General features: G+C 70.4%; 54 protein-coding genes and 5 tRNA genes (1 of these 59 only partly in view). 46 read left to right on the forward strand and 13 right to left on the reverse strand.

Features of this window, described 5'->3' with window-relative positions; genetic code table 11:
- Nucleotides 1-167 precede the first annotated feature (167 nt).
- From ACIBKX_RS29120 to ACIBKX_RS29145, 6 genes are all read left to right on the forward strand, one after another.
- On the forward strand, nt 168-896 hold the full coding sequence (locus ACIBKX_RS29120) for an HAD family hydrolase (protein ID WP_363273608.1): 729 nt from the start codon (nt 168-170) through the stop codon (nt 894-896).
- An 87-nt stretch (nt 897-983) separates the two neighbouring features.
- Nucleotides 984-1,055 (forward strand) — tRNA-Gln (locus tag ACIBKX_RS29125).
- A gap of 57 nt (nt 1,056-1,112) precedes the next feature.
- A tRNA-Glu gene (locus ACIBKX_RS29130) sits at nt 1,113-1,185 on the forward strand.
- Nucleotides 1,186-1,247: 62 nt separating this feature from the next.
- A tRNA-Glu gene (locus ACIBKX_RS29135) sits at nt 1,248-1,320 on the forward strand.
- Nucleotides 1,321-1,346: 26 nt separating this feature from the next.
- A tRNA-Gln gene (locus tag ACIBKX_RS29140) sits at nt 1,347-1,418 on the forward strand.
- A 22-nt stretch (nt 1,419-1,440) separates the two neighbouring features.
- Nucleotides 1,441-1,513, forward strand: a tRNA-Glu gene (locus tag ACIBKX_RS29145).
- 46 nt (nt 1,514-1,559) lie between these two features.
- Here ACIBKX_RS29145 and ACIBKX_RS29150 read toward each other — a convergent pair.
- Nucleotides 1,560-2,207 (reverse strand): MerR family transcriptional regulator, encoded by a 648-nt coding sequence (locus ACIBKX_RS29150; RefSeq protein ID WP_363273606.1) that lies wholly within the window; start codon nt 2,205-2,207, stop codon nt 1,560-1,562.
- Nucleotides 2,208-2,313: 106 nt separating this feature from the next.
- On the opposite strand from ACIBKX_RS29150, the gene ACIBKX_RS29155 reads away from it, so the two are divergent.
- Nucleotides 2,314-2,799 carry a DUF4188 domain-containing protein gene (locus tag ACIBKX_RS29155; protein WP_363273605.1) on the forward strand — a complete coding sequence of 162 codons (486 nt, stop codon included), beginning with the start codon at nt 2,314-2,316 and terminating at the stop codon, nt 2,797-2,799.
- Nucleotides 2,800-2,896: 97 nt separating this feature from the next.
- Here the strand turns inward: ACIBKX_RS29155 and ndgR are convergent, their stop codons facing one another.
- The gene (ndgR, locus tag ACIBKX_RS29160) at nt 2,897-3,613 is read right to left on the reverse strand and encodes an IclR family transcriptional regulator NdgR (RefSeq protein WP_010984119.1); all 717 of its coding nucleotides are present in this window, start codon (nt 3,611-3,613) and stop codon (nt 2,897-2,899) included.
- A 181-nt stretch (nt 3,614-3,794) separates the two neighbouring features.
- Between ndgR and leuC the strand changes: the two genes are divergently transcribed.
- From leuC to ACIBKX_RS29180, 4 genes are all read left to right on the forward strand, one after another.
- Nucleotides 3,795-5,219 (forward strand): 3-isopropylmalate dehydratase large subunit, encoded by a 1,425-nt coding sequence (leuC, locus tag ACIBKX_RS29165; protein WP_363273604.1) that lies wholly within the window; start codon nt 3,795-3,797, stop codon nt 5,217-5,219.
- Nucleotides 5,220-5,225: 6 nt separating this feature from the next.
- A complete protein-coding gene (leuD, locus tag ACIBKX_RS29170; protein WP_363273602.1) occupies nt 5,226-5,819 on the forward strand; it encodes a 3-isopropylmalate dehydratase small subunit in 594 nt (197 codons plus the stop codon).
- 239 nt (nt 5,820-6,058) lie between these two features.
- Nucleotides 6,059-6,295 carry a hypothetical protein gene (locus tag ACIBKX_RS29175; RefSeq protein ID WP_363273600.1) on the forward strand — a complete coding sequence of 79 codons (237 nt, stop codon included), beginning with the start codon at nt 6,059-6,061 and terminating at the stop codon, nt 6,293-6,295.
- Nucleotides 6,296-6,467: 172 nt separating this feature from the next.
- Entirely contained in the window at nt 6,468-7,133 is a 666-nt protein-coding gene (locus ACIBKX_RS29180) for an HU family DNA-binding protein (protein WP_363273599.1), read from the forward strand.
- A 96-nt stretch (nt 7,134-7,229) separates the two neighbouring features.
- Here ACIBKX_RS29180 and ACIBKX_RS29185 read toward each other — a convergent pair whose 3' ends face one another.
- Both ACIBKX_RS29185 and cofC read right to left on the reverse strand, forming a co-directional pair.
- Nucleotides 7,230-7,451 carry a hypothetical protein gene (locus tag ACIBKX_RS29185; protein ID WP_363273598.1) on the reverse strand — a complete coding sequence of 74 codons (222 nt, stop codon included), beginning with the start codon at nt 7,449-7,451 and terminating at the stop codon, nt 7,230-7,232.
- Between the two features lie 13 nt (nt 7,452-7,464).
- A complete protein-coding gene (gene cofC / locus ACIBKX_RS29190) occupies nt 7,465-8,100 on the reverse strand; it encodes a 2-phospho-L-lactate guanylyltransferase (RefSeq protein ID WP_363273653.1) in 636 nt (211 codons plus the stop codon).
- A gap of 199 nt (nt 8,101-8,299) precedes the next feature.
- On the opposite strand from cofC, the gene ACIBKX_RS29195 reads away from it, so the two are divergent.
- The 3 genes from ACIBKX_RS29195 to ACIBKX_RS29205 are packed head-to-tail and all read left to right on the forward strand — an operon-like array spanning nt 8,300 to nt 11,299.
- The gene (locus tag ACIBKX_RS29195; protein WP_363273596.1) at nt 8,300-9,079 is read left to right on the forward strand and encodes a lysophospholipid acyltransferase family protein; all 780 of its coding nucleotides are present in this window, start codon (nt 8,300-8,302) and stop codon (nt 9,077-9,079) included.
- Nucleotides 9,076-10,086 (forward strand): NAD(P)H-dependent glycerol-3-phosphate dehydrogenase, encoded by a 1,011-nt coding sequence (locus tag ACIBKX_RS29200; RefSeq protein ID WP_363273594.1) that lies wholly within the window; start codon nt 9,076-9,078, stop codon nt 10,084-10,086. Before ACIBKX_RS29195 ends, ACIBKX_RS29200 begins: the two co-directional genes overlap by 4 nt.
- A gap of 34 nt (nt 10,087-10,120) precedes the next feature.
- The gene (locus ACIBKX_RS29205) at nt 10,121-11,299 is read left to right on the forward strand and encodes a D-alanine--D-alanine ligase family protein (RefSeq protein WP_363273592.1); all 1,179 of its coding nucleotides are present in this window, start codon (nt 10,121-10,123) and stop codon (nt 11,297-11,299) included.
- A 33-nt stretch (nt 11,300-11,332) separates the two neighbouring features.
- Here the strand turns inward: ACIBKX_RS29205 and ACIBKX_RS29210 are convergent, their stop codons facing one another.
- Both ACIBKX_RS29210 and ACIBKX_RS29215 read right to left on the reverse strand, forming a co-directional pair.
- Nucleotides 11,333-11,815, reverse strand: a complete 483-nt coding sequence (locus ACIBKX_RS29210; RefSeq protein ID WP_363273652.1) for a DUF3515 domain-containing protein — start codon at nt 11,813-11,815, stop codon at nt 11,333-11,335.
- A 26-nt stretch (nt 11,816-11,841) separates the two neighbouring features.
- Entirely contained in the window at nt 11,842-12,075 is a 234-nt protein-coding gene (locus tag ACIBKX_RS29215) for an Lrp/AsnC family transcriptional regulator (RefSeq protein WP_016642988.1), read from the reverse strand.
- A 209-nt stretch (nt 12,076-12,284) separates the two neighbouring features.
- Between ACIBKX_RS29215 and ACIBKX_RS29220 the strand changes: the two genes are divergently transcribed.
- Nucleotides 12,285-13,253 carry a thiamine-phosphate kinase gene (locus ACIBKX_RS29220; protein WP_363273590.1) on the forward strand — a complete coding sequence of 323 codons (969 nt, stop codon included), beginning with the start codon at nt 12,285-12,287 and terminating at the stop codon, nt 13,251-13,253.
- Between the two features lie 22 nt (nt 13,254-13,275).
- Nucleotides 13,276-14,076, forward strand: a complete 801-nt coding sequence (gene thiD / locus ACIBKX_RS29225) for a bifunctional hydroxymethylpyrimidine kinase/phosphomethylpyrimidine kinase (protein WP_363273650.1) — start codon at nt 13,276-13,278, stop codon at nt 14,074-14,076.
- 108 nt (nt 14,077-14,184) lie between these two features.
- Here thiD and rpmB read toward each other — a convergent pair whose 3' ends face one another.
- Nucleotides 14,185-14,370 carry a 50S ribosomal protein L28 gene (rpmB, locus tag ACIBKX_RS29230; protein ID WP_064070327.1) on the reverse strand — a complete coding sequence of 62 codons (186 nt, stop codon included), beginning with the start codon at nt 14,368-14,370 and terminating at the stop codon, nt 14,185-14,187.
- A gap of 231 nt (nt 14,371-14,601) precedes the next feature.
- On the opposite strand from rpmB, the gene ACIBKX_RS29235 reads away from it, so the two are divergent.
- The 9 genes from ACIBKX_RS29235 (at nt 14,602) to mutM (ending at nt 23,629) form a co-directional block, all read left to right on the forward strand.
- Nucleotides 14,602-16,275 (forward strand): DAK2 domain-containing protein, encoded by a 1,674-nt coding sequence (locus tag ACIBKX_RS29235; protein ID WP_363273588.1) that lies wholly within the window; start codon nt 14,602-14,604, stop codon nt 16,273-16,275.
- A 57-nt stretch (nt 16,276-16,332) separates the two neighbouring features.
- Nucleotides 16,333-18,543 (forward strand): ATP-dependent DNA helicase RecG, encoded by a 2,211-nt coding sequence (gene recG / locus ACIBKX_RS29240; RefSeq protein ID WP_363273586.1) that lies wholly within the window; start codon nt 16,333-16,335, stop codon nt 18,541-18,543.
- 71 nt (nt 18,544-18,614) lie between these two features.
- On the forward strand, nt 18,615-19,208 hold the full coding sequence (gene rsmD / locus ACIBKX_RS29245; RefSeq protein WP_363273585.1) for a 16S rRNA (guanine(966)-N(2))-methyltransferase RsmD: 594 nt from the start codon (nt 18,615-18,617) through the stop codon (nt 19,206-19,208).
- A gap of 26 nt (nt 19,209-19,234) precedes the next feature.
- Nucleotides 19,235-19,714, forward strand: coding sequence for a pantetheine-phosphate adenylyltransferase (gene coaD, locus ACIBKX_RS29250; RefSeq protein ID WP_363273649.1), 480 nt, complete (start codon nt 19,235-19,237; stop codon nt 19,712-19,714).
- 60 nt (nt 19,715-19,774) lie between these two features.
- Nucleotides 19,775-20,824 (forward strand): cell division initiation protein, encoded by a 1,050-nt coding sequence (locus ACIBKX_RS29255; RefSeq protein ID WP_363273584.1) that lies wholly within the window; start codon nt 19,775-19,777, stop codon nt 20,822-20,824.
- Nucleotides 20,825-20,973: 149 nt separating this feature from the next.
- A complete protein-coding gene (locus tag ACIBKX_RS29260) occupies nt 20,974-21,651 on the forward strand; it encodes a DUF177 domain-containing protein (RefSeq protein WP_363273582.1) in 678 nt (225 codons plus the stop codon).
- Between the two features lie 2 nt (nt 21,652-21,653).
- Nucleotides 21,654-21,827, forward strand: coding sequence for a 50S ribosomal protein L32 (rpmF, locus tag ACIBKX_RS29265; RefSeq protein ID WP_003965982.1), 174 nt, complete (start codon nt 21,654-21,656; stop codon nt 21,825-21,827).
- A gap of 7 nt (nt 21,828-21,834) precedes the next feature.
- Nucleotides 21,835-22,650 carry a ribonuclease III gene (rnc, locus tag ACIBKX_RS29270; protein ID WP_363273581.1) on the forward strand — a complete coding sequence of 272 codons (816 nt, stop codon included), beginning with the start codon at nt 21,835-21,837 and terminating at the stop codon, nt 22,648-22,650.
- A gap of 109 nt (nt 22,651-22,759) precedes the next feature.
- Nucleotides 22,760-23,629 carry a bifunctional DNA-formamidopyrimidine glycosylase/DNA-(apurinic or apyrimidinic site) lyase gene (gene mutM / locus ACIBKX_RS29275; RefSeq protein WP_363273579.1) on the forward strand — a complete coding sequence of 290 codons (870 nt, stop codon included), beginning with the start codon at nt 22,760-22,762 and terminating at the stop codon, nt 23,627-23,629.
- A gap of 33 nt (nt 23,630-23,662) precedes the next feature.
- Here the strand turns inward: mutM and ACIBKX_RS29280 are convergent, their stop codons facing one another.
- Entirely contained in the window at nt 23,663-24,604 is a 942-nt protein-coding gene (locus tag ACIBKX_RS29280; RefSeq protein ID WP_363273578.1) for a CAP domain-containing protein, read from the reverse strand.
- A 130-nt stretch (nt 24,605-24,734) separates the two neighbouring features.
- On the opposite strand from ACIBKX_RS29280, the gene ACIBKX_RS29285 reads away from it, so the two are divergent.
- The 4 genes from ACIBKX_RS29285 to ACIBKX_RS29300 all read left to right on the forward strand — a co-directional run bounded on the left by ACIBKX_RS29285 (nt 24,735) and on the right by ACIBKX_RS29300 (nt 31,060).
- Entirely contained in the window at nt 24,735-25,016 is a 282-nt protein-coding gene (locus tag ACIBKX_RS29285; protein WP_363273577.1) for an acylphosphatase, read from the forward strand.
- A 382-nt stretch (nt 25,017-25,398) separates the two neighbouring features.
- The gene (locus ACIBKX_RS29290) at nt 25,399-25,602 is read left to right on the forward strand and encodes a hypothetical protein (protein ID WP_135333243.1); all 204 of its coding nucleotides are present in this window, start codon (nt 25,399-25,401) and stop codon (nt 25,600-25,602) included.
- A gap of 255 nt (nt 25,603-25,857) precedes the next feature.
- Entirely contained in the window at nt 25,858-29,430 is a 3,573-nt protein-coding gene (gene smc, locus ACIBKX_RS29295) for a chromosome segregation protein SMC (protein ID WP_363273576.1), read from the forward strand.
- Nucleotides 29,431-29,608: 178 nt separating this feature from the next.
- Nucleotides 29,609-31,060: a sugar porter family MFS transporter gene (locus tag ACIBKX_RS29300; protein ID WP_399376454.1), complete on the forward strand. Its 1,452-nt coding sequence runs from the start codon at nt 29,609-29,611 to the stop codon at nt 31,058-31,060.
- 44 nt (nt 31,061-31,104) lie between these two features.
- Here the strand turns inward: ACIBKX_RS29300 and ACIBKX_RS29305 are convergent, their stop codons facing one another.
- Both ACIBKX_RS29305 and ACIBKX_RS29310 read right to left on the reverse strand, forming a co-directional pair.
- A complete protein-coding gene (locus ACIBKX_RS29305; protein WP_363273574.1) occupies nt 31,105-32,085 on the reverse strand; it encodes an LLM class flavin-dependent oxidoreductase in 981 nt (326 codons plus the stop codon).
- Nucleotides 32,086-32,196: 111 nt separating this feature from the next.
- Nucleotides 32,197-33,630: a cytosine permease gene (locus tag ACIBKX_RS29310; RefSeq protein ID WP_363273573.1), complete on the reverse strand. Its 1,434-nt coding sequence runs from the start codon at nt 33,628-33,630 to the stop codon at nt 32,197-32,199.
- A 198-nt stretch (nt 33,631-33,828) separates the two neighbouring features.
- Between ACIBKX_RS29310 and ftsY the strand changes: the two genes are divergently transcribed.
- Nucleotides 33,829-35,064, forward strand: a complete 1,236-nt coding sequence (ftsY, locus tag ACIBKX_RS29315) for a signal recognition particle-docking protein FtsY (protein WP_363273572.1) — start codon at nt 33,829-33,831, stop codon at nt 35,062-35,064.
- A gap of 177 nt (nt 35,065-35,241) precedes the next feature.
- Here the strand turns inward: ftsY and ACIBKX_RS29320 are convergent, their stop codons facing one another.
- Nucleotides 35,242-35,904, reverse strand: a complete 663-nt coding sequence (locus tag ACIBKX_RS29320; protein ID WP_363273571.1) for a bifunctional DNA primase/polymerase — start codon at nt 35,902-35,904, stop codon at nt 35,242-35,244.
- Nucleotides 35,905-36,322: 418 nt separating this feature from the next.
- Here ACIBKX_RS29320 and ACIBKX_RS29325 point away from each other — a divergent pair, with 418 nt between their 5' ends.
- The 6 genes from ACIBKX_RS29325 to ftsH all read left to right on the forward strand — a co-directional run bounded on the left by ACIBKX_RS29325 (nt 36,323) and on the right by ftsH (nt 46,425).
- Entirely contained in the window at nt 36,323-37,798 is a 1,476-nt protein-coding gene (locus ACIBKX_RS29325; protein ID WP_363273570.1) for a hypothetical protein, read from the forward strand.
- Nucleotides 37,799-38,110: 312 nt separating this feature from the next.
- Nucleotides 38,111-39,472, forward strand: a complete 1,362-nt coding sequence (locus tag ACIBKX_RS29330; RefSeq protein WP_363273569.1) for an ammonium transporter — start codon at nt 38,111-38,113, stop codon at nt 39,470-39,472.
- Entirely contained in the window at nt 39,469-39,807 is a 339-nt protein-coding gene (locus ACIBKX_RS29335; RefSeq protein WP_150493276.1) for a P-II family nitrogen regulator, read from the forward strand. Before ACIBKX_RS29330 ends, ACIBKX_RS29335 begins: the two co-directional genes overlap by 4 nt.
- Nucleotides 39,808-39,870: 63 nt before the next feature.
- A complete protein-coding gene (locus tag ACIBKX_RS29340) occupies nt 39,871-42,336 on the forward strand; it encodes a [protein-PII] uridylyltransferase (RefSeq protein WP_363273568.1) in 2,466 nt (821 codons plus the stop codon).
- Nucleotides 42,337-42,791: 455 nt separating this feature from the next.
- Nucleotides 42,792-44,345: a signal recognition particle protein gene (gene ffh / locus ACIBKX_RS29345; RefSeq protein WP_363273567.1), complete on the forward strand. Its 1,554-nt coding sequence runs from the start codon at nt 42,792-42,794 to the stop codon at nt 44,343-44,345.
- 139 nt (nt 44,346-44,484) lie between these two features.
- Nucleotides 44,485-46,425, forward strand: a complete 1,941-nt coding sequence (ftsH, locus tag ACIBKX_RS29350) for an ATP-dependent zinc metalloprotease FtsH (protein WP_363273566.1) — start codon at nt 44,485-44,487, stop codon at nt 46,423-46,425.
- Between the two features lie 76 nt (nt 46,426-46,501).
- Here the strand turns inward: ftsH and ACIBKX_RS29355 are convergent, their stop codons facing one another.
- Entirely contained in the window at nt 46,502-47,119 is a 618-nt protein-coding gene (locus tag ACIBKX_RS29355; protein ID WP_363273565.1) for a maleylpyruvate isomerase family mycothiol-dependent enzyme, read from the reverse strand.
- A gap of 85 nt (nt 47,120-47,204) precedes the next feature.
- Here ACIBKX_RS29355 and ACIBKX_RS29360 point away from each other — a divergent pair, with 85 nt between their 5' ends.
- The gene (locus ACIBKX_RS29360; RefSeq protein WP_363273564.1) at nt 47,205-48,119 is read left to right on the forward strand and encodes a LysR substrate-binding domain-containing protein; all 915 of its coding nucleotides are present in this window, start codon (nt 47,205-47,207) and stop codon (nt 48,117-48,119) included.
- 34 nt (nt 48,120-48,153) lie between these two features.
- On the opposite strand, the gene ACIBKX_RS29365 is transcribed toward ACIBKX_RS29360, so the two are convergent.
- Nucleotides 48,154-49,014, reverse strand: a complete 861-nt coding sequence (locus tag ACIBKX_RS29365) for an SAM-dependent methyltransferase (protein WP_363273563.1) — start codon at nt 49,012-49,014, stop codon at nt 48,154-48,156.
- A gap of 218 nt (nt 49,015-49,232) precedes the next feature.
- Between ACIBKX_RS29365 and proS the strand changes: the two genes are divergently transcribed.
- The 9 genes from proS to lepB (ACIBKX_RS29410) form a co-directional block, all read left to right on the forward strand.
- The gene (gene proS, locus ACIBKX_RS29370; RefSeq protein ID WP_363273562.1) at nt 49,233-50,648 is read left to right on the forward strand and encodes a proline--tRNA ligase; all 1,416 of its coding nucleotides are present in this window, start codon (nt 49,233-49,235) and stop codon (nt 50,646-50,648) included.
- A gap of 239 nt (nt 50,649-50,887) precedes the next feature.
- The gene (locus ACIBKX_RS29375; RefSeq protein ID WP_363273561.1) at nt 50,888-51,484 is read left to right on the forward strand and encodes a hypothetical protein; all 597 of its coding nucleotides are present in this window, start codon (nt 50,888-50,890) and stop codon (nt 51,482-51,484) included.
- Nucleotides 51,485-51,683: 199 nt separating this feature from the next.
- Nucleotides 51,684-52,121 (forward strand): 30S ribosomal protein S16, encoded by a 438-nt coding sequence (gene rpsP, locus ACIBKX_RS29380; RefSeq protein ID WP_363273560.1) that lies wholly within the window; start codon nt 51,684-51,686, stop codon nt 52,119-52,121.
- A gap of 2 nt (nt 52,122-52,123) precedes the next feature.
- A complete protein-coding gene (locus ACIBKX_RS29385; protein ID WP_030361979.1) occupies nt 52,124-52,363 on the forward strand; it encodes an RNA-binding protein in 240 nt (79 codons plus the stop codon).
- A 113-nt stretch (nt 52,364-52,476) separates the two neighbouring features.
- The gene (gene rimM, locus ACIBKX_RS29390) at nt 52,477-53,064 is read left to right on the forward strand and encodes a ribosome maturation factor RimM (protein ID WP_363273559.1); all 588 of its coding nucleotides are present in this window, start codon (nt 52,477-52,479) and stop codon (nt 53,062-53,064) included.
- Nucleotides 53,064-53,885 (forward strand): tRNA (guanosine(37)-N1)-methyltransferase TrmD, encoded by an 822-nt coding sequence (trmD, locus tag ACIBKX_RS29395; RefSeq protein ID WP_363273558.1) that lies wholly within the window; start codon nt 53,064-53,066, stop codon nt 53,883-53,885. Before rimM ends, trmD begins: the two co-directional genes overlap by 1 nt.
- A 170-nt stretch (nt 53,886-54,055) precedes the next feature.
- On the forward strand, nt 54,056-54,406 hold the full coding sequence (gene rplS, locus ACIBKX_RS29400; protein ID WP_363273557.1) for a 50S ribosomal protein L19: 351 nt from the start codon (nt 54,056-54,058) through the stop codon (nt 54,404-54,406).
- 45 nt (nt 54,407-54,451) lie between these two features.
- Nucleotides 54,452-55,171 carry a signal peptidase I gene (gene lepB, locus ACIBKX_RS29405; RefSeq protein ID WP_363273556.1) on the forward strand — a complete coding sequence of 240 codons (720 nt, stop codon included), beginning with the start codon at nt 54,452-54,454 and terminating at the stop codon, nt 55,169-55,171.
- Nucleotides 55,164-55,982, forward strand: the 5' portion of a protein-coding gene (gene lepB / locus ACIBKX_RS29410; protein ID WP_363273555.1) for a signal peptidase I. The gene runs 300 nt beyond the window's last position; only the first 819 of its 1,119 coding nucleotides appear in the window; it begins with the start codon at nt 55,164-55,166; the stop codon falls past the right edge of the window. Before lepB (ACIBKX_RS29405) ends, lepB (ACIBKX_RS29410) begins: the two co-directional genes overlap by 8 nt.

Genomic DNA, 55,982 nt, shown 5'->3' on the forward strand with positions numbered 1-55,982 from the left:
CATTCTTCGGGGGATAACCCCCGAACCCCCAGCCGGGAGCGGTGCCTGCGATTACCGTCGGCATCATGCCGATCAAAGCCGTGGTCTGGGACATCGACACTGCATTCTTCGGGGGATAACCCCCGAACCCCCAGCCGGGAGCGGTGCCTGCGATTACCGTCGGCATCATGCCGATCAAAGCCGTGGTCTGGGACATCGACGACACCATCTTCGACTACGCGCGCGCCGACACCACCGGCATGCACGCGCACCTCGTGGCCGAGGGCATCCTCGATCGCTACGGCTCCGCCGAGCGGGCGCTGGAGCTCTGGCGCGAGGTCACGCAGCGGCACTGGGCGCGGTTCAGCGAGGGGCTGCGGGACTTTCAGGACCAGCGGCGGGACCGGGTGCGTGAGTTCCTCGACGTGCCCGCCCTGGACGACGTGGACGCGGACGCCTGGTTCGACCGTTACGTCGGTCACTACGAATCCGCCTGGGAGCTCTTCCCCGACACCCTCCCCGCCCTGGACGCCCTCGCCGACGACTACCGCCACGCGGTGCTCTCCAACTCCGCGCTGGTCGTCCAGGACCGCAAGCTGCGCGCCCTCGGCGTCCGAGACCGCTTCGAGGCCGTCCTGTGCGCCGCCGACATCGGCCACTCCAAGCCCGCGCCCGAGGCCTTCCAGGCGGTCTGTACGGCCATGAGGCTCGCCCCCGAGGAGATCGCCTACGTAGGGGACCAGCCGGAGATCGATGCGCGGGGCGCCCGCGACGCCGGTCTCCTCGGGATCTGGCTCGACCGCAACAGCGCAGCCCAGGAAGGCCCGTCGGGCATCCACCGCATCACGAGGCTCGGCGAGCTGCCGCCGCTGCTCCGCGCCGATACCCGTTTTGGAGCGCCGTCCACCTTCGGGTAATGTTCTTCCTGCGCCGCCCGAGAAGGCCGAAAGGTCCGGCAGGGAAGCGCAAGTCGAACAAAACCCCCGCAAGGGGTTGAGTCTCGATGGCCTATGGTGTAATTGGCAGCACGACGGTTTCTGGTTCCGTTAGTCTAGGTTCGAGTCCTGGTAGGCCAGCTCGCAGAGCTCATCTGCACTCGCGGTTGTCGTTTCAGTAGACACAGCATCCGCAAAGCCCCCGTTGTGTAGCGGCCTAGCACGCTGCCCTCTCAAGGCAGTAGCGCCGGTTCGAATCCGGTCGGGGGTACAGATCCTTCCCATGGAAGCAGTCCGGGTCGCACCCACTGCTCCCGATGCAGGATCGCTAGGGCCCCCGTTGTGTAGCGGCCTAGCACGCCGCCCTCTCAAGGCGGTAGCGCCGGTTCGAATCCGGTCGGGGGTACGCAAGGTCTAGCTGGTCTAGACCAGTGGGCTATGGTGTAATTGGCAACACGACGGTTTCTGGTTCCGTTGTTCTAGGTTCGAGTCCTGGTAGCCCAGCGCAGTACAGATGGACAAGCTAGCCCCCGTTGTGTAGCGGCCTAGCACGCCGCCCTCTCAAGGCGGTAGCGCCGGTTCGAATCCGGTCGGGGGTACAGGAGAAGGGGTCTTCCCGCAAGGGAGGGCCCCTTCGTCGTTCCCTCAACCCCGCTGCCCGTAGCGGCGGTTGGACTCCTCCGCCTGCGCCATCCTGCGCAGCGCGAGCAGCACCGGCTCGTACAGCACGGTCAGCGCGACCGCCGCCTCCAGTTGCTCGTCGGGGGACTCCGACTGCTCCACCAAGTCCAGGTCCGCCACGGCCAGTTGACCGGCCGAGCGCGCGTAGGGCGCCAAGTCGTCGACTCCGCACGGGTATCCGAGCCGGGTCAGCGTGCCCACCGCCGTCACCAGCATTCCGTACGCCGGAGAATCGGCCCCGTAGGCCTGGGCGCTCTGCCAGCCGATCTGCCGCAGCAGCGCGTCGACGGTGTGCCGCGCCGCCTGTGTCGACGGGTCGTCCTCGGGGGTCGCCGGACCGTGCGGCAGCGCCCATACGGCCGTACCCAGACGGGAGTTGTGGTCCAGGGACTCGTCCTCAAGGGCGGTGAGCACCTCGCGGGCCGAGGCGATCGGCACCCGGCCCACCTGGATGAGCGCCCGCACCAGACGCAGCCGCTGCAGATGCCGCTCGTCGTACTCGGACTGCGTCGCCGTGACGTGCCGGCCCGCGGGCAGCAGTCCCTCGCGCAAGTAGTACTTGATCGTGGCCGTCGAGACCCCGCTGCGCTTGCTCAGCTCCGCCAGTCGCATCGGCTCACGTCTCCTCTTGCGCTCTTGCTTGGTGAGTGGCACTATCCAATCATGGATAGCGGGACTATCCAATGTGGTGCGAAGGCTCTCTGAAGGGGGACCCGTCATGAGTGGCAAGCCGATCGAAGGGCGCATGACCGCCGATGCGCAGGGCGGCGTGACCGTCTTCACCATCGGGATGCGCATCAACAACTTCCGCGCCCTGCGCAGCTGGTGGCCCGTCTTCCTGGCCATGCCGCGGATGCTCAAGGAGCTGGCCGGGGACCGGGGGAGCGGCATGCTCGGCCATCAGCTGCTGCTCGGCGGCCCGCGGCTCTTCTACGTCGTGCAGTACTGGGAGTCGCCGGAGCAGCTCCTCGCCTACGCGTCCGACCAGGACAAGCAGCACCGGCCCGCCTGGGCGGCCTTCAACCGCAGGCTGCGGGAGGGCAAGGGCAAGGTCGGCTTCTGGCACGAGACGTACGTCGTGCCGGCCGGCGGCCATGAGGCGGTATACGTGAACATGCCGGAGTTCGGCCTCGGCAAGGCCGTCGGCGTGGTGCCCGTCGGCCGGCGCGGCGAGCGGGCCGCGGACCGCCTCAAGGCGGCCTGAGGGTCGCTCCGGAGTCATGCAGGAACGCCCGAGGGGCCGCCGCGGCGTTGAGGCGGCCCCTCGGGCGTTCCGTGTGCTGTCCGCGGTGGTGCGGGGATCAGCCCGTGCGGCGCAGCGCCTCGGAGAGGCGTCCTGCCGCGTCGATGACCGCCTGGGCGTGCATCCGGCCCGGATGGCGGGTCAGCCGCTCGATCGGTCCGGAGACCGAGACGGCCGCGACCACGCGGTTCGAGGGGCCGCGCACCGGCGCCGAGACGGACGCGACGCCCGGCTCCCGCTCGCCGATCGACTGGGCCCAGCCCCTGCGGCGTACGCCCGAAAGGGCCGTCGCCGTGAAGCGGGCGCCCTGAAGGCCGCGGTGCAGCCGCTCCGGCTCCTCCCAGGCCATCAGGATCTGGGCGGAGGAGCCCGCCTTCATGGTGAGCGTCGAGCCGACCGGGACCGTGTCCCGCAGGCCCGAGAGGCGCTCGGCGGCCGCCACGCAGATCCGCATGTCGCCCTGGCGGCGATAGAGCTGCGCGCTCTCGCCCGTGACGTCACGCAGATGCGTGAGGACCGGGCCCGCCGTGGCGAGCAGACGGTCCTCGCCGGCCGCCGCCGCGAGTTCCGCGAGCCGCGGGCCGAGAATGAAACGGCCCTGCATGTCCCGCGCCACCATCCGGTGGTGTTCCAGTGCCACGGCGAGGCGATGTGCCGTGGGTCGTGCGAGTCCGGTGGCCGCGACCAACCCCGCGAGGGTGGCCGGACCGGACTCCAGGGCGCTCAAGACGAGAGCCGCCTTGTCGAGAACGCCGACGCCGCTAGAGTTGTCCATGCGTCGATACTCGCGTCTCACTCTGTGAAACGCAAGTTCAATTTTCCATGGAACACGTCACTCTGTACGTGCGGTCCGCGGACCAACGGATACGCGGCCTACGCACGGCACGAGGGGTACGTGCGTGGGCGAACAATTCTCTAGTTGGGCCGGCCCAAGAAGGCCGGTCGGAGGGAAAGCGATGGGTAGGACACTCGCGGAGAAGGTCTGGGACGACCACGTCGTCCGGCGCGCCGAAGGCGAGCCCGACCTCCTCTTCATCGATCTGCACCTGCTGCACGAGGTGACGAGCCCGCAGGCCTTCGACGGCCTCCGTCAGGCCGGCCGTCCCGTGCGGCGGCTCGACCTCACCATCGCGACCGAGGATCACAACACCCCGACCCTCGACATCGACAAGCCCATCGCGGACCCCGTCTCGCGGGCCCAGTTGGAGACGCTGCGCAAGAACTGCGCCGAGTTCGGCGTACGACTGCACTCGCTGGGCGACGTCGAGCAGGGCGTCGTCCACGTGGTGGGACCGCAGCTGGGCCTGACCCAGCCCGGCACCACCGTGGTCTGCGGCGACTCGCACACCTCCACGCACGGCGCCTTCGGCGCCCTGGCGTTCGGCATCGGCACCTCCCAGGTCGAGCACGTCCTGGCCACCCAGACGCTGCCGATGGCCCGCCCGAAGACCATGGCCATCACGGTCGACGGAGAGCTGCCCGAGGGCGTCACCGCCAAGGACCTGATCCTCGCCATCATCGCCAAGATCGGCACCGGCGGCGGCCAGGGCTACGTCCTGGAGTACCGGGGCTCCGCCATCGAGAAACTCTCGATGGAGGCCCGCATGACCATCTGCAACATGTCGATCGAGGCCGGTGCCCGCGCGGGCATGATCGCCCCGGACCAGACCACCTTCGACTACATCGAGGGCCGCGCGCACGCCCCGCAGGGCGCGGACTGGGACGCGGCGGTCGCGTACTGGAAGACCCTGAAGACGGACGAGGACGCGGTCTTCGACGCCGAGGTCTACATCAACGCCGCCGAGCTCTCGCCGTTCGTCACCTGGGGCACCAACCCCGGCCAGGGCGCCCCGCTCTCGGCGCAGGTCCCCGATCCGGCTTCGTACGAAGACGAGTCGGAGCGGTACGCCGCCGAAAAGGCCCTGGAATACATGGGGTTGACCGCCGGCCAGCCGCTGCGTGACATCAAGGTCGACACCGTCTTCGTAGGTTCCTGCACCAACGGCCGCATCGAGGACCTGCGCGCCGCCGCCTCCATCGTCGAGGGGCGCAAAGTCGCCGACGGCGTACGGATGCTGATCGTGCCCGGCTCGGTGCGGGTCGCGCTGCAGGCCATCGACGAGGGCCTGGACAAGGTCTTCACCGCCGCGGGCGCCGAATGGCGGCACGCGGGCTGCTCGATGTGCCTGGGCATGAACCCCGACCAACTGGCCCCCGGCGAGCGCTCCGCGTCGACGTCCAACCGCAACTTCGAGGGCAGGCAGGGCAAGGGCGGCCGCACCCACCTGGTCTCGCCGCAGGTGGCCGCCGCCACCGCGGTGACGGGCCACCTGGCCTCGCCCGCCGACCTGTCCGACGCCCCCGCGACCGCCGGAGTCTGAGAAGCCATGGAAGCATTCACCACGCACACCGGCCGGGCCGTACCGCTGCGCCGCAGCAACGTCGACACCGACCAGATCATCCCCGCCCACTGGCTGAAGAAGGTCACCCGCGACGGCTTCGAGGACGGGCTCTTCGAGGCCTGGCGCAAGGACGGCGAGTTCGTCCTGAACAAGCCCGAACGACAGGGCGCCACCGTCCTGGTCGCCGGCCCCGACTTCGGTACGGGCTCCTCCCGTGAGCACGCGGTGTGGGCGCTGCAGAACTACGGCTTCAAGGCCGTCATCTCCTCGCGCTTCGCCGACATCTTCCGCGGCAACTCGCTGAAGAACGGCCTGCTCACCGTCGTACTCGACCAGAAGGTCGTGGACGCGCTCTGGGCGCTGACCGAGGCCGACCCGCAGGCCGAGATCACCGTTGACCTGCAGGATCGCCAGGTTCGCGCGGAAGGCGTCACCGCCGACTTCGAACTCGACGAGAACGCCCGCTGGCGGCTCCTGAACGGCCTGGACGACATCAGCATCACGCTGCAGAACGAGCCGGACATCGCCGCGTACGAGGCCGGCCGCCCCGCCTACAAGCCGCGGACCGTGCAGGTCTGACACTCCCGCAACACCCTGATGTACCCCCAATCGTGGACGGTTGGGGGTACATCTGTGTCCGGGGTCCGGAAGGTCCCCGATGACCTGAACGGGTGGTCTCAACTCCCTTGACACGCACGGCAGAAGAGGCTTGAAATCCACTTGCACTCGGTCCGACCGGGTACCCTCAGGAGGGCGCTGGATGTGGGTAGTTGCCCCCTGCGGAGGCGACAACTCGCCCCAGATGGCACAATCGGTGCATGGGACGTGACAGCCAACTCGAGCTCTACGGGCTTGTTGCGGACCAGCTGAAGGAAGCGCACTCAAGGGTGCGCGCACTGCAAGTCCCGGAGGGCGTACGGATGGCGCTGACCCGGAAGCTGCTGGTCATTACGGCCGCGGCCAAACACGATCTCGCCGATGCGGCAAGGCGTCTGGAGCGATTGATGGCGTCCCTCGACGAAGCCGAAGAGGGTCGATTCCCCGAAGACACCTGAGTCACAAGGCTCAACGGGCCTTCGAGGGGCCTTCGAGGAACTCATGGACAGTCCAGTTCGTTGCGGCACAAGGGTGATTAGCCCGTTTCGTGTTTGATTTGCGGTATATATCTGCCTAACGTGCGAAAAAGCCTGGCGAATACGCTCGGGCGATGTCTCCGAAGGGGAAGACGTGAACAAGGCGCAGCTCGTAGAAGCGATTGCCGACAAGGTGGGTGGCCGCCAGCAGGCCGCCGACGCCGTGGACGCGGTTCTGGACGCAATCGTCCGTGCCGTGGTCACCGGAGACCGCGTTTCGGTCACCGGCTTCGGCTCGTTCGAGAAGGTCGACCGCCCGGCTCGATACGCCCGCAACCCGCAGACCGGGGCGCGCGTCCGGGTCAAGAAGACCTCGGTTCCGCGCTTCCGTGCGGGTCAGGGCTTCAAGGACCTGGTCAGCGGCTCGAAGAAGCTCCCGAAGGGCGGCGAGGTCGCGGTCAAGAAGGCGCCCAAGGGCAGCCTGACCGGCGGCGCTTCGGCGACCGTCAAGAAGGCCGCGGCCAAGAAGGCCACCGCCAAGAAGGCGACGGCGAAGAAGGCCACCGCCAAGAAGACCACCGCCAAGAAGGCGACGGCGACGGCGAAGAAGGCCACCGCCAAGAAGACCACCGCCAAGAAGGCGACGACGGCCAAGAAGGCCACGGCCAAGAAGACGACGGCGAAGAAGGCCGCGCCGGCGAAGAAGGCCACCGCCAAGAAGACCGCGCCCGCCAAGAAGGCCACGGCCAAGAAGGCGCCCGCGAAGAAGTCGACGGCGCGCAAGACCACCGCCAAGAAGGCGACCGCCCGCAAGAAGTAAGGGCACGAGGGCACTCACGCGCCGGGCCGGGCTCCCCCTGGGGAGACCGGCCCGCGTCGTGTGCGGTGCCTGTTCAGAAGGTCTTGCGGTGCCTGTTCAGAAGGTCTGCAGCGTCACGAGCGTGATCCGCCGCTGCTCGGCGGGGTCCCCGGCCCCCGCTGCCCCCTCGATCTCGATCCGGACCCGCTGGCCGGGCCTGAGCAGCCGCAGGCCGCCCGCGTCGAACGCCGGAGCGTCGAAGGGCACCGGAGTGCCGTCGTCGAGCAGCACGCTGCCGCTGCGGGTATCGGGGTCGTACGTGTACGCGGTCGCCTGCATGAGGGCAGCGTACTCAGTCGGCGATCAGCAGCCGGGCGGCGGCCGACGCGGTGCGCGGTCCGACGCCGAGCGCCAGCGCCGCCCGCAGGTCGTCTCCGGTGTCCACGTCCTGGCGTACGGAGTCGACGCCGGCGAGCGGGAGTTCCGCGGCCCCGGACGCCGCGTGCCGGGCCCGGGAGTCGGTGCCGAAGGCGGGGCGCAATTCCGTTCCGGGCCCCGCGGACAGCAGAGTCGTCCCGATTCCGGCCGCGTCCGGCAGAAAAGCGCGGGGAAATCGGGCCGCGTCGTCGAGGACGCGGGCCAATTCCGGCGGGCGCAGCGCGGGCAGATCGGCATTGAGCGCCGCGACGGCCGATTCGGGGCGGGTGGACCGCACCGCCGCCGCCCCGTGCGCCAGGGCGGCGTTGAGGCCCCCCGCGGGCTCGTCCCGCACGATCCGGGCGCCGAGCGCCGCGAGCTCCCGTCCGGCGCGGCCGTCGTCCGTGACGACCACCACATCCCGTACGGCCGCACAGGCGGTCGCGGCGGCCACGGTGTCCTGGGCGAAGGCGAGGGCGAGCCCCGGCCGCAACAGGTCGCCCGCCGCGTCGGCCAGCCTGCTCTTGGCGCGCACCAGCGGCTTCAGGGGTATGACCAGGGTCCACTGCAAGGGGGCGGCTCCGTCCTTCGCTTCGGGGGTCATTGTGACCTGGTGGGGCGCTCGGCAGGTGGGACAGGGAGGTGCGGCGCGTAGCGCCTCTTTGTAAGGGCGGTGGTGGGAGACGGGTGGGCGTACGGTGTTCTCGACAGACAGGGAGCCTGGGGCGACACTTGTGCGGCCGACCAGGTTCATGGAGGAAGGTGTCCGAGTGTCCCGCCGCAGAATCGGCTTCTGGTACCGCCTGGCGGCGGTCATCGCTAAACCGCCGCTGGTGGTTCTGTTCAAGCGGGACTGGCGTGGAATGGAACACATTCCGGCCGACGGCGGATTCATCACCGCCGTGAATCACAACTCGTATATCGACCCGCTCTCGTACGCGCACTTTCAGTACAACACCGGACGACTGCCGCGATTCCTGGCAAAGGACGGCCTTTTCAAGGACGGCTTCGTCGGGAAGGTCATGAAGGGCACGGGGCAGATCCCGGTCTACCGCGAGACCACGAACGCGCTCGACGCCTTCCGTGCCGCGGTCGACGCGATCGAGCGCGGCGAGTGCGTCGCGTTCTACCCCGAGGGCACCCTCACCAGGGACCCCGAGATGTGGCCCATGACCGCCAAGTCCGGTGCCGCGCGGGTCGCCCTGAAGACCAAGTGCCCGGTCATCCCCGTCGCGCAGTGGGGCGCCAACCTCGCGCTCCCGCCGTACAGCAAGAAGCTCAACCTCTTCCCGCGCAAGAAGCTTCAGGTCCTGGCGGGCGAGCCGGTCGACCTCTCGCGCTTCTACGACAAGGAACCCACCCCCGAGGTCCTGCGGGAGGTGACCGAGACCATCATGGCCGCGGTCACCGAACTCCTGGAGGAGATCCGGGGCGAGAAGGCCCCCGAGACCCCGTACGACCCGCGCACCGCGCGGCTCGCACAACGACGCAAGGCAGCGGGCCGTGACGTCCGCGACGCACCCGAGAGCACCCCGGAGGACAGCAAGTGACGAACCCCGTGAAGGCGGCCGTCTTCGGAACGGGCTCTTGGGGTACGGCCTTCGGCATGGTGCTCGCCGACGCGGGGTGTGACGTCACCCTGTGGGCCCGTCGCGCCGAACTGGCCGACGCCGTCAACTCCTCGCGCAGCAACCCGGACTACCTCCCCGGAGTCGAACTCCCCGAGAACCTCAGGGCGACCACCGACCCCGCCCAGGCCGCGGCCGGCGCCGACTTCACCGTGCTCGCCGTGCCTTCGCAGACCCTGCGCGGCAACCTCGCCGAGTGGGCGCCGCTGCTCGCCCCCGACACCGTGCTCGTCTCCCTCATGAAGGGCGTCGAACTCGGCTCCGCGATGCGGATGAGCGAGGTCATCGAGGACGTCACGAAGGTCCCCTCCGACCGGATCGCCGTCGTCACCGGACCCAACCTGGCCCGTGAGATCGCCGCCAGGCAGCCCGCGGCCGCCGTGGTCGCGTGCACCGACGAATCGATCGCGCAGCGCCTCCAGACCGCCTGCCACACCCCGTACTTCCGCCCGTACACGAACACGGACGTCGTGGGCTGCGAGCTCGGCGGCGCCGTCAAGAACGTCATCGGGCTCGCCGTCGGCATCGCGGACGGCATGGGCCTCGGCGACAACGCCAAGGGCTCGCTCATCACCCGCGGCCTCGCCGAGACCACCCGCCTGGGCCTGGCGATGGGCGCGGACCCGTTGACGTTCTCCGGGCTCGCCGGCCTCGGCGACCTGGTGGCCACCTGCTCGTCGCCGCTCTCGCGCAACCACACCTTCGGCACCAACCTCGGCAAGGGCATGACCCTGGAGGAGACCATCGCGGTCACCAAGCAGACCGCCGAGGGCGTCAAGTCCTGTGAGTCGGTGCTGGATCTGGCCCGTCGGCACGGAGTCGACATGCCGATCACGGAGACCGTCGTGGGCATCGTGCACGAGGGGACGCCGCCGGTCGTCGCCCTCAAGGAGCTGATGTCGCGCAGCGCCAAGCCCGAGCGCCGCTGACTGTTTTTTGCTCAGCGGGTACTCTCAACCCGATATGAGCAGCGAGAACCTCCCCCAGAGCAGCGAGCCCCGCCCCGAGCAGAGCTCTGAGCAGCCGCTCCGCAAGCCGCGTGTGGCCGTCGTCTTCGGCGGCCGCAGTTCGGAGCACGGCATCTCGGTCGTCACGGCGGGCGCCGTACTGCGGGCGATCGACCGCACCAAGTACGACGTCCTGCCGATCGGCATCACGACGGACGGCCGCTGGGCGCTGACCGCCGACGCCCCCGAGCGGATGGCGATCACCGACCGCAAGGTGCCGAACGTCGCCGAGCTCGCCGAGTCGGCCGACGGCGGCGTCGTCCTGCCCCTGGACCCGAGCAACCGCGAGGTCGTCTACAGCGAGCCCGGCTCCGTGCCCAAGGCGCTCGGCGAGGTCGACGTCGTCTTCCCGATGCTGCACGGTCCCTACGGGGAGGACGGCACCCTCCAGGGGCTCCTGGAGCTCTCCGGAGTGCCTTATGTGGGCGCCGGTGTACTCGCCTCGGCCGTGGGCCAGGACAAGGAGTACATGAAGCGGGTCTTCATCTCCTTCGGCCTTCCCGTCGGCCCGTACCTGGTGATCCGGCCGCGCGAGTGGGACCGCGACCAGCAGGCCGCCCGCAAGAGGATCGCGGAGTTCGCCGGTGAGCACGGCTGGCCGCTGTTCATCAAGCCCGCGCGCGGCGGCTCCTCGATGGGCATCACGAAGGTCGACTCCTTCGAGGGCCTCGACGAGGCGATCGAGGAGGCCCGCCGCCACGATCCCAAGATCCTGGTGGAGTCGCTGCTCCGGGGCCGCGAGATCGAGTGCGGCGTCCTGGAGTTCCCGGAAGGACCGCGCGCGAGCGTGCCCGCCGAGATCCCGCCCGTGCAGTCGCACGACTACTACGACTTCGAGGCGAAGTACATCGACTCGACGCCCGGCATCGTGCCCGCCCCGCTGACGCCCGAGCAGACCGCGGAGATCCAGCGGCTCGCGGTCGACGCCTTCGAGGCCACGTCCTGCGAGGGCCTGGTCCGCGCGGACTTCTTCCTCACCGAGGACGGCTTCGTGATCAACGAGATCAATACGATGCCGGGCTTCACGCCCATCTCGATGTACCCGCAGATGTGGGAGGCGAGCGGCGTCAGCTACCCGGAGCTGGTCGACCGCCTCATCCAGGCGGCGCTGCACCGCCCGACGGGGCTGCGCTAGCCCTCAGGGACGCGTCGGCCCCCCTGGAAGGGGTTACGCGATTCCCTTCGGGACCGTCTTCTTGATGGGGGCGGCGAAGTCCGTCAGCGGGCTCACGCCGCCCCCCGCGCGTTCCTCGGGCAGGGTGACCTCCACGTACGCCTTGCGCAGCGTGGAGGTGAAGCGGAACGAGCCGTCGTCGCGCTTCTCGAGCAGCCAGTTGACGCCGTTCACGGTCACGCCGTCCGCCTCGGGGTCGTTCATCTCGGGCGGCCGGGGGACACCGCAGCGCAGTATGATCGCCGGGTCTCCCCACCCGGCGGTCAGCGCCGACTCCGGTTCGGGATCGGCGCGCTGCAGGCCGTCCACCGTCTCCGGAAGCTGTTTGTCCAGGTTCCGGCAGAGTTCGGCGACCTGGGTGTCCGGGGAGGGAACCGCTGCCTTCGCCGCATCGTCTGCTGAGGAGCAGCCTGCTGTCGCGATCAGGAGTGCGAGTGCGGGGCTCGAGACGAGGCAACGGCGCCGGCGACGGGAAATCTTCACCGGCCAAGGGTAGACGGGGGCTACAAGTGCACGACCGGGCAGGTCAGGGTCCGCGTGATGCCGTCCACTTGCTGGACTTTGGCAACCACCATGCGGCCGAGTTCGTCCACCGTGTCCGCCTGCGCGCGCACGATGACATCGTAGGGACCGGTCACGTCCTCGGCCTGGATCACTCCTGGGATCTTGCCGATCAGCTCGGCGACGGTCGACGCCTTGCCGACCTCTGTTTGGATCAGGATGTACGCCTGTACCACGGAACCTCCAGGGCGGCCACGAGGATCATGTGGGGAGAAGGGACGCCACGGTACCGCGTCGCCGCTTCTCGCGGGGAGACCCGGGGGAGCTGTGGCGCGCACATCGCGGTGGACGGACAACCGAAGTTGACGGTCATCTCGACCGTACCTATGACAGTGACGGCTCGCGACCGCAAGCCGAGCAGCGTGAAAGGGCATGGTGAGTCCCGGTGAAGGGAACCGTCGGCGAGTTGGGGGAGTTCGGGCTCATCAGGGAACTCACCTCGCGGCTCACCTCCACCCCGGCCGTCCGGCTCGGCCCGGGCGATGACGCGGCCGTCGTGTCCGCCCCCGACCGCAGGGTCGTGGCGAGCACGGACATCCTCCTGGAAGGGCGGCACTTCCGCCGCGACTGGTCCACCGCGTACGACGTGGGCCGCAAGGCCGCCGCGCAGAACCTCGCCGACATCGCCGCCATGGGCGCCGTGCCGACCGCGCTCCTTCTCGGCCTCGTGGTGCCCGCCGAACTCCCGGCGAGCTGGCCCACCGAGCTGATGGACGGCCTGCGGGACGAGTGCCAGGTCGCCGGTGCGGCCGTGGTGGGCGGCGACGTCGTGCGCGGCGACACCATCACCGTCTCGATCACCGCCCTCGGCGATCTGCGCAACCACGAGCCGGTCACCCGCGCGGGCGCCCAGGCCGGCGATGTCGTCGCCGTCACGGGCTGGTTGGGCTGGTCCGCCGCCGGGCACGCGGTGCTCTCGCGCGGCTTCCGCTCGCCCCGCGCCTTCGTGGAGGCCCACCGCAGGCCCGAGCCGCCGTACCACGCGGGCCCCGCGGCCGCCGGGCTCGGCGCGACCTCCATGACGGACGTGAGCGACGGACTCATCGCGGACCTCGGCCACATCGCCGAGGCCAGCAAGGTACGCATCGACATCCGCTCCCAAGACGTCGACGTGCCCTCGCAGATGAACGACATCGGCCAGGCCGTGGGCGTCGACCCGCTCCAGTGGGTGCTCAACGGCGGCGAGGACCACGCGATCGTGGCGACGTTCCCGCCGGACGTGAAGCTGCCCGCCCGCTGGAAGGTCATCGGCGAGGTGCTCAACCCCTCGGCGCTGCCCCAGGTGACCGTCGACGGCGCGCCCTGGACCAGCAAGGGCTGGGACCACTTCGGAGACAACGGAGACATGGAGTGACCGCGTGACCCGCGTGACCCGCGTGACCGCCGCACCGCCCCGCGTCCTGACCGTCGCCGGGTCCGACTCCGGAGGCGGCGCGGGCATCCAGGCCGACCTGAAGACGATGCTCGCGCTCGGCACCCACGGCATGAGCGTCGTCACGGCCGTCACCGCGCAGAACTCCCTGGGCGTGCAAGGCGCTTGGGAGCTGCCGGTGGCGGCGGTGCGGGCCCAGTACCGCAGCGTCGTCGACGACATCGGCGTACAGGCCGTGAAGACCGGCATGCTCGCGTCGGCCGAACTGGTCGAGACGGTGGCCGAGTTGATCGCGGGCACGGACGCGCCCGCCGTCGTCGACCCGGTCGGCATCTCCAAGCACGGCGACTCGCTGCTCGCCGCGTCCGCGCTCGACTCGGTCCGCACGAAGCTGCTCCCGGCCGCCACGGTCGCGACCCCGAACCTCGACGAAGTCGCCCAGCTCACCGGGATCCACGTCGACACGGAGGACGGGATGCGGCGGGCCGCGGCGGCGGTCCTCGGCCACGGCCCGCGGTGGGCGCTCATCAAGGGCGGCCATCTGCGGGGCGACGCGGTGGACCTGCTCACCGACGGTTCCGAGGAGCACTGGCTGCGCGCGCCGCGCCACGACAACCGGCACACGCACGGCACCGGCTGCACGCTCGCCAGCGCGATCGCCGCGCACCTGGCGAAGGGGCTCGCCGTGCCGGAGGCGGTGGCCGCGGCGAAGGAGTACGTCACCGGGGCGATCGCGGCCGGGTTCGCGCTCGGGGGCGGGATCGGTCCTGTGGATCACGGGTGGCGGTTCCGGGACGACCGCTGAGCCTGTCTGGACGACCGCTGAGTCTGTCTCCGGGCACACGAAAAGAGCCGGTCTCCCGAGGGGGACCGGCTCTTTCAGCAACCAGCTAGGTGGCCGCGCTTACTAGCGTCAGCGCGAGACCTTGCCGGCCTTGATGCACGAGGTGCAGGCGTTGAGCCGCTTCGGCGTCCCGCTGACCACGGCACGAACGCGCTGGATGTTCGGGTTCCAGCGACGGGACGTACGGCGGTGAGAGTGCGAGATGTTGTTGCCGAAGCCCGGCCCCTTGCCGCAGACGTCGCAGTTGGCAGCCACGGGTCACTCCAAAGACTTCAGATGCACTTACGGTTAAACCCGGCATGCCGGGATCAGTGCAATGATCGTGGGTGGCGTTGCCAGGAGGAATGGCCCGATGGGTATCGGGCAACCGGAGCAGCATACAACGACTGCTTCGGTAGAACGAAACTACCATGTCTCGCCCCGGCCCCGCCTCGGGCCCACCCCCGGCCCGCGCTCCGTACGGGTCTACGCTGCGTCCATTCCGGGATGCCCTTAGGAGGCGAGCAGGTGCCGCAGAACGTCGACGCCGTCGCGGTGCGCGCCTGGTGCGGCCTCGCTCTGGACGCCCTGGGACGGGCGCGCGAGGAGATCGACGCGATCAACGTCTACCCGGTCGCGGACGGGGACACCGGAACCAACCTCTACCTGACCGTGGAATCGGCCGCCCGCGCGGTCGACGCGGTCTTCACCGGCCTGGAGCCGGCCCGCCCCTCGCTGGCCGAGGCGATGCGGGCGATGGCGCACGGCGCGCTGATCGGGGCCCGCGGCAACTCGGGGACGATCCTTTCGCAGCTGCTGCGGGGCATGGCCCAGGTGCTCGGCGCGGACGTGGGGGAGACCCGTGACGCCGATCACGCCGACGGACCGGCGCTGGCGCTCGCCCTGGAGCGGGCCGCCGAGTCCGCGTATCAGGCGGTCGCGCACCCCGTCGAGGGCACGGTCCTGACGGTGGCCACGGCCGCCGCGCGGGCGGCCTCCGGTGCCGACGGCGACTGCGGGGCGGTGGCGCGGGCCGCGTACGACGGGGCCTGCCGGGCGCTGGACGCGACGACCGGGCAGCTCGCGGTTCTGGGACGGGCCGGAGTCGTGGACGCCGGCGGGCGAGGGCTCGTGGCGGTGCTCGGGGCGCTGGTGGGGGCGCTGTCCGGCGAGACCGTGCGCCTGAAGACGGCCGGCGGCGTCCACGCGCGCGTGGACGCCGATGCGTGCGGGGACGTCCCGGCCGACGAGGCGGGGCCCGCCTTCGAGGTCATCTACCTCCTGGAGGCGGACGACGCCGCCGTCGCACGGCTGCGGACCCGGCTCGACGGACTCGGCGACTCCCTCGTCGTGGTCGGCGGCGACGGGTTGTGGAACGTGCACGTCCATGTAGACGACGCCGGAGCGGCGGTCGAGGCGGGCGTCGAGGCGGGGCGCCCGCACCGCATCCGGATCACCCACTTCGGGGCGGGCGACGCGCACGTCGGGGCCGCGCTGCCGCCCAGGGAGCGGGAACGGGTCGAGCGGGCGGTCGTCGCCGTCGTACCGGGCGAGGGGCTCGCGGTGCTCTACACCGAGGCCGGGGCGACCACGGTGCTCACGCGTCCGGGGGAGCCGCCCGCCAGCGGGGAGCTCGTCGAGGCGATCCGGCGCGCCCACGCGCGCGAGGTGGTGCTCCTGCCGAACGACGCCGAGCTGCGCCACACCGCGGCCGCCGCGGCGGAGCAGGCCCGCACCGAGGGCGTACGCGTCGCGCTGATCCCCACCCGCTCAGCGGTCCAGGGCATCGCGGCGCTCGCCGTGCACGAGCCGGACCGCCGCTTCGACGAGGACGTCGTGGCGATGACCTCGGCCGCCGGCGCCACCCGGTACGGCGAACTGGCCGTCGCGGAGCGGCAATCGTGGACCATGGCGGGCATCTGCCAGGCCGGGGACGTCCTCGGCCTGATCGACGGCGATGTCGCGGTGATCGGCGACGAGCCGACCCGGACCGCGCGCACCGTCCTCGACCGGATGCTGGCGGCGGGCGGCGAGATGGTCACGCTGGTGCTCGGCGAGAGCGTCCCCGACAGCCTGGCCGAGGAGCTGGAGAAGCATGTGCGGGAGGCCCATCTCGCGGTGGACACGGTGGTGTACCGCGGCGGCCGCCAGTCGGCACTGCTGCTGATCGGCGTGGAGTAGCACTCCCACCGGCGGATTCGGGGGACGTACTCCGGATTGTCAGTGGCGTGGTGTGCAATGGATCTCGTGCCCGCGCTCGAAGAACCCCTGAAGAAAGTGGTCGGCCCGCCCACCGCGAAGGTGATGGCCGAGCACCTCGACCTGCACACCGTCGGCGACCTGCTGCACCACTACCCGCGCAGATACGCCGAGCGGGGCGAGCTCACGCGCCTGGCCGAGCTGCCCCTCGACGAGCACGTCACGGTGGTGGCCCAGGTCGCGACCGCCCGCGTGCTGCGGTTCAACGGCGGCAGCGGCCAGCGCCTGGAGGTGACGATCACCGACGGCAGCGGCCAGCTCCAGCTGGTCTTCTTCGGCCGGGGCATCCACAAGCCGCACAAGGACCTGCTGCCGGGCACGCGCGCGATGTTCGCGGGCAAGGTGTCCCTCTTCAACCGCAAGATGCAGCTCGCCCATCCCGCGTACGAACTGCTGCGGGGGGACGCCGACGAGGCGGTCGACACCGTGGGCTCCTGGGCGGGCGCCCTCATCCCGATCTACCCGGCGACGGCCAAGCTGGAGTCCTGGAAGATCGCCAAGTCGGTCGACGCGGTGCTGCCCAGCGCCCAGGAGGCCCTCGACCCGCTGCCGCCCTCCCTCCGGGACGGCCGGGGGCTCATCCCGCTCCCCGAAGCGCTCCTGAAGATCCACCGCCCGCACTCGAAGGCGGACATCGCCGCCGCCCGCGACCGCCTGAAGTGGGACGAGGCCTTCGTCCTCCAGGTAGCCCTGGCCAGGCGGCGGTACGCCGACGCGCAACTGCCCGCGGTGGCCCGCAGGCCCAAGGACGGCGGCCTGCTCGACGCCTTCGACGTCAAGCTGCCCTTCACGCTCACCGAGGGCCAGGAGAAGGTCTCCAGGGAGATCTTCGACGACCTGGCGACCGAGCACCCGATGCACCGCCTCCTCCAGGGAGAGGTCGGTTCCGGCAAGACGTTGGTCGCCCTGCGCGCCATGCTCGCCGTGGTGGACGCCGGCGGTCAGGCCGCGATGCTCGCGCCCACCGAAGTCCTCGCCCAGCAGCATCACCGCTCCATCGTCGAGATGATGGGCGAGCTCGCCGAGGGCGGCATGCTCGGCGGCTCCGAGCAGGCCACCAAGGTCACGCTGCTCACCGGCTCCATGGGCGCGGCCGCCCGTCGCCAGGCCCTGCTCGACCTGGTCACCGGCGAGGCCGGAATCGTGATCGGCACGCACGCGCTGATCGAGGACAAGGTCCAGTTCCACGATCTCGGCCTGGTCGTCGTCGACGAGCAGCACCGCTTCGGTGTCGAGCAGCGCGACGCCCTGCGCGGCAAGGGCAAGCAGCCGCCGCACCTGCTCGTCATGACGGCCACGCCGATTCCGCGCACGGTCGCGATGACCGTCTTCGGAGACCTGGAGACCTCCGTGCTCAACCAGCTCCCCGCCGGGCGCTCGCCGATCGCCAGCCATGTCGTGCCGGCCGAGGACAAGCCGCACTTCCTGGCACGCGCGTGGGAGCGCGTGCGCGAGGAGGTCGAGAACGGGCATCAGGCGTACGTGGTCTGCCCCCGGATCGGGGACGACATCGACGAACCCGCCGACCCGAAGAAGGGCGCCAAGAAGAAGCCGGCGGAGGACGAGGCGGAGAAGCGGCCGCCGCTCGCCGTCGTCGAGGTCGCCGAGCAGCTAGCCCAGGGCCCCCTCCAGGGACTCAAGGTCGAGATCCTGCACGGCAGGATGCAGCCCGACGACAAGGACGCGGTGATGCGCCGCTTCGCCGCGGGCGAGACGCAGGTGCTGGTGGCGACGACCGTCATCGAGGTCGGCGTGAACGTCCCGAACGCCACGGCGATGGTGATCATGGACGCTGACCGGTTCGGCGTATCGCAGCTGCACCAGCTGCGCGGCCGCGTCGGCCGTGGCTCGGCCCCCGGCCTGTGTCTCCTGGTCACCGACATGCCCGAGGCCAGCCCCGCCCGCGCCCGCCTGGGCGCCGTCGCCTCGACGCTCGACGGCTTCGAGCTCTCCCGCATCGACCTGGAGCAGCGCCGCGAGGGCGACGTACTGGGACAGGCGCAGTCCGGTGTCCGCTCCAGCCTGCGGATGCTCGCCGTCATCGAGGACGAGGAGATCATCGCCGAGGCCCGCGAGGAGGCCGCGTCCGTCGTCTCCAAGGACCCCGACCTGGAGCGGCTGCCCGCGCTGCGCACCGCCCTGGACGCGCTGCTCGACGCCGAGCGCGAGCAGTACCTCGACAAGGGCTGACAGGCGGCGCGGGGAGCGGGACTGAGAGACTGGGACGGCACCATCCCGTACGTACACCGACAAGGACTCAGATGACCCGCGTGATCGCCGGTACGGCCGGCGGACGCCGCCTCGCCGTCCCGCCAGGAAACGGCACCCGGCCCACGTCGGACCGCGCCCGCGAGGGCCTGTTCTCCACCTGGCAGGCCTTCCAGGGCACCCTCGACGGAGCGCGCGTCCTCGACCTGTACGCCGGGTCCGGCGCCGTCGGCCTGGAGGCGCTCTCCCGCGGCGCCGCGCACACCCTGCTGGTCGAGGCGGACGCCCGCGCGGTGCGCACCATCAGGGAGAACGTGAAGGCGCTCGGCCTGCCCGGCGCCGAGGTGCGGGCGGGCAAAGCGGCCCAGATCGTCCAGGGGGGCACGCCAAGTGCCCCGTACGACCTGGTGTTTCTCGACCCCCCGTACGCGGTCACCGATGACGATCTTCGCGAGATCCTGCTCACACTCCGCGCGGAAAGCTGGCTCACGGACGATGCGCTCGTCACCGTTGAACGCAGTACCAGAGGCGGAGAATTCGGCTGGCCCGACGGTTTCGAGGCACTGAGGTCCCGTCGCTACGGCGAAGGCACGTTTTGGTACGGTCGCGCCGCCTCTACGTGCGACGACTCAGTGATCGCGCCATGACCGGACCGGAGAGCGAGGGACTTCAGTTGCGCCGCGCCGTCTGTCCGGGGTCATTCGACCCCATCACCAATGGACACCTCGACATCATCGCCCGCGCCTCCAAGCTGTACGACGTGGTGCACGTCGCGGTGATGATCAACCAGTCGAAGAAGGGCCTCTTCTCCGTCGAGGAGCGGATCGAGATGATCCGCGAGGTCACCGCCGACTTCGGGAACGTCGAGGTGGAGTCCTTCCACGGCCTCCTCGTCGACTTCTGCAAGCAGCGCGACATCCCGGCCATCGTCAAGGGCCTGCGCGCGGTCAGCGACTTCGACTACGAACTGCAGATGGCCCAGATGAACAACGGCCTCTCGGGCGTCGAGACGCTCTTCGTGCCCACGAACCCCACCTACAGCTTCCTCTCCTCCTCGCTCGTGAAGGAGGTCGCGGCATGGGGCGGCGACGTCGCGCACCTCGTGCCCCCGCTGGTGTTCGAGGAGCTCAACAAGCGCCTCGCCAGAGGCTGATCAGGGGCTAAAGTCTTCCCGTCCGTCTCCCAACGAGCTGTAGAGAGTGGCGAGCACACGGTGGACGTGCAGAAGAAGATCGACGAGATCGTCGAGGCGGTCGGCAGCGCCCGGTCCATGCCCATGTCGGCCTCGTGCGTGGTCAACCGCGCCGATCTGCTCTCGATGCTCGAAGAGGTGCGCCAGGCGCTGCCAGGCTCCCTCGCCCAGGCCCAGGAGCTGATCGGCGGCCGTGAGCAACTGGTCGAGCAGGCCCGCCAGGAGGCCGAGCGGATCATCGAGTCCGCGCACGCCGAGCGCGGCTCGCTGATCTCCGACACGGAGGTCGCCCGCAACTCCCAGGGCGAGGCGGCCCGCATCCTCGCCGAGGCCCGGCAGGCCGCCGAGGAGGTCCGCGTAGAGGCCGACGACTACGTGGACTCCAAGCTCGCCAACTTCGAGGTCGTCCTCACCAAGACCCTCGGCTCGGTCGGCCGCGGCCGCGAGAAGCTCCTCGGCACCGGTCCCGGCCTCGACGAGCAGGGGTACGAGGACGAGGACGCCCCCGAGCGCAGCCACGACCCCGAGACGCTGCGCCGCAACGCCGACGCGTACGTGGACGCCAAGCTCGGCGCCTTCGAGGCGGTGCTCGCCAAGACCCTGGAGGCGGTCGGCCGCGGCCGCCAGACCCTGCACGGCCGGGCGCCCGCCGACGACCTCGCGGGCCTGGCCCAGCCCGACGGCGCCTCCCAGGCACACACCACCGACGCCGAGTACCTGGCGGACCTGGCAGCCCCGACGGCCGCAGCCCCGCCCGCCGCCCCGGTCGCACCCGCGGCCCCGCAGCAGCCCCCGGCGGCCCCGCAGATCCCGCCGCAGCAGCCGTACGCCCCGCAGCAGCAGGAGCCGGACCCCTACGCGTACCAGCAGCAGGACCAGTACGCGTATCAGCAGCAGTCCTACGCGCAGCAGGATCCGTACGCGTACCAGCAGCAGGATCAGTACGGCTACCCGCAGCAGGGCTACGGACAGCCCCAGTACGAGGCGCCCGCGGCGCTCGAGGAGACCAGCCTCTTCGACACGACCATGATCAGCGCCGAGCAGCTGCGCCAGTACGAGCAGGGGCGCTAGGGGCGGATCGGGGCCGGATTGGGCCGAGAGCGAAAGGTCCAGTATCCTGGCTCTTCGGTCGCGCGTACGTCCGCGATCCAGGCTGCCCGGCTCGTGAGTGAGCACGTGGTTCTCACGGTGCTCACGGCTCTCACGACGGGGTGGCCTCGTTGAACTTCCAGGATTCGAAAGCAGGAAAAGCCCTGAGTGCTCGCCTTGACCACCGCAACCCTCTCGTGTTCGACACACACGAGCTGGGCCGGCGTCCCGGTGCGCTGCAGCGGCTGACCCGTTCCGTCGAGGCCCCCGGTGCTCCGGGTGTCTTCGGCATCGAAGGGGTCATCGGAGTGCCGGCAGGCGCCCCGGTCGAGCTGATGATCCGCCTTGAGTCGGTCATGGAAGGGGTGCTTGTCACAGGCACCGCCCGTGCATCGGCCGAGGGGGAGTGCGTAAGGTGTCTGGAGCCGCTGACGCTTGAGGTCGACGCGGACTTCCAGGAGATGTTCTCGTACCCTGACGCCGACGACCGGGGCCGCACCGCGGAACCGGCCGACGACGCCGAGGAAGATGAGGACAGGCTCTATCTCGAGGACGGCTTGTTCGACCTCGAGCCTGTGCTGCGTGATGCGGTGGTGCTCGCACTGCCGATGCAGCCGGTGTGCCAGGACGACTGTCCGGGCCTGTGTTCCCAGTGTGGAGCGCGGCTCGCGGACGACCCGGACCACCACCATGATGCCGTCGACATTCGTTGGGCGGCACTGCAGGGACTCGCCGGGACCATTCAGGACGGCGAGAAGGACGAGATGAGCGGCGCCGAAGCTGGCGTCGACGAGAAGCAGGAGAAGTAGCCGTGGCTGTTCCGAAGCGGAAGATGTCGCGCAGCAACACGCGCCACCGCCGGTCGCAGTGGAAGGCTGCGGTCCCCACCCTGGTTTCGTGTGAGCGTTGCCAGGAGCCGAAGCTGCAGCACATCGCGTGCCCGAGCTGCGGCACGTACAACAAGCGCCAGGTCCTCGAGGTCTGAGCGGCTGGTGAGAGGCACCGTGTCTAGCCACAAAACGGCGGATGACGCCAAGAAGCAGGCGGAGAACACGGCCTCGTCCCACACGCTTTTGGAAGGGCGGCTCGGGTACACACTCGAGTCCGCCCTTCTGGTGCGTGCACTGACCCACCGTTCGTACGCGTACGAGAACGGCGGTCTGCCGACGAATGAGCGGCTCGAGTTCCTCGGGGACTCGGTGCTCGGCCTCGTCGTCACGGACACGCTCTATCGCACCCACCCCGACCTGCCCGAAGGCCAGCTGGCCAAGTTGCGGGCCGCGGTGGTCAATTCGCGTGCGCTGGCGGAGGTCAGCCGTGGCCTCGATCTGGGCTCCTTCATCCGGCTCGGCCGGGGCGAAGAGGGCACGGGAGGCCGGGACAAGGCATCCATCCTCGCCGACACCCTGGAAGCGGTGATCGGTGCGGTCTATCTGGACCAGGGTCTGGACGCGGCGGGCGAGCTGGTGCACCGGCTCTTCGACCCGCTGATCGAGAAGTCCTCGAACCTGGGCGCGGGCCTGGACTGGAAGACCAGCCTCCAGGAGCTCACCGCGACGGAGAGCCTCGGCGTGCCCGAGTACGTCGTCACGGAGAGCGGCCCGGACCACGAGAAGACCTTTACTGCTGCCGCCCGCGTCGGAGGCGTCTCGTACGGCACCGGCACCGGCCGCAGCAAGAAGGAAGCGGAGCAGCAGGCCGCGGAGTCCGCCTGGCGCGAGATTCGCGCTGCGGCGGATGAGCGGATCAAGGCGGAGGCGGCTGCTGCCGCCACCGCCGGCGAAGCCGCGGACACCCCGTCCGCCTGACGCCACTGTTTTGGTGCCGGTCGCCCTTTGGGCGGCCGGCACCAGCCTTTTGCCGCCTCGCGGCGATCTCCCCACCCGTCAGCCGAATACGCGAAAGCAGACGACCGCCATGCCCGAGCTCCCCGAAGTCGAAGTCGTCCGGCGTGGGCTCGAGCGGTGGGTGGCCGATCGGACCGTCTCCGAGGTCGAGGTGCTGCACCCGCGTGCCGTGCGGCGGCATCTCGCCGGTGGAGAGGACTTCGCGCTCCGGCTCAAGGGGCAGCGGGTCGGTACGGCGATGCGGCGGGGGAAGTACCTGTGGCTGCCCGTCGGGGACGGCGGCACCTCGGTCCTCGCTCATCTCGGCATGAGCGGACAGCTCCTCGTGCAGCCGCAGGACGCGCCCGACGAGAAGCACCTGAGGATCCGGGTGCGCTTCGCGGACACCCTCGGCACCGAGCTGCGCTTCGTCGACCAGCGCACCTTCGGCGGGCTCTCGCTGCACGACTGCGCCGCCGACAGCACCGACGGACTGCCCGACGTCATCGCGCACATCGCCCGCGATCCGCTGGACGAACTCTTCGACGACGCGGCCTTCCACACCGCGCTGCGCCGACGTCGTACGACGATCAAACGCGCCCTGCTCGACCAGTCGTTGATCAGCGGCGTCGGCAACATCTATGCGGACGAGGCCCTTTGGCGGGCGAAGCTGCACTACGAGCGGCCCACCGCCACCTTCACCGCGCCCCGCACGGCCGAACTCCTGGGCCACGTACGGGATGTGATGAGTGCGGCGCTCGCGGTCGGCGGCACCAGTTTCGACAGCCTGTACGTGAATGTGAACGGCGAGTCGGGCTACTTCGAGCGGTCCCTCGACGCCTATGGGCGCGAGGACGAACCCTGCCGACGCTGTGGCACGGCGATGCGCCGGCGTCCCTGGATGAACCGCTCCAGCTACTTCTGCCCGCGCTGCCAGCGGCCCCCGCGCTCCGTGGCGTAAGGGTGTCCTGAGGATTCCGCGCCCGGAGACCGGTTAGAAGCCGAAGTCCTGCGTCCACCAGGGGCCGCCCGGCGCGAAGTGCGCGCCGACGCCCAGGGTCTTGTAGTCGCAGTTGAGGATGTTGGCCCGGTGGCCGGGGCTGTTCATCCAGGCGTCCATCACGGACTGGGCGTTGGCCTGGCCGCGTGCGATGTTCTCGCCGCCCAGGTCCGCTATGCCGGCCTTCTCGGCGCGGTCCCAGGGGGTCGCGCCGTCCGGGTCGGTGTGGTCGAAGAAGTCCCGCTCGGCCATGTCCGAGCTGAAGTTCCCGGCGAGCGAGGCGAGCGAGGCGTCCGCCTGGACGGGGGAGCAGCCGGCCTTGGCGCGCTCCTCGTTGACGAGGCCGAGGACGGCTGCCTCGGCCGCGCTCTCGGCGGACGGCGACGGGGAACTGGCCGCCGGCGGCGCCTTCGGCTTCTCCGTGGCGGTGCGCGAGGGGCTCGGGGCCTTCGGCTTGTCGGCGGTCTGTGACGGCTTCGGTGCCTGCGTCGACGGCTTCTCGGACGGCTTCGCCGAGGGCTTCTCGGTGGTCTGCGAGGGCTTCGGCGCGGGGGTCTGGGAGCGCTCCGTGTCGCGGCTCGGCGTGGTCGACTCGCGACCGGCGTCCGCTTCCGCGTCGGCGCCGCCCTGCGTCGCCACCTCGCTCGGGGAGCTGGCGGAACGGACCTTGCCGGAGTCACCTCCGTCGCCCAGCGTGTAGTTGTCGGAGCCGGGGACCAGGCCGGAGGCGATCGCCACGGCGCCCATCGCGACGGCTGCGGAGACACCGAGCAGGCCGGTGCGCACCGGTGCGGCGGCGCGGCCCTTGCGGCGGTGCGAGGCGGCGGCGGGGCGGGGTTCGGATGCGCCCGCGTAGTCGTCTGCGTACGGAGCGGAGGCCCCAGTGGCGCGGCCGGTGGCGGCTCCCCCTGCGCCGGAGCGTCGGTGGCGTCCCATCTCTGGCCTTCCTGGTCCTGGCGGTCAACGTGACTCACCCATATGAGTGAGGCTCATCGTGTCGGGACTGTACGCGATGGCGCATGGGGACGAAGTGCTCCGAGAGCAATTGGCCGGTTAGCGTGCACCCATGAACGAAGAAGTCAGGCTCACCGCCTGGGTGCGCGGACGGGTCCAAGGTGTGGGTTTTCGCTGGTTCACGCGGGCCAGGGCCCTCGAGATCGGTGGCCTGAGTGGTTTTGCTCTCAATTTGGACGACGGCCGCGTACAAGTGGTCGCCGAGGGTCCCCGCGCGGCTGCCCAGTCGCTCCTCGACTGGCTGCGTGACGGCGACACACCCGGCAGGGTCGACGGGGTCACTGAGATCTGGGACACCCCGCGCGGCATCTACGAGACGTTCGCGATTCGCTGACGGAGATCCGGCGGGCAGGCCTGCCGAGGGGTGCCGAAGGCAACTGACTGGGGCAGGAAAGACCTGGTGGTTGCCAAGAACCCCTTGTCGTGGCAGGCTCCGCAAGTAAGGATGATCGACACGCCCCCAGGGCCCCGCAGCAGAGGCAGCGCCGCAGTTTTCACGGCGCAACGCCCCCGGGTTGCCCGCCGATACGGGGCGTGATCGTGTTGACCGTCAAACTTTTTGGTGAGACTCTGGAAGCCCCGCGCACCTTAGCTGTTTGGCATGTGAGAACGGCCAGCAAGACCAGCAGGAACAACGAGTGCCAAGCACCGCGGGTGCGATTCCCTCACGACCCACACCGCTTCGGTCGGTCACTCATTGTGGAGGACCATCCATCATGGCAAAGGCGCTTCTCGGTTACGTCGGCGGTTCCGACCCGCGACTTCTCGCCGAGATGCGACGGCTCCAGCAGCGCGTCCAGGACCTGGAATCTGAGCTCGTGAAGATCCAGGCCGAGAACGACGCGCTCGCGGCTGCCGCTTCTCACGAATCGCTCCTGGAGAGCATCGACGTACCCCAGGCGGAGCCTGCGCTCACCTGACCACTGCCTCTTCGGTAAAGGCGCTTTTCTCGCAAGGTGTTTGCGTAACGATCATTGCGCGTGACGCGCTTTCCGCCTTGTGAGCTGCCTGTAACGCATGTGGTCGGGCTGCCCATGTCAGCCGCTTGTCCAGATCTGCAAGGGACGCTTCGGCGTCCCTTCTTTCTTTCCCCTGCGCCGCCTGCTGCCTTTACCGTCTGATGTGCCCTGCATCTTCATGGGTGAAACTGACAGTGAAAGGTAGAGTCCGACGGCGTGCACCTCAAGGCCCTGACACTGCGCGGATTCAAGTCCTTCGCGTCCGCCACGACACTGAAGTTCGAGCCGGGCATCACCTGCGTCGTCGGACCCAACGGCTCCGGCAAGTCCAATGTCGTGGACGCGCTGAGCTGGGTCATGGGCGAGCAGGGCGCCAAATCGCTGCGCGGCGGCAAGATGGAGGACGTCATCTTCGCCGGGACGACCGGCAGGCCGCCGCTCGGCCGCGCCGAGGTCTCCCTCACCATCGACAACTCCGACGGCGCGCTCCCCATCGAGTACGCCGAAGTCACCATCACGCGGATCATGTTCCGCAACGGCGGCAGCGAGTACCAGATCAACGGGGACACCTGCCGCCTCCTCGACATCCAGGAGCTGCTCTCCGACTCCGGCATCGGCCGCGAGATGCACGTCATCGTCGGGCAGGGGCAGCTCGACGGCGTACTGCACGCCGACCCCATGGGGCGCCGCGCCTTCATCGAGGAGGCCGCGGGCGTCCTCAAGCACCGCAAGCGCAAAGAGAAGGCGCTGCGCAAGCTCGACGCGATGCAGGCCAATCTCGCCCGCGTCCAGGACCTCACCGACGAGCTGCGGCGCCAGCTCAAGCCGCTGGGCCGGCAGGCCGCCGTCGCCCGCAGGGCCGCCGTCATCCAGGCCGATCTGCGCGACGCGCGCCTCCGGCTCCTCGCCGACGATCTCGTACGACTGCGAGAGGCGCTGCGGACTGAGGTGGCCGACGAGGCCGCGCTCAAGCAGCGCAAGGACTCCGCCGAGGCCGAGCTGAAGAAGGCCCTGCAGCGCGAGGCGGAGCTGGAGGACGAGGTGCGGCGCCTCACCCCGCGGCTCCAGCAGGCGCAGCAGACCTGGTACGAGCTGTCGCAGCTGGCCGAGCGGGTGCGCGGCACGGTGTCGCTCGCCGACGCCCGCGTCAAGAGCGCGACCGCCGCGCCGCCGGAGGAGCGGCGTGGGCGTGACCCCGAGGACATGGAGCGCGAGGCCGCGCGGATCCGTGAGCAGGAGGCGGAGCTGGAGGCCGCGCTCGAAGCGGCGGAGCACGCCCTGGAGGACACGGTCGGGCACCGGGCCGAACTGGAGCGGGAGCTGGCGGTCGAGGAGCGCCGCCTCAAGGACGTCGCGCGGGCCATCGCCGACCGGCGCGAGGGCCTCGCGCGGCTGAACGGCCAGGTCAACGCGGCGCGCTCGCGGGCGGGATCGGCGCAGGCCGAGATCGACCGGCTCGCGGTGGCGCGGGACGAGGCGGGGGAGCGCGCGGTCGCCGCCCAGGAGGAGTACGAGCAGCTGAAGGCGGAGGTCGACGGGCTCGACGCCGGTGACGCGGAGCTGGCCGGGCGGCACGAGGAGGCGAAGCGTTCCCTCGCCGATGCCGAGGCCGCGCTCACCGGCGCGCGGGAGGCCGCCACCGCCGCCGAGCGCAAGCGGGCCGCGGTCGCCGCACGGCACGAGGCGCTCGCCCTGGGCCTGCGCCGCAAGGACGGCACGGGGGCGCTGCTCGCCGCGAAGGACCGCATCACCGGGCTGCTCGGTCCGGCCGCGGAGCTGCTCACCGTCGCTCCGGGGCACGAGGTCGCGGTGGCCGCCGCCTTCGGTGCCGCCGCGGACGCGATCGCGGTGAGCACGCCTTCCTCGGCGGCGGAGGCGATCCGGCTGCTGCGGAAGCAGGACGCCGGGCGGGCGGCGCTGTTGCTGGCGGGGGCGTCCGGCGGTGACGTACCCGAGGAGCGGGCAGCGGATGTCCCGCCCTTCGTCGCCGAACTGGTGCGCGGGCCCGAGGAGTTGATGCCCGCCGTGCGGCGGCTGCTGCGCGGCATCGTGGTGGTGGGGACGCTCGAGGACGCCGAGGATCTCGTCTACGCGCGGCCCGAGTTGACCGCCGTCACCGCCGAAGGCGATCTGCTCGGGGCGCACTTCGCGCAGGGCGGGTCCGCCGGGGCGCCGAGCCTGCTCGAAGTGCAGGCCTCCGTCGATGAGGCAGCCGCCGAGCTTGAGCAACTGGCCGAGCGGTGCGAGGAGTTGGCGAGCGCGCAGCACGAGGCGGGGGAGCGGCGCAGGGAAGCCGCCGCGCTCGTCGAGGAGCTGGCGGAGCGCAGGCGCGCCGCGGACCGCGAGAAGTCGTCCGTGGCCCAGCAGTTGGGGGCCCTTGCCGGGCAGGCGCGCGGCGCCGCGGGCGAGGCCGAGCGCAGTGCCGCCGCCGCGGCCAAGGCGCAGGAGGCGCTCGACCGGGCGGTCGAGGAGGCCGAGGAGCTGGCCGAGCGGCTGCTCGTCGCGGAGGAGGCAGCCCCTTCAGGGGAAAGAGGGGAGGAGGAGCCCGACACCGGGGTGCGCGACCGGCTCGCCGCCGACGGGGCCAACGCGCGGCAGACCGAGATGGAGGCAAGGCTTCAGGTCCGTACCCATGAGGAGCGGGTCAAGGGGCTCGCGGGTCGTGCCGACTCGCTGGACCGGGCCGCACGCGGGGAGCGCGAGGCACGCGCGCGTGCCGAGCAGCGCAAGGCGCGGCTGCGGCACGAGGCGGCCGTCGCCGACGCCGTCGCGCGTGGCGCCCGGCAGCTCCTCGCGCACGTCGAGGTCTCCCTCGGCAGGGCCGACGAGGAGCGCGGCGCCGCCGAGCGCGCCAAGGAGGTGCGGGAGCGGGACCTGGTCGCCGAGCGGAACCAGGGCCGTGACCTGAAGGCCGAGCTGGACAAGCTGACGGACTCGGTGCACCGGGGCGAGGTGCTCGGCGCCGAGAAGCGGATGCGGATCGAGCAGCTGGAGGCCAAGGCCCTGGAGGAGCTGGGCGTGGAGCCCGCGGGGCTGGTCGCCGACTACGGCCCCGACCAGCTGGTGCCGCCGTCGCCGCCGGCCGAGGGCGAGGAGCTTCCGGAGGACCCGGAGCATCCGCGCAACAGGCCCGTGCCGTATGTCCGCGGTGAGCAGGAGAAGCGGCTGAAGTCAGCCGAACGGGCGTATCAGCAGCTGGGGAAGGTGAACCCGCTGGCGCTCGAGGAGTTCGCGGCGTTGGAGGAACGCCATAAGTTCCTGAGCGAGCAGCTCGAGGACCTGAAGAAGACGCGCAGTGATCTCCTCCAGGTGGTGAAGGAGGTCGACGAGCGCGTCGAGCAGGTCTTCACCGAGGCCTACCGGGACACGGCCCGGGAGTTCGAAGGGGTCTTCTCGCGCCTCTTCCCGGGCGGCGAGGGACGGCTGATCCTCACCGATCCCGACAACATGCTCACCACCGGCGTCGATGTCGAGGCGCGTCCGCCGGGCAAGAAGGTCAAGCGGCTCTCGCTGCTCTCGGGCGGCGAGCGCTCGCTGACGGCCGTCGCGCTGCTGGTCTCGATCTTCAAGGCTCGGCCCAGTCCCTTCTATGTGATGGACGAGGTCGAGGCCGCGCTCGACGACACCAACCTGCAGCGGCTCATCCGCATCATGGAGGAGCTGCAGGAGGCCTCGCAGCTCATCGTGATCACGCACCAGAAGCGGACGATGGAGGTCGCGGACGCGCTGTACGGCGTGTCCATGCAGGGCGACGGCGTCTCGAAGGTGATCAGTCAGCGGCTGCGCTAGCACCTTCATAAGTTCAAGTCTTGAACGAGTCGGGCCTCACGCTGCCTCAAAATTCACAGCAGCTCACCTATTGACTTCGAAACTTGAAGGCATAGTCTCTGCAACGTTGCTTTTACCTTCAGGTGGTGGGCGGCGTGAAGTTGTGCGCCACTTGAAGTGCTCACCCCCACCCCCGGCGATGCTGCCGGTGGCCCGAGGAGTCCATGTGACCAGCACTACGAAGACGCCGCAGCCCAGCGGCAGAGAAGCTCAGCCGGACCATCTCGGCCATGTCATCTTCATTACGGCGGCCGCCGCGATGGGTGGCTTCCTCTTCGGCTACGACAGCTCGGTGATCAACGGCGCGACCGTCGCCATCCAGCACCGCTTCGACGTAGACGCGAACATGCTCGGCTGGATCATCGCGACCGCGCTGCTCGGCTGTGCGGTGGGTGCCGCGGTGGCCGGCCGCATCGCGGACCGCATCGGCCGCATCCGCTGCATGCAGATCGCCGCCGTCCTCTTCGCGGCCAGCGCCGTGGGCTCCGCCCTGCCGTTCGCGGCCTGGGACCTGACGATGTGGCGCTTCATCGGCGGCATCGGCATCGGCATGGCCTCGGTCATCGGCCCGGCCTACATCGCCGAGGTCGCGCCGCCCGCCTACCGCGGCCGCCTCGCCTCCTTCCAGCAGGCCGCCATCGTCATCGGCATCGCCGTGTCGCAGTTGGTCAACTGGGGCATCCTGAACGCGGCCGACGGCGACCAGCGAGGCGAGCTGATGGGCCTGGAGGCCTGGCAGCTGATGCTCGGCGTCATGGTCATCCCGGCCGTCCTCTACGGCCTGCTCTCCTTCGCGATCCCCGAGTCGCCGCGCTTCCTGATCCACGCCGGCCGCGAGGACGAGGCCAAGAAGGTGCTCGGCGAGATCGAGGGCCACAAGACCGACCTGGACGCTCGCGTCGCCGAGATCGAGCAGGGCATGCGCAGCGAGCACAAGTCGTCCTTCAAGGACCTGCTCGGCAAGGCCGGCTTCCTGCCGATCGTCTGGATCGGCATCGGGCTCTCGGTCTTCCAGCAGCTCGTCGGCATCAACGTGATCTTCTACTACTCGAACCAGCTCTGGCAGTCGATCGGCCACGACCCGAGCAGCTCGTTCCTGTACTCGTTCGAGACGTCGATCGTGAACATCGTCGGTACGGTCATCGCGATGATCTTCGTCGACCGGATCGGCCGCAAGCCGCTGGCCCTGATCGGCTCCGCCGGCATGGCGATCGCGCTGTTCACCATGGCCTGGGCGTTCTCCTACCGGACCGGCTCCGGCGACACCGTCTCGCTGCCCGACACCCAGGGCCTGATCGCGATCATCGCGGCCAACGCCTTCGTCCTCTTCTTCGCCCTGTCCTGGGGCGTGGTGGTCTGGGTGCTGCTCGGCGAGATCTTCCCCAACCGGATCCGCGCCGCCGCGCTCGGTGTGGCCGCCTCCGCCCAGTGGCTCGCCAACTTCGCGATCACCAAGACCTTCCCGAGCATGTCCGAGTGGTCGCTGACCGGCTCGTACATCATCTACGGCGCCTTCGCGGCGCTCTCGATCCCCTTCGTCATGAAGTTCGTCAAGGAGACGAAGGGCAAGACCCTGGAGGAGATGGGCTAATCCCCGCTGCCCCTCCTCTGAGGAAGCTGCCCCGGTTCAAGGACCTATTCCTTGAGCCGGGGCAGTACGTTTTCGCAGAAGTGGTGCAGGCTGCGCCATCCCTCGTCGACCGGCATCCCGCCGGACAGCGGGTGCAGCACGAGATTGGCGGCGCCGGCCTGGACGTACGCGACGCACTCGGCCGGAGTCAGGACGCGGTAGACGCCCTCGGCGCGCAGTTCCTCGACCGTCGTGGCCGCGGACTTCACCGCCGAGCGGATGTCCTTGGACTGCCAGGAGGCATAGGTGCGGGCCTCGTGCAGGAAGTGTTCGCCGTGTTCGGCCCAGGTGCGGTCCGGGTCGTCGGCGATGTGCAGCAGGGGAGTCTCGGCGGCGGGCATCATGGTCCAGCCCTCGGTGCCGTACTCGGCGAGCCGCTCGTTGTAGTACGCCTCGAGCTCCGGCAGATGGGCGCTCGGGAAGAACGGCAGGCCGAGCCGGGCCGCGCGCCGGGCCGCCGCCTGCGATGAGCCGCCGACCAGGAGCAGCGGGTGCGGCCGGGTGTGCGGACGCGGGGTGACGCGCACGGTGCGGCCGCGGAACTCGAAGGGCTCGCCCGTCCAGGCCTGCAGCAGCGTTTCGAGCAGCTCGTCCTGGAGCTTGCCCCGCCGCTTCCAGTCGACGCCGAACGCCGCGTACTCCTCGGGCCGGTAGCCGATCCCCGCCACCGTCACCAGTCGGCCGCCGCTGAGCAGATCGAGTACGGCGATGTCCTCGGCGAGCCGCAGCGGATCGTGCAGCGGGCCGATGATCGCGGAGACGGTGACCGCGATGCGCCGCGTCGCGCCGAACACCGCGCCCGCGAACGTGAACGGCGAGGGCAGCCAGTTGTTGCCGACGCCGTGGTGCTCCTCGGTCTGCACCGTGGAGATGCCCCGGTCGTCCGCGTACGCGGCCATCTCCAGGGCGGCTTTGTACCGTTCGCTCAGCGAGCCGGGCGTGGCGGCGGGATCCACGAGGTTGAATCGGACGACTGTCACGGGCATACGGAACGTCCCCCTTCACCTTGGGCGGCGAAGGGGGACGTTAGTTGACGTTCCGTCAGATGAACAGTGCCCGGGAGCAGTTGAACGCCGCCCGGGGCCGGTTGCCCGGGATCAGGCGGTGACCAGCTCGGTCTCGTCCTCGGGGGTCTCGGCGTCGCGGTTGCGCGGGAGCACCGCGTACAGCACGGCCGCGATCAGGATCGTGGCCAGCCAGCCCAGGCCGTTGCGGCCGATCCAGGACGTGGCGAGCGGGCCGCTGAACCAGTCGACCTTGGTGAAGAGCAGGCCCATCACCAGAGCGATCGCCCATGCGGTCATCGCCTGCCAGGCGAAGCCCGCCTTGTACCAGTAGGCGCTGGTGCGCTTGGTGTCCATCAGCGCCTCGCCGTCGTACGTCTTGCGGCGCAGCATGTCGATGCCGAAGACGCCGATCCAGGCGGAGAACGCGACCGCGAGCAGGGTGAGGAAGGAGATGAACGAGCCCATGAAGCTGCTGGCCACGTTCATCAGGAGGTAGCCGAAGATCAGGCTGATGACGGCGTTGATGCTCACGGCCCAGGCGCGGGGGACCTTGATGCCGAGCGTCATCGCGGTGAAGCCCGCGGAGTACATGGACATCGAGTTGATGAGCAGCATGCCGATCAGGGCCATCACCAGGTACGGCACGGCGATCCAGGTCGGCAGCAGTGTGCCGAGGAAGGAGACCGGGTCGGTGGCCTTCGACAGGTCCGGCGTGCTGACCGCCATGACGGCACCCATCAGGACCATCGGTACGACGACGATGCCGGCGCCCCCGACCGCGTTGCCCACCAGGGCCTTGCTGGAGGCCGTGCGCGGCAGGTAGCGGGTGAAGTCCGGGCCGGTGGGGACCCAGCTGATGCCGCCCGCGGCGATCACGCCGACGCCCGCGACCATCGCGGCGGTGGAGCCGGCGTCCCGTGAGAAGACGTCAGACCAGTCGGTGTCGATCAGCAGGTAGATCAGGACGAGGATGCTGAACGCGCCGAACAGGTACGTGGCCCAGGTGTTGCAGATGTGCAGCACCTTGCGGCCGAGGCCGCTGATGAGGAACGTACAGGCGACGAAGAGGACCAGCGTCACGACCGTCAGCCAGGTGCTGGACTCGATGCCGAAGCAGATGTCCAGGACCGTGATGATCGCGTACGCGCCCGTGACCGCGTTGATCGTCTCCCAGCCCCAGCGGGCGACCCAGATCAGCGAGCCGGGGAAGAGGTTGCCGCGCTGGCCGAAGACCGCGCGCGAGAGCGTCATGCCGGGGGAGCCGCCGCGCTTGCCTGCGATCGAGATGAGCCCGACCAGGCCGTAGCTGAGCACCGGCGAGACGAGGGCGACGACCAGGGCCTGCCAGAAGTTGAGCCCGTTGGTCACGATGAGGCCCGCGCCCATGGTGAGCAGCAGGACACTGATGTTGGCGGCGACCCAGGTGGGGAACAGCTCGCGGGTACGGCCGGTGCGCTCGGAGTCGGGGACGGGCTCGAGGCCGCGTGTCTCCAGGGCGCCTTCGTGTTCGGCGGTGGTGCTCATGGGGGTGGTTCCGTGCCTCTCGCTCGGATCGCAACGCTGCGGATCCGTCCGTGGGGGTGATCGCAAGGACTCTACGCGCGTTGATGCGGAGAGCTCCATCGTACTTTAGTCCGAGTCATGCCCTCTATGAGGCTTTGTTCCTTGGAGGAAGCTACAGCCTGGGCCCCTGTGGGCCCCATGGCTGATACTGGGTGAGTTATGGAAATCGTCATCCTTGCTGTAGTCATCGCCGTGGTCGTGATCGGCGCGCTCGGCGGGCTCGTGATCGGCAGCCGCAAGAAGAAGCAGCTGCCCCCGCAGGCCCCGTCGACCACGCCCACCATCACCGCCCCTCCCGCCGAACCGCAGGTTGGCGACGAGGCCGAGACGCCGCGCGACGAACCGCGCCGCACGATCGAGGAGGTGGAACTCCCGGGGGCCCCATCGGCGACAGCCGAGGCGCCGGTGGTCACCGAAGAGGCCCCCGAGGCGCCCGCGGCGCCGGAGGTCGAGACCCCGGAGCCCACGGCGGGCCGTCTGGTCCGGCTGCGCTCGCGGCTCTCCCGCTCGCAGAACGCGCTCGGCAAGGGGCTGCTCACGCTGCTCTCGCGCGAGCACCTGGACGAGGACACGTGGGAGGAGATCGAGGACACGCTCCTCACCGCCGACGTCGGCGTCGCCCCCACGCAGGAACTGGTCGAGCGGCTCCGCGAGCGCGTCCGCGTGCTCGGCACCCGTACGCCACAAGAGCTGCGCTCCCTGCTGCGTGAGGAACTTCTCACGCTGCTCGGCACGGCCGAGGGCACGGACTTCGACCGCACCGTGAAGACCGAGTCGGGCCTGGAGACGCCCGGCATCGTGATGGTCGTCGGCGTCAACGGCACCGGCAAGACCACCACCACGGGCAAGCTCGCCCGCGTCCTGGTCGCCGACGGCCGCTCGGTCGTGCTCGGCGCCGCGGACACCTTCCGCGCGGCCGCCGCCGACCAGCTGCAGACCTGGGGCGAGCGCGTCGGCGCCCGCACCGTGCGCGGCCCCGAGGGCGGCGACCCGGCGTCGATCGCCTTTGACTCGGTCAAGGAGGGCATCGCCGAGGGCGCCGACGTGGTGCTCATCGACACCGCGGGCCGGCTGCACACCAAGACGGGCCTGATGGACGAGCTCGGCAAGGTCAAGCGCGTCGTCGAGAAGCACGCGCCGCTGGATGAGATCCTGCTCGTCCTGGACGCCACGACCGGGCAGAACGGCCTGGTGCAGGCGCGGGTCTTCGCCGAGGTCGTCGACATCACCGGCATCGTCCTGACGAAGCTGGACGGCACCGCCAAGGGCGGCATCGTCGTGGCCGTCCAGCGGGAGCTGGGCGTGCCGGTGAAGCTGGTGGGTCTGGGCGAGGGTGCGGACGACCTGGCGCCGTTCGAGCCCGAGGCCTTTGTGGACGCGCTGATCGGCGAGTAGCGCTCCGCGGGTGGGGCGGATTGTCGCCTGCGGGTGCGTGGGGGCTGGTCGCGCCCACGCGGCGGAGCCGCACAATGTCACAGCCCCGCGCCCCTTCGCGGCGCTCCCGTGCCGCATACGAAAGAAATGCCCCACCCCGGGGTGCAGCCGGGGCGGGGCATTTCGGTGTGTGGGCGTCTACGCCGGTGAGCGATGGGCCACGTACGCCAAGGTCCCCAGGACCAGCCGTGCCTGTGGCGGATTCGTCGCCGAGTCCAGGTCCGGGGCGCGCAGCCAGCGGACCGGGCCCAGGCCCGCGTGGTCGGACGGCGGGGCCGTGATGTGGCTGCCGGGGCCACGCCCGTGCAGGTCGATGTCGGCGTCGTCCCAGCCCATGCGGTAGAGCAGCCGGGGGAGCTCGGCGGCGGCGCCGGGGGCCACGAAGAAGTGCGCGCGGCCGTCCGGCGTGGCCGACACCGGGCCGAGCGGGAGGCCCATGCGCTCCAGGCGGACCAGCGCCCTGCGCCCCGCCGTCTCGGCGACCTCGATCACGTCGAAGGCGCGGCCCACGGGCAGCAGCACGGCGGCACCGGGGAACTGGCCCCAGGCGTCCGCCACTTCGTCCAGCCGGGCCCCGGCCGGGACTTCGGGGGCGAAGGCCAGCGGATGGGCGCCGGGGGACGGACAGTCGGCGGCGCCGCAGGAGCAGCGGCCGTCCAGTGCGCGTGCCCCGGGGACCGCCGCCCAGCCCCAGAGTCCGGTGTACTCGGCCACCGCGGTGCAGTCCGACGCGCGGCCGCGCCGCCGTGAGCCGGTGCGGGGTTCTCTGGTCCCCCGGATGCCGCCGATCGTGAAGCCCATGCCCCCTCCAACGGGTCGAGCGCAGCGCGGTTACGTGACGGAATCGGATCGTGACCCTCTGTTTTCGGGTGGCGCCCGATGGTCAGAGGGTGGTGCGCTCGGTCATTCGCGCCCCTAAGTGCTCCGTTCCGCCCACTGTCGGTCGTCCACTGTCAAGTCAATCGCTTGTAGCGGGCGGGGAGTTCATTCGAAGGGGTGGCGAATGGTGGCGTTTCCGCGATCGCCCTCGCCGGAGGGGTGATCGTAGGATTACTTTCAGTGCACAAGCCCTGAGACTTGTGCACTCGTGGGTATGCCGGAGGCAAGTCGGTTTCCTGTTCGAGGGGTGACGTTCTCCGGACGGAGAGCCGCACGAGGCGGCATTCTGGTAGGGCTTGGCGTGGACCGCGCAAGTGTCTTGAGGAATGGGGGCGTTCCGGTGGGCGGCAATGGCGGAAGTGGTGCGAACGCTGAAAAGCGCCCAAACGAACTGCTCAACTCCTGGTTCGTGCGCAGCGGCTGGTCGAAGGGCGAGCTGGCGCGCCAAGTGAACCGCAGGGCACGGCAGTTGGGCGCCCATCACATCTCCACCGACACCTCGCGGGTGCGTCGCTGGCTGGACGGCGAGAATCCCCGCGAGCCCATCCCGCGCATCCTCTCCGAGCTGTTCTCGGAGCGGTTCGGCTGTGTGGTGGCGGTCGAGGACCTGGGGCTGCGCGCCGCGCACCAGTCGCCCTCCGTGTCCGGCGTCGACCTGCCCTGGACCGGCCCGCAGACGGTCGCGCTCATCAGTGAGTTCTCCCGCAGCGACCTGATGCTCGCGCGCCGCGGCTTCCTCGGCACCTCGCTCGCGCTCTCCGCGGGCCCCGCCCTCATCGAGCCCATGCAGCGCTGGCTGGTCCCCGGACCGACGGCACCGGCCGGCGACCCCGAGCCCGCCGCTCCGTCGCGCAGGCCGGGGCGGCTCTCCAAGCCCGAGCTCGACCTGCTTGAGTCCACGACCGTGATGTTCCGGCAGTGGGACGCGCAGTGCGGGGGAGGGCTCCGGCGCAAGGCCGTCGTCGGCCAACTGCACGAGGTGACGGACCTGTTGCAGGAGCCCCAGCCCGAGGCCACCTCCAAGCGCCTCTTCAAGGTCGCGGGCGAGCTGGCCGAACTGGCCGGATGGATGAGCTACGACGTGGGGCTCCAGCCCACCGCCCAGAAGTACTTCGTCCTCGCGCTGCACGCCGCCAAGGAAGCGGGCGAGAAGCCGCTCGGGTCGTACATCCTCTCCAGCATGAGCCGCCAGATGATCCACCTCGGCCGGCCCGACGACGCGCTCGAACTCATCCACCTCGCCCAGTACGGCAGCCGCGACTGCGCGAGCCCGCGCACCCAGGCCATGCTGTATGCGATGGAGGCCCGCGCGTACGCCAGCATGGGCCAGCCCGGCAAGTGCAAGCGGGCCGTGCGGATGGCCGAGGACACCTTCGCCGACGCCCTGGAGTTCGACGAGCCCGAGCCCGACTGGATCCGCTTCTTCTCCGAGGCCGAGCTGAACGGGGAGAACGCCCACTCGTTCCGCGACCTGGCCTATGTCGCGGGCCGCAGCCCCACCTACGCCTCGCTCGCCGAGCCCGTCATGGAGCGCGCCGTCGACCTCTTCGGCAAGGACGTCGAACACCAGCGTTCGTACGCCCTGAACCTGATCGGGATGGCCACCGTCCACCTCCTCCAGAAGGAGCCCGAGCAGAGCACGCAGCTGGCCGGGCAGGCCCTGGACATCGCCAAGAAGGTCCGCTCTGAGCGGGTCAACACCCGGCTTCGCAAGACCGTGGACACCGCGGTCCGCGACTTCGGGGACGTCGCCGAAGTCGTCCGGCTCACCGAGCGGCTCGCCGTCGACATGCCGGAAACCGCGGAGGCCGTCTGACGGCCCCCACCAGCGGGCACCCGCAAGGCTCCGGCCGCGGCAGGACCATCCCGAACAGCCCGACTCGGCTCCCCCACGCCAGGTCAATCGGATGGCCGTCGCGGCCGGTTTCGCGCGTTGTCGCAGGGTATGACCCGGCGCCCCGCACCACCCGGCAGTTCATTGACGCGTAACACGTACGACCTCTTCGTCACCGCCGCGAAACATCGAGGCGCACCCCCGGAAACGGCGCTGCGCCAATCTCGTGGCGCATAACGGCCCACCCCGTACCGCCCTCCCGCACGGGCCGCATACGACGACGAGGAGACGCCGATGCCCCCAGGCATCACGATCGCCGCAGACGCCCCGCAGCTGTCTGCCGCCAACACCGGGTTCATGCTCATCTGTTCCGCCCTGGTCATGCTGATGACACCGGCCCTCGCCTTCTTCTACGGAGGCATGGTCCGCGTCAAGAGCACCCTGAACATGCTGATGATGAGCTTCATCAGCCTGGGGATCGTCACCATTCTCTGGGTGCTCTACGGCTTCTCCGTCGCGTTCGGCACCGACCACGGCAGCCTCATCGGCTGGTCGTCCGATTACGTCGGACTGAGCGGCATAGGGCTCAACGAGCTGTGGGACGGCTACACGATCCCCGTCTATGTGTTCGCCGTCTTCCAGCTGATGTTCGCGATTCTCACGCCCGCCCTGATCAGCGGCGCCCTCGCCGACCGCGTGAAGTTCACCGCCTGGGCACTGTTCGTCGCCCTGTGGGCCACGATCGTCTACTTCCCGGTCGCGCACTGGGTCTGGGGCGCCGGCGGCTGGGCCTTCGAGCTCGGCGTGATCGACTTCGCCGGTGGTACGGCCGTGCACATCAACGCCGGTGCCGCCGCGCTCGGCGTGATCCTCGTCATCGGCAAGCGCGTCGGCTTCAAGAAGGACCCGATGCGGCCGCACAGCCTGCCGCTGGTGATGCTGGGCGCCGGTCTGCTCTGGTTCGGCTGGTTCGGCTTCAACGCCGGATCGTGGCTGGGCAACGACGACGGCGTCGGCGCGATGATGTTCCTGAACACGCAGGTCGCCACCGGTGCCGCGATGCTGGCCTGGCTCGCCTACGAGAAGATCCGGCACGGCGCGTTCACCACGCTGGGTGCCGCTTCCGGTGCCGTCGCGGGCCTTGTCGCCATCACCCCGGCCGGCGGCTCCTGCTCGCCGCTCGGCGCGATCGCCATCGGAGCCATCGCGGGCCTGCTCTGCGCCATGGCCGTCGGCCTCAAGTACAGGTTCGGTTACGACGACTCCCTCGACGTCATCGGCGTCCACCTGGTCGGCGGTGTCGCGGGCTCGCTGCTCGTCGGCTTCTTCGCCACCGGCGGCGTGCAGTCCGACGCCAAGGGCCTCTTCTACGGCGGCGGACTCGACCAGCTGGGCAAGCAGGCCGCCGGTGTCGGCGCCGTCCTCGCGTACTCCCTGATCGCCTCCGCGGTCCTGGCCTTCCTGGTGGACAAGGCGATCGGGATGCGGGTAAGCGAGGACGAGGAGATCGCGGGCATCGACCAGGCGCAGCACGCCGAGACCGCGTACGACTTCAGCGGCGCGGGCGGCGGCACGGCGCCCCGCACGGCCGTACCGGCCCCGGTCCAGGAGCCCGCGAAGGCTGCAACGCAGAAGAACAAGAGGGTGGACGCATGAAGCTCATCACCGCGGTCGTCAAGCCGCACCGGCTCGACGAGATCAAGGAAGCGCTCCAGGCCTTCGGGGTGCAGGGCCTGACGGTCACCGAGGCCAGCGGCTACGGCCGCCAGCGCGGGCACACCGAGGTCTACCGGGGCGCGGAGTACACCGTCGACCTCGTACCGAAGATCCGTATCGAGGTCCTGGTCGAGGACGACGACGCCGAACAGCTCGTGGATGTCGTGGTGAAGGCCGCCCGGACCGGCAAGATCGGGGACGGCAAGGTCTGGAGCGTCCCGGTCGACACGGCCGTCCGGGTGCGGACCGGCGAGCGCGGACCCGACGCGCTCTGAGCCGGATCCAGAGGTAGTGAGCGGGACTGAGCGGAACTGAGCGGGACTGACAGGAGCTGCTGGGTGACGAGTGTGGACGTACGAACCGAATCGGACGCGGAAGACTCCGGACCCAGCGGCTACGCGGCGGCCCGGCTGCACCTCCTCCAAGGGGAGGCGCAGTCCGGGCCGCCGCGCCGTTCGGCCCTCGCCGACCTCACCGACGAGTGGCTGACCGGGCTCTTCGACGGCGCGGGCACGCCGCGGGGCGCCTCGCTCGTCGCCGTCGGCGGCTACGGCAGGGGCGAGCTGTCGCCGCGCAGCGACCTGGACCTGTTGCTGCTGCACGACGGCAGCGCGGACCCCGGCGAGGTGGCCGCCCTCGCCGACCGCGTCTGGTACCCCGTCTGGGACCTGGGGCTCGCGCTCGACCACTCCGTTCGTACGCCGACGGAGGCCCGCAAGACCGCGGGCGACGACCTGAAGGTGCAGCTGGGGCTGCTCGACGCGCGGCACATCGCGGGCGATCCGGGGCTGACCGCCGGGCTGCGCACCGCCGTCCTCGCCGACTGGCGCAACCTCGCGCCGAAGCGGCTGCCGCTGCTGCGTGAGCTGTGCGAGGAACGGGCCGAGCGGCAGGGCGAGTTGAGCTATCTCCTGGAGCCGGACCTCAAGGAGGCCAGGGGTGGGCTGCGGGACGCGACCGCGCTGCGGGCCGTCGCCGCCTCGTGGCTGGCCGACGCGCCCCGCGAGGGACTCGCCGACGCGCGCCGCAGGCTGCTCGACGTACGCGACGCGCTGCATCTGACCACGGGCCGGGCGACGGACCGCCTCGCCTTGCAGGAGCAGGACCAAGTCGCGGCGGAACTGGGCCTGTTGGACGCCGACACGCTGCTGCGGCAGGTGTACGAGGCGGCAAGGACCGTCTCGTACGCCAGTGACGTGACATGGCGCGAGGTCGGCCGGGTGCTGCGGTCCCGTGCCGTGCGGCCCAAGCTGCGGGCCATGCTGGGCGGCAAGGGGGCGGCGGCTGCCGCCGAGCGGTCGCCGCTGGCCGAGGGGGTCGTCGAGCAGGACGGAGAGGTCGTCCTCGCGCGGGCCGCCCGCCCCGAGCGCGACCCGGTGCTGCCGCTGCGGGCCGCCGCTGCCGCCGCGCAGGCCGGGCTTCCGCTGTCGCTGCACGCCGTGCGGCGGATGGCCGCCGCCGCCCGGCCGCTGCCCACGCCGTGGCCGGCCGAGGCCAGGGAGCAGCTCGTGACGCTGCTCGGCGCGGGGCGGCCGACCGTCGAGGTCTGGGAGGCGCTGGAGGCCGAGGGCCTGATCACCCGGATGCTGCCCGACTGGGAGCGGGTGCGGTGCCGGCCGCAGCGCAACGCCGTGCACACCTGGACCGTCGACCGGCATCTCGTGGAGACCGCCGTACGCGCCGCCGAGCTGACCCGCCGGGTCGGGCGCCCCGACCTGCTCCTGGTGGCCGGGCTGCTGCACGACATCGGGAAGGGCTGGCCGGGGGACCACTCGGTGGCCGGGGAGATCATCGCGCGGGACGTGGCGGCGCGGATCGGCTTCGACCGGGCGGACGTGGCCGTCCTCGCCTGTCTCGTACGCCATCATCTGCTGCTCGTCGAGACGGCCACCCGGCGTGACCTGGACGATCCGGCGACGGTACGGGCCGTCGCCGAGGCCGTGGGGTCCCCGGGAACGCTGGAGCTGCTGCACGCGCTGACCGAGGCGGACGCGCTGGCCACCGGTCCCGCGGCCTGGTCGACGTGGCGGGGGTCGCTCGTCGCCGACCTGGTGAAGCGGGTCGGGGCGGTGCTTTCGGGGGACGAGCCCGCGGCGGCTCCGGAGGACGGGGAGCCGACCGCCGAGCAGGAGCGGCTCGCGGTGGAGGCGTTCCGGACGGGCGGGCCCGTGCTGGCGCTGCGGGCGCAGATGGAGGGTTCCGACCCGGACGCGGGCTCGGGGGAGCCGGAGCCGCTGGGCGTGGAGCTGGTCATCGCGGTGCCGGAGCAGGCGGGGGTGCTGCCCGCCGTGGCCGGAGTCCTCGCCATGCACCGGCTCGCGGTGCGGACGGCGGAGTTCCGTGCGGTGGGGCTGCCGATGGGCGGCGAGGACTCCGTGCTGCTCCTGAACTGGCGGGTGGCCGCCGAGTACGGTTCGCTGCCGCAGGCGGCGCGGCTACGGGCCGACCTGGTACGGGCGCTCGACGGCTCGCTGGACATCGCCGGGCGGCTGGCCGAGCGGGACGCGGCGTATCCGAGGCGCCGGGGGACGGTGGCGCCGCCGCCCCGCGTGACGGTCGCTCCGGCGGGTTCGCGTCTGGCGACGGTGATCGAGGTACGGGCCCAGGACGCACCGGGCCTCCTCCACCGCATCGGCCGCGCGCTCGAGTCGGCGGGGGTGGCGGTCCGCAGCGCACATGTCTCGACGCTGGGCGCGAACGCGGTGGACGCGTTCTATGTGACGGAGGGGTCGGGGAGGGCGCCGCTGGAGGGGGAGCGGGCGGCGGGTGTGGCCAGGGCGGTGGAGGAGGCGCTGCGGGGGTAAGGGGGCTGCGTCGGCTTCCCCGCTCCCCGCGTGGGTAAGGGGGCTGTGCCGGCTTCCCCGCTCCCCGCGTGGGCAGGCGTTCCGCAGGGCGAGTGGGGTCTCCCCTGCTCGCGCGAAGCGGAGAACTGGGGAAAGGGTGGGCACAGCCTGCTGTAGCCGGGGCAGCGATGCGGCGGGCGGGCGCGGGAGCGGTTCCTGCTGGGCGAGAGGGTGGGACGGGAACGGTTCCTGCTGGGCGAGGAGGTGGGACGGGAGCGGTCCTTGCCGGGCGAGAGGGAGGGACGGGAACAGTCCTTGCCGGGCAAGGAGGAGGCGCGGGAGCAGTCCCCGTCGGGCAAGAAGTGGACGGCCCACCGCTCCCCGCGCAGGGGACGGGATCCGCCCGCTCCGGCAGCCAGATACCCTGGAGGGCGACCAACCGCCCGCCCCCGACGACCCGAGGATTCGCGACCGCCGTGTTCGATACTCTCTCCGACCGCCTCGCAGCGACATTCAAGAACCTCCGGGGCAAGGGCCGCCTGTCCGAGGCGGACATCGACGCCACGGCGCGCGAGATCCGCATCGCCCTGCTCGAGGCGGACGTGGCCCTGCCCGTCGTCCGCGCCTTCATCAAGCAGGTCAAGGAGCGCGCCGCCGGAGCCGAGGTCTCCCAGGCGCTCAACCCCGCCCAGCAGGTCATCAAGATCGTCAACGAGGAGCTCATCGGCATCCTCGGCGGCGAGACCCGACGGCTGCGGTTCGCGAAGAACCCGCCGACCGTCATCATGCTCGCGGGCCTCCAGGGTGCCGGTAAGACCACCCTCGCCGGAAAGCTCGGCCTCTGGCTGAAGGCGCAGGGCCACTCGCCGCTCCTGGTCGCGTGCGACCTGCAGCGCCCCAACGCCGTCAACCAGCTCAGCGTCGTCGCCGAGCGCGCCGGCGTCGGCGTCTACGCCCCGCAGCCGGGCAACGGCGTGGGCGACCCGGTCCAGGTCGCCAAGGACTCCGTCGAGTTCGCCAGGTCCAAGCAGTACGACGTGGTCATCGTCGACACCGCCGGACGCCTCGGCATCGACCAGGAGCTGATGCAGCAGGCCGCGGACATCCGCGACGCCGTCAGCCCCGACGAGGTCCTCTTCGTCGTCGACGCGATGATCGGTCAGGACGCGGTCAACACGGCCGAGGCCTTCCGCGACGGCGTCGGCTTCGACGGCGTGGTCCTCTCGAAGCTCGACGGCGACGCCCGTGGTGGTGCCGCGCTCTCCATCGCGCAGGTCACCGGCCGCCAGATCATGTTCGCCTCCAACGGCGAGAAGCTGGACGACTTCGACGCGTTCCACCCGGACCGCATGGCGTCCCGCATCCTCGGCATGGGCGACATGCTCACGCTGATCGAGAAGGCCGAGCAGACCTTCTCGCAGCAAGAGGCCGAGAAGATGGCCTCGAAGCTGGCCTCCAAGAAGGGCCAGGACTTCACGCTCGACGACTTCCTGGCCCAGATGGAGCAGGTCAGGAAGATGGGCAGCATCAGCAAGCTGCTCGGCATGATGCCCGGGATGGGCCAGATCAAGGACCAGATCAACAACCTGGACGAGCGGGACGTCGACCGCACCGCCGCGATCATCAAGTCGATGACCCCCGGCGAGCGCCAGGAGCCGACGATCATCAACGGCTCGCGCCGCGCCCGTATCGCGAAGGGCTCGGGCGTCGAGGTCAGCGCGGTCAAGAACCTCGTCGAGCGGTTCTTCGAGGCCCGCAAGATGATGTCCCGCATGGCGCAGGGCGGCGGCATGCCGGGTATGCCCGGGATGCCGGGCATGGGCGGCGGCGCCGGCAAGCAGAAGAAGAAGCAGAAGCAGGCCAAGGGCAAGCAGCGCTCCGGCAACCCGATGAAGCGCAAGCAGCAGGAGCAGGAGGACGCCGCCCGCCGCGAGCAGGCCGCGCAGTCCGGCGGCGCCTTCGGTCTGCCCGCGGGCGAGCAGGGCAAGGACTTCGAGCTGCCGGACGAGTTCAAGAAGTTCATGGGCTAGTGGTCGACGCGGGGTGAGCCGGCGCTTCGGCGGCGGCTCATTCTTCGTACGACATCTGGGGCGCTCCTCTGTCGAGAGGGGCGCCCCAGGCGTTTTCGGCGCGGGTGCCCATGCGCTGTTTGTGTCGTAACGTCCGGATATGAGCAACCCTGTGCCGCCGCGCCGGGCGACCGACAAGCCCTGGCGCTCCGAGGGCGCGCCGCCGCCCGAGCCCAAGCCGCCGACGAAGAAGAAGATGCCGGGCGGATGGGGCGGGCTCATCCTCACCGCGCTCATCGTCTATCTCATCGCCAACCTCGTCCTCTCCTTCTTCAACGAGGGCGACGAGCCGACGATCTCGTACACGGAGTTCAGCAAGCAGGTCGACTCCGGGAACGTCTCGAAGATCTACGCCAAGGGCGACGCGATCCAGGGGCAGCTCAAGAAGGAGCAGGAGAAGCCGGGCGACGAGAAGGGGAAGTACACCAAGTTCACCACCCAGCGGCCCGCCTTCGCCGACGACAAGCTCTGGGACGACCTGACCGAACACGACGTCACGGTCACCGCCGAGCCCGTCGTCCAAGAGCGCAGCTTCCTCTCCAACCTGCTCATCTCGCTCGCCCCGATGCTGCTCCTCGTCTTCCTGTGGATCTTCATCGCCCGGCGGATGAGTTCGGGGATGGGCGGCGCGGGCGGCGGCATGCTGGGCCGCAAGGCGCCGCCGAAGCCGGTCGAACTCGAACCGGGGGAGAAGCGCACCACCTTCGAGGACGTGGCGGGCATCGACGAGGTCGAGGGCGAGCTCAGCGATGTCGTCGACTTCCTGAAGAACCCCGAGGCCTATCGCACGATGGGCGCCAAGATGCCGCGCGGCGTGCTGCTCGCCGGACTGCCCGGCACCGGAAAGACGCTGCTCGCGCGGGCCGTGGCGGGCGAGGCTGGAGTGCCCTTCTTCTCGGCGTCCGCCTCGGAGTTCATCGAGATGATCGTGGGCGTCGGCGCCTCGCGCGTACGCGAACTCTTCGCCGAGGCGCGCAAGGTCGCGCCGTCCATCATCTTCATCGACGAGATCGACACCATCGGCCGGGCCCGCGGCGGCGGCAGCGGCATGGGCGGACACGACGAGCGCGAGCAGACGCTGAACCAGATCCTCACCGAGATGGATGGTTTCTCGGGCTCGGAGGGCGTCATCGTGCTCGCGGCCACCAACCGGGCCGACATCCTCGACCCGGCCCTGACCCGGCCGGGGCGCTTCGACCGCGTCGTCACCGTCAGCCCGCCCGACCGCGGCGGACGCGAGGCCATCCTCAAGATCCATACGCGCGAGATCCCGATGGCGGACGACACCGACCTCGCCCAAGTCGCCCGTACGACACCGGGAATGACCGGCGCGGAACTCGCCAACCTGGCCAACGAGGCCGCCCTGCTCGCGGTCAAGCGCAAGCAGAAGAAGGTCACCCAGGCCGACCTCTCCGAGGCCCTGGAGAAGGTGCAGCTCGGCGCCGAACGGCCGCTGGTGATGCCCGACGAGGAGCGGCGGCGCACGGCGTACCACGAGAGCGGTCACGCCCTGCTCGGCATGCTGCAGCCCGGTGCCGACCCGGTCCGGAAGATCACCATCGTGCCCCGGGGGCGCGCCCTCGGCGTCACCCTGTCGACGCCGGACGCTGACAAGTACGCGTACACGGAGGAGTATCTGCGCGGCCGCATCATCGGCGCCCTGGGCGGCATGGCGGCCGAACAGGTCGTCTTCGGGGTCATCACGACGGGCGCCGAGAGCGACCTCGAACAGGTCACCAACATCGCCCGCGGCATGGTCGGCCGCTGGGGCATGAGCGAACGCGTGGGCCGCCTCTCCGCCCTGCCGAACGACGGCCAGCAGCCCTACGGCCTCGCGGCGGCCCCGGAGACCCTCGACGTGATCGACGGCGAGATGCGGCGGATCGTGGACGAGTGCTACGAGAGCGCGTGCCGCCAACTGCGCGAGCACCGCGACCAACTGGACGCACTGGCCGAGGCACTCCTGGCGAACGAGACCCTGGAGGAGACCGCCGCCTACCGGATCGCGGGGATCACGCGGCTCACCAAGGACGTCGACTAGGCGATGTGGTGACGCAGCGACTTGGCGGCCAGACGGCCAGACGGCCAGACGGCCAGACGGCTAGACGGCTAGACGGCTAGGCCGCGATGAAGCGGGATTCGAGCTGCCCCCGCAGGTGCCCCGGGGGCAGCTTCCTGCCGTAGAGGACCAGCAGGACGTCCTGCGCCGCGCCGGTCAGCGGCGGTCCGCTGCCGTAGCTCCAGTCGAGGTCGTCGGCGCGCAGCTCGACGCCGCCGACGTCCGCCCCGAAGAACTTGGTGCTCTTGGGCGTCACCTTCTTAAGAAGGATGCGTACGCGGTCCAGGGGAACCCTGCGGCCGAGCCCCAGGGCGACCGAGATGTCGAGGCCGTGGACCACGTCGTGCCCCAGGGCGCCCTCGATCCCGGCCATGGGCGGCTGCCAGGGATGGCCCGCGTTGTCCCGCAGGAACGCGGCGAGCCGGTCCGTGGAGAACGCGGCGGCGTCCGCGCGGGCGCCGCGGTCGGTCATCCGGTGCAGACTGCCGCGCGCCTTGACGAGCTCGGCGACGGTCCTCGGCAGCGAGTAGCGGAAGCCCAGCGACATATGGGCCGCCACCTCGCGGACCCGCCAGCCCGCGCACAGCGACGGCGCGTCCCACTGCTCCGGAGACAGCGCGTCGAGCAGGTCGGCGAGTTCCTGACGTTCGGCGGCGATCGAGGCTTTGATGTCCACCTCTCCAGGGTTCAGGCCGTCTCGCCATAAGTCCAAGAGCTGGATCTTCTCGTGGCCAGCACGCCTGCTTCTAGCATCTTGGGTCATGGAACTCCGTCAGCTCCAGTACTTCGTAGCCGTCGTCGAAGAGGCCAACTTCACCCGCGCCGCCGCCCGGCTGCACCTGGCCCAGCCCGGAGTGAGCGCCCAGATACGGCAGTTGGAGCGCGAACTCGGACAGCGTCTCCTGGACCGCTCGGGGCGCTCGGTGACACCTACGGAGGTCGGCGCGGCCGTGCTGCCTTACGCGCGGGCCGCGCTCGCCGCCGCCGAGGGGATGCGGCACACCGCGGACGCGTTCACCGGGCTGCTGCGCGGCCAGGTCACGGTCGGGCTCGTGGCCGGGGCCGCTTCCCACGAGTTCGACGTCGTCTCCGTGCTCGCCGACTTCCACGACGACCACCCGGACGTCGAGATCGCCCTCACTGAGGACGCGTCGGACCGGATGCTCGCCGCGCTGCGCCGCGGGGAACTGGACATCGCCCTGCTCGGCCTGACGGACAAGGAGCCGCCGCCGGGCGTCTCGCTCCAGTTCGTGATCGACGAGGCCCTGGTCGCCGTCGTGCCCGAGGGCGACCCGCTGGTCGCCGCTGCCGGCCGTACGACGGTTCCGCTGGCAGAGCTGCACGACCGGCCGCTGATCAGCCTCCCGCGCGGCAGCGGCGTACGCGGGGTGCTCGACCGCGCCTGCGCACAGGCCGGCATCCGGCCCCGTATCGCCTTCGAGGCGGCGGCTCCGCAGACGCTCGTCCAGCTCGTCGCCCGCGGTCTCGGCGTGGCCGTCCTTCCGGCGATCGAGCCCCGTACGGCGGCCGCCTACGGGCTGCGGACGCTGGAGATCACGGAGCCGCGCGCCCGTGGCCGGATCGCGCTCACGTGGCGCACGGACGGTCCGGCGAGCCCGGCGGCCAAGGTTCTGCTCGAGCGCCTTCAGGAGTCGCTGCGCCCGGTCGAGGGCTAGCGCCGAGGGCCGGCACCGAGGGCCGGCGGATCGGCTACCGCGTACGCGCGATCAAGTAGCGGAACACATTGGGCATCCACACCGTGCCGTCCCCGCGCTGGTGCGGATGGAGGGCCTCCGTCAGTTCCTTCTCGACCTGTGCCAGGTCCGTCGCGCTCACCGCCGCGTCGAACAGGCCGGTCGAGAGCAGCCCGCGGACGGCGCTCTCCGTGTCCGCGTACCCGAAGGGGCATGCCACCCGGCCCGACCCGTCCGGCTTGAGGCCGGCCCGCTGGGCGACCTCTTCCAGGTCGTCCCGGAGTGCGGGGCGCCAACTTCCCGTACTACGGAGAGGGTCGGCGAGCTTTGTCGCCACCTTCAGTACAGAAGAGGTCGTGCAGCGCTCCGGTGGACCCCAGCCGGCGAGCACCACGGGGGTGCCGCGGGCGGCGAGCGGCGTGGCGGACTCGAGCAGGGCGGAGAGCCCCTCGGAGTCACCCGCCGTGCAGCCGATCGGCTGGAACGCGGTCACCAGGTTGTACGCGGGCAGGTCCGGCTCCGACACGTCTGCGGGGCCGCCCTCGACGAGGCGTGTGTCGCCGCGCGGGCGGGTGCCCCAGTCCGACTCCGGCAGCAGCCGTTCGCGTGCCAGGGCGAGCCGTTCGGGCGCCGACGAGTCGACGCCGGTGACCGACGCGCCGCGTGCGGCCGCCATCAGGAGGGCGAGCCCGGAGCCGCAGCCGAGTCCGAGCAGCCGCGTCCTGTCGTCCACTTCGAGTCGTTCGTACACCGCTTCATAGAGCGGGACCAGCATCCGTTCCTGGATCTCCGCCCAGTCACGCGCGCGTGCGCACCGGTCCACGCGGGCGGTCGCACCCGCGCGGGGAGGGCGCGGCTGCGCGAGCGTAGGTGTCATCGAAAGCGCCCCAATCCGCCGAGAGTTACTGGAGTGTCGTATTCCAACGGTTCGTCCGCCCCCGTGCAGTGCGCTCGTACTCCCCCCGTATGCCAGAGAACTCCGCATCCGTCGTGGCGTCCAGGGGTTGTGTGGCAATGCTTGCGTGCCACTGTCGTGCGCCCCCTGGAGCGGTAAATTCCGCGTCCCGCAGGGGGCTCCGCCGTACCATGCGCGCCATGGCCAAAGCACCCGTTCTCACGCCCCGCGCGGAAGACTTCCCGCGCTGGTACCAGGATCTGATCAACAAGGCCGAACTGGCCGACAACGGTCCGGTGCGCGGCACCATGGTGATCCGACCGTACGGATACAGCCTGTGGGAACGCATGCAGCAGGACATGGACGCCCGCATCAAGGAGACGGGTACCCAGAACGCGTACTTCCCGCTCCTCATCCCCCAGTCGTATCTGACCCGCGAGGCCGAGCACGTCGAGGGCTTCGCCCCCGAACTGGCCGTCGTCACGCACGGCGGCGGCAAGGAGCTGGAGGAGCCGGTCGTCGTCCGCCCCACTTCGGAGACGATCGTCAACGAGTACTTCTCCAAGTGGGTGCAGAGCTACCGCGATCTGCCGCTGCTGATCAACCAGTGGGCGAACGTGGTCCGCTGGGAGCTGCGGCCCCGGCTCTTCCTGCGGACCTCGGAGTTCCTCTGGCAGGAGGGCCACACGGCCCACGCGACGTACGAGGACGCACGCGACTTCGCCGCCCGCATCCACGAGCACGTCTACGGAGACTTCATGCGGGAGGTCCTGGCGATGGACTTCGTCCTGGGGCGCAAGACCGCCCAGGAGCGCTTCGCGGGCGCCATCAACACCCTCACCCTCGAAGGCATGATGGGCGACGGCAAGGCCCTCCAGCTCGGCACCAGCCACGAACTCGGCCAGAACTTCGCCAAGGCCTTCCAGACCCAGTACCTGTCCAAGGAGGGCAAGCAGGAACTCGTCTGGCAGACCTCCTGGGGCAGCACGACACGGATGGTCGGCGCCCTGGTGATGATGCACGGCGACGACAACGGCCTGCGGGTGCCGCCCCGCCTCGCGCCCGTCCAGGTCGTCGTCCTCGCCATCAAGGGCGACGAGGAGGTGCTCGCCAAGGTCCGCGAGATCGGCGGCCGGCTCAAGGCGGCCGGGGTGCGCGTCCAGGTCGACGACCACACGGACACCCCCTTCGGGCGTCGCGCCGTCGACTGGGAGCTCAAGGGCGTGCCGGTACGCGTCGAGGTCGGACCGCGCGACCTGGAGAACGGCACGGCGATGGTGGCCCGCCGCATCGCGGGCGGCAAACAGCCCGTGCCGATCGACTCCCTGGCCGCGCTGCTCCCCACCGTCCTCGAAGAGGACCAGGCGCTGCTGCTCGCGCAGGCCCGTGAGCGCAGGGAGTCCCGCACCTCGGACGTCACCACCGTCGAGGAGGCCGTGGAGGCCACCGCAGCAGGCGGCTGGGCCCGCATCCCGTGGGCCGACCTCGGCCCCGAGGGCGAGGCCCGCCTCGCCGAGCACTCCGTCTCCGTACGGTGTCTGGTCACGGAGGCGGGGGCGGTGCCGGACGCCGATGAGACCCCCGGTAACGTCGCTGTCGTGGCCCGCGCCTACTGAGCGCACGCGTTCGGCTCGTACGCCCCATGAGGCGACAAGAGATCCGGCGTGCGGACCTGCTCTACGCGCCGGGGCGTACGCGCTACTACGTACCAGCTTGGTGTGAGCTGTGAGGCTTCTCCGCAGATCAGCGCACCCGCCCTCGTCCGGACGCATCAACGGCAACTGACGGGTACGTGCAAATTATTTGGGATGCCCCGGAATGGAACCCCTGGGCATCCCGGCTCGTTGTTCACGACGTGAGCACGACACCACCTGTTCTCGCCGCAGAGCTGGCACAGGCGTGGGCCGATATTCAGCGGCACCACCCCGAGCTGCCCGACCTTGCCGCGCCCGAATCCCTGATCGGAGAATCGTCGTCCGCCTGCGGCGCCGAGCTCTCCTTCGAGCGACTGCTCCATGAGGCAGTCCATGGCATCGCCGCGTCACGCGGCGTACGCGACACTTCACGCGCGGGCCGCTACCACAACCGCAGATTCCTCGCGATCGCCGAGGAGCTGGGCCTCGACCACCCCGAGGAGCCGCACCCGAGCAGCGGCTTCTCGCTGGTCACGCTCAACCCAGAGGCCCGCAAGCGCTACCGCCCGACGATCGAGCGGCTGCAGCGTGCCCTGAAGGCGCACACCGCGGCGACCGCGGCCGACACCGCACGGAGCTTCCGGGGCCCGGCCGCCCGGCACGGCTCCTCCGGAGGCGGCGTCCGCGTCAAGGCGGTCTGCGACTGCGGGCGCAACGTCCGCGTGGTCCCTTCGGTGCTCGCCCAGGCGCCCATCGTCTGCGGTGGCTGCGGAAAGCCCTTCCGCATCCCGGAAGTGGTCGGCGCCGCCGCCCGGTGACACGTTTGAGCTGGAGCGGGGCGGCCGGACCCGGTTCGGGCGCCCCCGAGGTCTGTGGCACAATGGCTAGCTGTACTCGACAGCCGCATAGGAACCCTCTCGCCTCCGGCTGACGCGTCCATCGGGCACCCCGAGTACCGCAACCCCACGTGGCATCTCGTTGTGCCCAACCACGTCAAGACCAGGAGACACCACTCCAGTGGCAGTCAAGATCAAGCTGAAGCGTCTGGGCAAGATCCGTTCGCCTCACTACCGCATCGTCGTCGCCGACTCCCGTACCCGCCGTGACGGCCGGGCCATCGAGGAGATCGGCCTGTACCACCCGGTGCAGAACCCCTCGCGCATCGAGGTCGACTCGGAGCGCGCGCAGTACTGGCTCTCCGTCGGCGCCCAGCCGACCGAGCCGGTCATGGCGATCCTGAAGCTCACCGGTGACTGGCAGAAGCACAAGGGCCTGCCGGCCCCGGCGCCGCTGCTCGTCGCGGAGCCCAAGGACAAGCGCGCCGCGTTCGAGGCCTTCACCAAGGGCCTCGAGGGCGACGACGCCAAGGGTGAGGCCATCACCCAGAAGGCCAAGAAGGCTGACAAGAAGGCGGACGAGGCCAAGGCTGAGTCCACCGAGTCGACCGAGGCCTGAGCATGCTCGAGGAGGCTCTCGAGCACCTCGTGAAGGGCATCGTCGACAACCCCGACGACGTGCAGGTGGCTTCGCGCAACCTGCGCCGTGGGCGCGTCCTGGAGGTCCGGGTGCATCCCGACGACCTCGGCAAGGTGATCGGCCGTAACGGCCGCACCGCGCGGGCTCTGCGGACCGTCGTGGGCGCCATCGGCGGCCGCGGTGTCCGCGTCGACCTCGTCGACGTGGACCAGGTTCACTGAACCGCACGCAGCACCGGCACGGGCCGGGGAGGGCTTCTTGGCCCTCCCCGGCCCGTAGTCGTTTGTAGCCGCCGACGGAGGAACGCCGTGGGCACACGACAGGAGAGAGAGCAGTGCAGCTGGTAGTCGCGCGGATCGGCCGCGCCCACGGCATCAAGGGTGAGGTCACCGTCGAGGTGCGCACGGACGAGCCGGAGCTGCGGCTCGGCCCCGGCGCCGTCCTCGCCACCGACCCCGCCTCCACGGGGCCGCTGACCATCGAGACCGGCCGGGTGCACAGCGGCCGGCTCCTGCTGCGCTTCGAGGGCGTACGCGACCGCACGGCCGCCGAGGCGCTGCGCAACACGATCCTGATCGCCGAGGTCGACCCGGAAGAGCTCCCCGAGGAAGAGGACGAGTTCTACGACCACCAGCTGATGGACCTCGACGTCGTCACCAAGGACGGGCTCGAGGTCGGCCGGATCACCGAGATCTCGCACCTGCCCTCGCAGGACCTCTTCATCGTCGAGCGCCCCGACGGCAGCGAGGTGATGATCCCCTTCGTGGAGGAGATCGTCACCGAGATCGACCTGGAGGAGCAGCGGGCGATCATCGACCCGCCGCCGGGCCTGATCGACGACCGCGCGGCCCGCGACGAAGTCGCTGATGGACACAGCGTCTCCACGCGTGACGCCGAGTCCGCCCCGGAGGACGACGCCTGATGCGGCTCGACGTCGTCACGATCTTCCCCGAGTACCTGGAACCCCTGAACGTCTCCCTCGTCGGCAAGGCACGCGCGCGTGGACAACTCGACGTCAACGTGCACGACCTCAGGCAGTGGACGTACGACCGGCACAACACGGTCGACGACACCCCCTACGGCGGCGGCCCCGGCATGGTCATGAAGACCGAGCCGTGGGGCGACTGCCTCGACGACGCACTCGCCGCGGGGTACGAGGCGGGCGCCCACGGCCCCGTCCTCGTCGTCCCCACGCCCAGCGGGCGCCCCTTCACCCAGGAACTCGCCGTCGAGCTCTCCGAGCGGCCCTGGCTGGTCTTCACGCCCGCGCGCTACGAGGGCATCGACCGCCGTGTCATCGACGAGTACGCGACGCGGATGCCCGTCTACGAGGTGTCGATCGGCGACTACGTCCTCGCGGGCGGCGAGGCGGCCGTCCTGGTCGTCACCGAGGCCGTGGCCCGGCTGCTGCCCGGCGTCCTCGGCAACGCCGAGTCCCACCGCGACGACTCCTTCGCCCCCGGCGCGATGGCCAACCTCCTCGAAGGGCCCGTCTACACGAAGCCCCCCGAGTGGCGCGGCCAGGGCATCCCGGACGTGCTGCTCAGCGGCCACCACGGCAAGATCGCCCGCTGGCGGCGGGACGAGGCGCTCCGCCGCACCACCCGCAACAGGCCCGATCTGATCGAGCGCTGCGACCCCGCTGCCTTCGACAAGAAGGACCGCGAGATGCTCAGCATCCTGGGCTGGCGGCCCGGCCCCGACGGCCGATTTGGGAGACACCCCGAGGCCGTGGAAGAATAGGCCGCTGCTGTACGTCCAGCGTGCGCCCCTGCCACAGGGGGATCGACCGAAGCTTGCTCCTCGTCTACACGGGGATGGTCCAGACGCCCGCCCGACGCGATCAGCTATCGAATCCTTCATCACGAACTCCCGCTGATGACCTGTGGCATCAGCGAAGAAAGCAGACGATCATGGCTAACCTGCTCGACGCCGTCGACAGCGCGTCGCTGCGCAGCGACATCCCGGCCTTCCGCCCGGGTGACACCGTCAACGTCCACGTCCGCGTCATCGAGGGCAACCGCTCCCGTGTGCAGCAGTTCAAGGGCGTAGTCATCCGCCGCCAGGGTGCCGGCGTGCGCGAGACCTTCACGGTCCGCAAGGTCTCCTTCTCCGTAGGCGTCGAGCGCACCTTCCCGGTGCACACCCCGATCGTCGAGAAGATCGAGCTCGTCACCCGCGGTGACGTGCGTCGCGCGAAGCTGTACTACCTCCGTGACCTGCGCGGCAAGGCCGCGAAGATCAAGGAGAAGCGCGACAGCTGAGCTGACGCACGGGCTCACATCGGGGCCGGATAGCATCTGGCCCCGATGGACACCGAAGCACAGCACACGGAGCGCGACCGCTCCTCCCGACCCGCAGATTCCCCGGACGCCGAGCGCGTCGGGGGTTCGGACGGGACGGAGGACCGGTCGCGCTCCGCTTTTATGTCGTTCGTGGAGTGGATCCCGGGCGGCAGAGTCACCCTCACCCTGCTGATGTGCATGGTGTTCCTGCTCGTCCTCAGCACCTTCGTGGTGCAGCCCTTCCAGATCCCCAGCAGGTCCATGGAGCCCGCGTTCCGGGTCGGGGACCGGGTACTCGTCAACAAGTTGGCGTACCGTTTCGGTTCCGAGCCGCAGCGAGGTGACGCGGTCGTCTTCGACGGCAGCGGCTACTTCGGAGATGCCGACTACATCAAGCGGGTCGCAGGAGTGGCGGGAGACCGGGTGGTCTGCTGCGACAAGCGGGGGAGGATCAAGGTGAACGGCGAGCCCGTCGACGAGCCGTATCTGTACCCGGGGGACGCCCCTTCGAAGGTGCGCTTCGACGTCGTCGTACCCGAAGGCAGTCTCTTCCTCCTCGGGGACCACCGCAGCGACTCCCGTGACTCCCGCGACCATCTGGGGCAGCCCGGCGGCGGCATGATCCCCGTCGACTCCGTCATCGGCCGAGCGGACTGGATCGCCTGGCCCCTCGGACACTGGGCCTCCCTGGAGCGTCCCGACAGCTACGCGCGCGTGCCGGCACCAGGCGGCGCGCATGGGTAACCGCGGACGGACACGCGCAAGCCACCGGGCCGACACCCGGCTGCCCACCGGATCCCGGCCGACCAGCGGTCCCGTACTGCCCGGAAGGGCCGAGCGGCGCAAGCTCGCCAAGAAGGTCAAGCGGCGCCGGCAGCGCTCGGCGATCAAGGAGATACCTCTCCTCATAGGCGTCGCGCTCCTCATAGCCCTGGTCCTGAAGACCTTCCTGGTGCAGGCCTTCGTGATCCCCTCGGGCTCGATGGAGCAGACGATCAAGATCGGCGACCGGGTGCTCGTCGACAAGCTCACCCCGTGGTTCGGCGCCAAGCCGGAGCGCGGCGACGTCGTCGTCTTCGAGGACCCCGGCAACTGGCTGGAGGACGAGAAGGGGAAGACGAAGGACGACCCCGTGGGCGTCAAGCAGATCAAGGAGGGCCTGACCTTCATCGGTCTGCTGCCCTCCGACAACGAACGGGACCTCATCAAGCGCGTGGTCGGCGTCGGCGGCGACACCGTGAAGTGCTGCGACAAGGACGGCAAGGTCACCGTCAACGGAGTGCCGCTCACCGAGCCGTACATCCACCCGGACGACAAGGACGAGCCGTCCTCCTTCGAGTTCACGGTGAAGGTCCCCGAAGGGCGCCTCTTCGTGATGGGGGACCACCGCTCCGACTCGGCCGACTCCCGTTTCCACCGCACCGAGAAGTTCAGCGGCACCGTCTCCGAGGAGAGCGTGGTGGGGCGCGCGCTCGTCATCGCCTGGCCCTTCGACCACTGGCGCAAGCTGGAGGAGCCGGACACGTATGCCTCCGTACCCGACGCGCCATCCGGG

The organism is Streptomyces sp. NPDC050658 (genome assembly GCF_044457025.1).
GTDB lineage: Bacteria > Actinomycetota > Actinomycetes > Streptomycetales > Streptomycetaceae > Streptomyces.

Coding starts and splice junctions, on each gene's coding strand:
- ACIBKX_RS29120 (WP_363273608.1), top strand. CDS start 168: ATGCCGATCAAAGCCGTGGTCTGGGACATCGACGACACCATCTTCGAC.
- ACIBKX_RS29150 (WP_363273606.1), bottom strand. CDS start 2,207: ATGCGACTGGCGGAGCTGAGCAAGCGCAGCGGGGTCTCGACGGCCACG.
- ACIBKX_RS29155 (WP_363273605.1), top strand. CDS start 2,314: ATGAGTGGCAAGCCGATCGAAGGGCGCATGACCGCCGATGCGCAGGGC.
- ndgR (WP_010984119.1), bottom strand. CDS start 3,613: ATGGACAACTCTAGCGGCGTCGGCGTTCTCGACAAGGCGGCTCTCGTC.
- leuC (WP_363273604.1), top strand. CDS start 3,795: ATGGGTAGGACACTCGCGGAGAAGGTCTGGGACGACCACGTCGTCCGG.
- leuD (WP_363273602.1), top strand. CDS start 5,226: ATGGAAGCATTCACCACGCACACCGGCCGGGCCGTACCGCTGCGCCGC.
- ACIBKX_RS29175 (WP_363273600.1), top strand. CDS start 6,059: ATGGGACGTGACAGCCAACTCGAGCTCTACGGGCTTGTTGCGGACCAG.
- ACIBKX_RS29185 (WP_363273598.1), bottom strand. CDS start 7,451: ATGCAGGCGACCGCGTACACGTACGACCCCGATACCCGCAGCGGCAGC.
- ACIBKX_RS29205 (WP_363273592.1), top strand. CDS start 10,121: ATGAGCAGCGAGAACCTCCCCCAGAGCAGCGAGCCCCGCCCCGAGCAG.
- ACIBKX_RS29235 (WP_363273588.1), top strand. CDS start 14,602: ATGCCCTTAGGAGGCGAGCAGGTGCCGCAGAACGTCGACGCCGTCGCG.
- recG (WP_363273586.1), top strand. CDS start 16,333: ATGGATCTCGTGCCCGCGCTCGAAGAACCCCTGAAGAAAGTGGTCGGC.
- rsmD (WP_363273585.1), top strand. CDS start 18,615: ATGACCCGCGTGATCGCCGGTACGGCCGGCGGACGCCGCCTCGCCGTC.
- mutM (WP_363273579.1), top strand. CDS start 22,760: ATGCCCGAGCTCCCCGAAGTCGAAGTCGTCCGGCGTGGGCTCGAGCGG.
- ACIBKX_RS29280 (WP_363273578.1), bottom strand. CDS start 24,604: ATGGGACGCCACCGACGCTCCGGCGCAGGGGGAGCCGCCACCGGCCGC.
- ACIBKX_RS29285 (WP_363273577.1), top strand. CDS start 24,735: ATGAACGAAGAAGTCAGGCTCACCGCCTGGGTGCGCGGACGGGTCCAA.
- ACIBKX_RS29290 (WP_135333243.1), top strand. CDS start 25,399: ATGGCAAAGGCGCTTCTCGGTTACGTCGGCGGTTCCGACCCGCGACTT.
- ACIBKX_RS29300 (WP_399376454.1), top strand. CDS start 29,609: ATGCTGCCGGTGGCCCGAGGAGTCCATGTGACCAGCACTACGAAGACG.
- ACIBKX_RS29305 (WP_363273574.1), bottom strand. CDS start 32,085: ATGCCCGTGACAGTCGTCCGATTCAACCTCGTGGATCCCGCCGCCACG.
- ACIBKX_RS29310 (WP_363273573.1), bottom strand. CDS start 33,630: ATGAGCACCACCGCCGAACACGAAGGCGCCCTGGAGACACGCGGCCTC.
- ftsY (WP_363273572.1), top strand. CDS start 33,829: ATGGAAATCGTCATCCTTGCTGTAGTCATCGCCGTGGTCGTGATCGGC.
- ACIBKX_RS29320 (WP_363273571.1), bottom strand. CDS start 35,904: ATGGGCTTCACGATCGGCGGCATCCGGGGGACCAGAGAACCCCGCACC.
- ACIBKX_RS29330 (WP_363273569.1), top strand. CDS start 38,111: ATGCCCCCAGGCATCACGATCGCCGCAGACGCCCCGCAGCTGTCTGCC.
- ACIBKX_RS29335 (WP_150493276.1), top strand. CDS start 39,469: ATGAAGCTCATCACCGCGGTCGTCAAGCCGCACCGGCTCGACGAGATC.
- ftsH (WP_363273566.1), top strand. CDS start 44,485: ATGAGCAACCCTGTGCCGCCGCGCCGGGCGACCGACAAGCCCTGGCGC.
- ACIBKX_RS29360 (WP_363273564.1), top strand. CDS start 47,205: ATGGAACTCCGTCAGCTCCAGTACTTCGTAGCCGTCGTCGAAGAGGCC.
- ACIBKX_RS29365 (WP_363273563.1), bottom strand. CDS start 49,014: ATGACACCTACGCTCGCGCAGCCGCGCCCTCCCCGCGCGGGTGCGACC.
- proS (WP_363273562.1), top strand. CDS start 49,233: ATGGCCAAAGCACCCGTTCTCACGCCCCGCGCGGAAGACTTCCCGCGC.
- ACIBKX_RS29385 (WP_030361979.1), top strand. CDS start 52,124: ATGCTCGAGGAGGCTCTCGAGCACCTCGTGAAGGGCATCGTCGACAAC.
- trmD (WP_363273558.1), top strand. CDS start 53,064: ATGCGGCTCGACGTCGTCACGATCTTCCCCGAGTACCTGGAACCCCTG.
- rplS (WP_363273557.1), top strand. CDS start 54,056: ATGGCTAACCTGCTCGACGCCGTCGACAGCGCGTCGCTGCGCAGCGAC.
- lepB (WP_363273556.1), top strand. CDS start 54,452: ATGGACACCGAAGCACAGCACACGGAGCGCGACCGCTCCTCCCGACCC.